At 55.3% G+C, this 57,671-nt stretch carries 51 protein-coding genes (2 of these 51 running past the window's edge); 32 read left to right on the forward strand and 19 right to left on the reverse strand.

Annotated elements, in window-relative coordinates:
* The 4 genes in view from nagD to nagB are tightly spaced (at most 55 nt apart) and all read right to left on the reverse strand, a layout consistent with a single transcriptional unit that may run on beyond the window.
* Positions 1–318: the start of a ribonucleotide monophosphatase NagD gene (gene nagD, locus ACMGGH_RS11735; protein WP_028012353.1), read on the reverse strand. It extends 435 nt beyond the left edge of the window; the window shows 318 of its 753 coding nt (coding positions 1–318); its start codon is at positions 316–318; its stop codon lies beyond the left edge, outside the window.
* A gap of 45 nt (positions 319–363) precedes the next feature.
* Positions 364–1,584, reverse strand: coding sequence for a DNA-binding transcriptional regulator NagC (gene nagC / locus ACMGGH_RS11740; RefSeq protein WP_048961127.1), 1,221 nt, complete (start codon positions 1,582–1,584; stop codon positions 364–366).
* An 8-nt stretch (positions 1,585–1,592) separates the two neighbouring features.
* The gene (nagA, locus tag ACMGGH_RS11745; RefSeq protein ID WP_028012355.1) at positions 1,593–2,741 is read right to left on the reverse strand and encodes an N-acetylglucosamine-6-phosphate deacetylase; all 1,149 of its coding nucleotides are present in this window, start codon (positions 2,739–2,741) and stop codon (positions 1,593–1,595) included.
* A 55-nt stretch (positions 2,742–2,796) separates the two neighbouring features.
* Positions 2,797–3,597 (reverse strand): glucosamine-6-phosphate deaminase, encoded by an 801-nt coding sequence (gene nagB, locus ACMGGH_RS11750; protein ID WP_028012356.1) that lies wholly within the window; start codon positions 3,595–3,597, stop codon positions 2,797–2,799.
* A gap of 328 nt (positions 3,598–3,925) precedes the next feature.
* On the opposite strand from nagB, the gene nagE reads away from it, so the two are divergent.
* The 4 genes from nagE to chiQ all read left to right on the forward strand — a co-directional run bounded on the left by nagE (position 3,926) and on the right by chiQ (position 9,944).
* A complete protein-coding gene (gene nagE / locus ACMGGH_RS11755; protein ID WP_232947980.1) occupies positions 3,926–5,878 on the forward strand; it encodes a PTS N-acetyl glucosamine transporter subunit IIABC in 1,953 nt (650 codons plus the stop codon).
* Between the two features lie 179 nt (positions 5,879–6,057).
* On the forward strand, positions 6,058–7,725 hold the full coding sequence (gene glnS / locus ACMGGH_RS11760; protein WP_041910779.1) for a glutamine--tRNA ligase: 1,668 nt from the start codon (positions 6,058–6,060) through the stop codon (positions 7,723–7,725).
* A 447-nt stretch (positions 7,726–8,172) separates the two neighbouring features.
* Positions 8,173–9,570 carry a chitoporin ChiP gene (gene chiP, locus ACMGGH_RS11765; RefSeq protein WP_028012359.1) on the forward strand — a complete coding sequence of 466 codons (1,398 nt, stop codon included), beginning with the start codon at positions 8,173–8,175 and terminating at the stop codon, positions 9,568–9,570.
* Between the two features lie 47 nt (positions 9,571–9,617).
* On the forward strand, positions 9,618–9,944 hold the full coding sequence (chiQ, locus tag ACMGGH_RS11770) for a ChiQ/YbfN family lipoprotein (protein WP_028012360.1): 327 nt from the start codon (positions 9,618–9,620) through the stop codon (positions 9,942–9,944).
* A 92-nt stretch (positions 9,945–10,036) separates the two neighbouring features.
* On the opposite strand, the gene fur is transcribed toward chiQ, so the two are convergent.
* From fur to ybfF, 4 genes are all read right to left on the reverse strand, one after another.
* Complete coding sequence (gene fur / locus ACMGGH_RS11775; protein ID WP_028012361.1) at positions 10,037–10,483, reverse strand: ferric iron uptake transcriptional regulator; 447 nt, start codon at positions 10,481–10,483, stop codon at positions 10,037–10,039.
* A gap of 288 nt (positions 10,484–10,771) precedes the next feature.
* On the reverse strand, positions 10,772–11,302 hold the full coding sequence (gene fldA / locus ACMGGH_RS11780) for a flavodoxin FldA (RefSeq protein WP_008501067.1): 531 nt from the start codon (positions 11,300–11,302) through the stop codon (positions 10,772–10,774).
* A gap of 155 nt (positions 11,303–11,457) precedes the next feature.
* A complete protein-coding gene (gene ybfE, locus ACMGGH_RS11785) occupies positions 11,458–11,745 on the reverse strand; it encodes a LexA regulated protein (protein ID WP_014883017.1) in 288 nt (95 codons plus the stop codon).
* A 128-nt stretch (positions 11,746–11,873) separates the two neighbouring features.
* Entirely contained in the window at positions 11,874–12,647 is a 774-nt protein-coding gene (gene ybfF, locus ACMGGH_RS11790; protein WP_045630861.1) for an esterase, read from the reverse strand.
* Between the two features lie 183 nt (positions 12,648–12,830).
* Between ybfF and seqA the strand changes: the two genes are divergently transcribed.
* On the forward strand, positions 12,831–13,379 hold the full coding sequence (gene seqA, locus ACMGGH_RS11795; protein ID WP_028012363.1) for a replication initiation negative regulator SeqA: 549 nt from the start codon (positions 12,831–12,833) through the stop codon (positions 13,377–13,379).
* A gap of 24 nt (positions 13,380–13,403) precedes the next feature.
* On the forward strand, positions 13,404–15,044 hold the full coding sequence (gene pgm, locus ACMGGH_RS11800) for a phosphoglucomutase (alpha-D-glucose-1,6-bisphosphate-dependent) (protein ID WP_028012364.1): 1,641 nt from the start codon (positions 13,404–13,406) through the stop codon (positions 15,042–15,044).
* Between the two features lie 90 nt (positions 15,045–15,134).
* On the opposite strand, the gene potE is transcribed toward pgm, so the two are convergent.
* From potE to kdpF, 9 genes are all read right to left on the reverse strand, one after another.
* Entirely contained in the window at positions 15,135–16,448 is a 1,314-nt protein-coding gene (potE, locus tag ACMGGH_RS11805) for a putrescine-ornithine antiporter (RefSeq protein WP_045630860.1), read from the reverse strand.
* A complete protein-coding gene (speF, locus tag ACMGGH_RS11810) occupies positions 16,445–18,643 on the reverse strand; it encodes an ornithine decarboxylase SpeF (protein ID WP_248223117.1) in 2,199 nt (732 codons plus the stop codon). The genes potE and speF overlap by 4 nt, the downstream gene beginning before the upstream one ends.
* A 253-nt stretch (positions 18,644–18,896) precedes the next feature.
* Positions 18,897–19,001, reverse strand: a complete 105-nt coding sequence (gene speFL, locus ACMGGH_RS11815) for a leader peptide SpeFL (RefSeq protein WP_003858645.1) — start codon at positions 18,999–19,001, stop codon at positions 18,897–18,899.
* 278 nt (positions 19,002–19,279) lie between these two features.
* Positions 19,280–19,957: a two-component system response regulator KdpE gene (gene kdpE / locus ACMGGH_RS11820; RefSeq protein WP_008501074.1), complete on the reverse strand. Its 678-nt coding sequence runs from the start codon at positions 19,955–19,957 to the stop codon at positions 19,280–19,282.
* Entirely contained in the window at positions 19,954–22,641 is a 2,688-nt protein-coding gene (gene kdpD, locus ACMGGH_RS11825) for a two-component system sensor histidine kinase KdpD (protein WP_232947982.1), read from the reverse strand. Before kdpD ends, kdpE begins: the two co-directional genes overlap by 4 nt.
* A complete protein-coding gene (kdpC, locus tag ACMGGH_RS11830) occupies positions 22,642–23,217 on the reverse strand; it encodes a potassium-transporting ATPase subunit KdpC (protein ID WP_028012369.1) in 576 nt (191 codons plus the stop codon).
* Positions 23,218–23,229: 12 nt separating this feature from the next.
* Entirely contained in the window at positions 23,230–25,278 is a 2,049-nt protein-coding gene (kdpB, locus tag ACMGGH_RS11835; protein WP_028012370.1) for a potassium-transporting ATPase subunit KdpB, read from the reverse strand.
* Positions 25,279–25,296: 18 nt separating this feature from the next.
* Complete coding sequence (gene kdpA / locus ACMGGH_RS11840) at positions 25,297–26,976, reverse strand: potassium-transporting ATPase subunit KdpA (RefSeq protein WP_232947983.1); 1,680 nt, start codon at positions 26,974–26,976, stop codon at positions 25,297–25,299.
* On the reverse strand, positions 26,976–27,065 hold the full coding sequence (gene kdpF / locus ACMGGH_RS11845; RefSeq protein ID WP_014069365.1) for a K(+)-transporting ATPase subunit F: 90 nt from the start codon (positions 27,063–27,065) through the stop codon (positions 26,976–26,978). Before kdpF ends, kdpA begins: the two co-directional genes overlap by 1 nt.
* Positions 27,066–27,374: 309 nt before the next feature.
* Here kdpF and ACMGGH_RS11850 point away from each other — a divergent pair, with 309 nt between their 5' ends.
* The 7 genes from ACMGGH_RS11850 to nei all read left to right on the forward strand — a co-directional run bounded on the left by ACMGGH_RS11850 (position 27,375) and on the right by nei (position 33,481).
* Positions 27,375–27,581 (forward strand): YbfA family protein, encoded by a 207-nt coding sequence (locus ACMGGH_RS11850; RefSeq protein WP_014069366.1) that lies wholly within the window; start codon positions 27,375–27,377, stop codon positions 27,579–27,581.
* Positions 27,582–28,180: 599 nt separating this feature from the next.
* Positions 28,181–29,593, forward strand: coding sequence for a deoxyribodipyrimidine photo-lyase (phrB, locus tag ACMGGH_RS11855; RefSeq protein WP_232947984.1), 1,413 nt, complete (start codon positions 28,181–28,183; stop codon positions 29,591–29,593).
* A gap of 10 nt (positions 29,594–29,603) precedes the next feature.
* Positions 29,604–30,347 carry a type 2 GTP cyclohydrolase I gene (locus ACMGGH_RS11860; protein ID WP_028012373.1) on the forward strand — a complete coding sequence of 248 codons (744 nt, stop codon included), beginning with the start codon at positions 29,604–29,606 and terminating at the stop codon, positions 30,345–30,347.
* A 14-nt stretch (positions 30,348–30,361) separates the two neighbouring features.
* Positions 30,362–31,018, forward strand: a complete 657-nt coding sequence (gene pxpB / locus ACMGGH_RS11865) for a 5-oxoprolinase subunit PxpB (protein WP_232947985.1) — start codon at positions 30,362–30,364, stop codon at positions 31,016–31,018.
* The gene (pxpC, locus tag ACMGGH_RS11870; RefSeq protein WP_232947986.1) at positions 31,012–31,944 is read left to right on the forward strand and encodes a 5-oxoprolinase subunit PxpC; all 933 of its coding nucleotides are present in this window, start codon (positions 31,012–31,014) and stop codon (positions 31,942–31,944) included. Before pxpB ends, pxpC begins: the two co-directional genes overlap by 7 nt.
* Entirely contained in the window at positions 31,931–32,671 is a 741-nt protein-coding gene (gene pxpA, locus ACMGGH_RS11875) for a 5-oxoprolinase subunit PxpA (protein ID WP_232947987.1), read from the forward strand. Before pxpC ends, pxpA begins: the two co-directional genes overlap by 14 nt.
* Positions 32,672–32,689: 18 nt before the next feature.
* Positions 32,690–33,481, forward strand: coding sequence for an endonuclease VIII (nei, locus tag ACMGGH_RS11880; RefSeq protein ID WP_136486351.1), 792 nt, complete (start codon positions 32,690–32,692; stop codon positions 33,479–33,481).
* Positions 33,482–33,600: 119 nt separating this feature from the next.
* On the opposite strand, the gene ACMGGH_RS11885 is transcribed toward nei, so the two are convergent.
* Positions 33,601–34,884 (reverse strand): citrate synthase, encoded by a 1,284-nt coding sequence (locus ACMGGH_RS11885; RefSeq protein ID WP_028012378.1) that lies wholly within the window; start codon positions 34,882–34,884, stop codon positions 33,601–33,603.
* A gap of 638 nt (positions 34,885–35,522) precedes the next feature.
* Between ACMGGH_RS11885 and sdhC the strand changes: the two genes are divergently transcribed.
* The 8 genes from sdhC (at position 35,523) to sucD (ending at position 45,163) form a co-directional block, all read left to right on the forward strand.
* Complete coding sequence (sdhC, locus tag ACMGGH_RS11890; protein WP_026080740.1) at positions 35,523–35,927, forward strand: succinate dehydrogenase cytochrome b556 subunit; 405 nt, start codon at positions 35,523–35,525, stop codon at positions 35,925–35,927.
* Positions 35,921–36,268: a succinate dehydrogenase membrane anchor subunit gene (gene sdhD / locus ACMGGH_RS11895; protein WP_003858621.1), complete on the forward strand. Its 348-nt coding sequence runs from the start codon at positions 35,921–35,923 to the stop codon at positions 36,266–36,268. Before sdhC ends, sdhD begins: the two co-directional genes overlap by 7 nt.
* Positions 36,268–38,034 carry a succinate dehydrogenase flavoprotein subunit gene (sdhA, locus tag ACMGGH_RS11900; RefSeq protein WP_041910764.1) on the forward strand — a complete coding sequence of 589 codons (1,767 nt, stop codon included), beginning with the start codon at positions 36,268–36,270 and terminating at the stop codon, positions 38,032–38,034. Before sdhD ends, sdhA begins: the two co-directional genes overlap by 1 nt.
* A gap of 15 nt (positions 38,035–38,049) precedes the next feature.
* Entirely contained in the window at positions 38,050–38,766 is a 717-nt protein-coding gene (gene sdhB / locus ACMGGH_RS11905) for a succinate dehydrogenase iron-sulfur subunit SdhB (RefSeq protein ID WP_008501090.1), read from the forward strand.
* A gap of 223 nt (positions 38,767–38,989) precedes the next feature.
* Positions 38,990–41,797 carry a 2-oxoglutarate dehydrogenase E1 component gene (sucA, locus tag ACMGGH_RS11910; protein ID WP_041910763.1) on the forward strand — a complete coding sequence of 936 codons (2,808 nt, stop codon included), beginning with the start codon at positions 38,990–38,992 and terminating at the stop codon, positions 41,795–41,797.
* Between the two features lie 14 nt (positions 41,798–41,811).
* Complete coding sequence (gene odhB / locus ACMGGH_RS11915) at positions 41,812–43,032, forward strand: 2-oxoglutarate dehydrogenase complex dihydrolipoyllysine-residue succinyltransferase (RefSeq protein WP_041910762.1); 1,221 nt, start codon at positions 41,812–41,814, stop codon at positions 43,030–43,032.
* 95 nt (positions 43,033–43,127) lie between these two features.
* The gene (gene sucC / locus ACMGGH_RS11920; protein WP_006809579.1) at positions 43,128–44,294 is read left to right on the forward strand and encodes an ADP-forming succinate--CoA ligase subunit beta; all 1,167 of its coding nucleotides are present in this window, start codon (positions 43,128–43,130) and stop codon (positions 44,292–44,294) included.
* A complete protein-coding gene (gene sucD / locus ACMGGH_RS11925; RefSeq protein ID WP_008501094.1) occupies positions 44,294–45,163 on the forward strand; it encodes a succinate--CoA ligase subunit alpha in 870 nt (289 codons plus the stop codon). The genes sucC and sucD overlap by 1 nt, the downstream gene beginning before the upstream one ends.
* 83 nt (positions 45,164–45,246) lie before the next feature.
* Here the strand turns inward: sucD and ACMGGH_RS11930 are convergent, their stop codons facing one another.
* Entirely contained in the window at positions 45,247–45,966 is a 720-nt protein-coding gene (locus ACMGGH_RS11930; protein ID WP_232947988.1) for a GntR family transcriptional regulator, read from the reverse strand.
* A 172-nt stretch (positions 45,967–46,138) separates the two neighbouring features.
* Between ACMGGH_RS11930 and mngA the strand changes: the two genes are divergently transcribed.
* The 11 genes from mngA to tolB all read left to right on the forward strand — a co-directional run.
* Positions 46,139–48,055, forward strand: coding sequence for a PTS 2-O-a-mannosyl-D-glycerate transporter subunit IIABC (gene mngA / locus ACMGGH_RS11935; protein ID WP_232947989.1), 1,917 nt, complete (start codon positions 46,139–46,141; stop codon positions 48,053–48,055).
* Between the two features lie 24 nt (positions 48,056–48,079).
* Entirely contained in the window at positions 48,080–50,710 is a 2,631-nt protein-coding gene (gene mngB, locus ACMGGH_RS11940) for a mannosylglycerate hydrolase (RefSeq protein WP_232947990.1), read from the forward strand.
* A 680-nt stretch (positions 50,711–51,390) separates the two neighbouring features.
* The gene (gene cydA / locus ACMGGH_RS11945) at positions 51,391–52,959 is read left to right on the forward strand and encodes a cytochrome ubiquinol oxidase subunit I (RefSeq protein WP_028012385.1); all 1,569 of its coding nucleotides are present in this window, start codon (positions 51,391–51,393) and stop codon (positions 52,957–52,959) included.
* Between the two features lie 15 nt (positions 52,960–52,974).
* Positions 52,975–54,114, forward strand: coding sequence for a cytochrome d ubiquinol oxidase subunit II (cydB, locus tag ACMGGH_RS11950; protein WP_028012386.1), 1,140 nt, complete (start codon positions 52,975–52,977; stop codon positions 54,112–54,114).
* 14 nt (positions 54,115–54,128) lie between these two features.
* Positions 54,129–54,242, forward strand: a complete 114-nt coding sequence (cydX, locus tag ACMGGH_RS11955; RefSeq protein WP_003858598.1) for a cytochrome bd-I oxidase subunit CydX — start codon at positions 54,129–54,131, stop codon at positions 54,240–54,242.
* A complete protein-coding gene (gene ybgE / locus ACMGGH_RS11960) occupies positions 54,242–54,532 on the forward strand; it encodes a cyd operon protein YbgE (RefSeq protein WP_008501100.1) in 291 nt (96 codons plus the stop codon). Before cydX ends, ybgE begins: the two co-directional genes overlap by 1 nt.
* A gap of 148 nt (positions 54,533–54,680) precedes the next feature.
* Complete coding sequence (gene ybgC / locus ACMGGH_RS11965; RefSeq protein ID WP_003858593.1) at positions 54,681–55,085, forward strand: tol-pal system-associated acyl-CoA thioesterase; 405 nt, start codon at positions 54,681–54,683, stop codon at positions 55,083–55,085.
* Complete coding sequence (gene tolQ, locus ACMGGH_RS11970; RefSeq protein WP_008501101.1) at positions 55,082–55,774, forward strand: Tol-Pal system protein TolQ; 693 nt, start codon at positions 55,082–55,084, stop codon at positions 55,772–55,774. Before ybgC ends, tolQ begins: the two co-directional genes overlap by 4 nt.
* 3 nt (positions 55,775–55,777) lie before the next feature.
* Positions 55,778–56,206, forward strand: a complete 429-nt coding sequence (gene tolR, locus ACMGGH_RS11975; RefSeq protein ID WP_003858589.1) for a colicin uptake protein TolR — start codon at positions 55,778–55,780, stop codon at positions 56,204–56,206.
* Between the two features lie 28 nt (positions 56,207–56,234).
* The gene (gene tolA, locus ACMGGH_RS11980; protein ID WP_028012388.1) at positions 56,235–57,488 is read left to right on the forward strand and encodes a cell envelope integrity protein TolA; all 1,254 of its coding nucleotides are present in this window, start codon (positions 56,235–56,237) and stop codon (positions 57,486–57,488) included.
* Between the two features lie 134 nt (positions 57,489–57,622).
* Positions 57,623–57,671 carry the start of a Tol-Pal system beta propeller repeat protein TolB gene (tolB, locus tag ACMGGH_RS11985; RefSeq protein ID WP_013097529.1) on the forward strand. Its footprint extends 1,244 nt past the window's final position, so the window shows 49 of its 1,293 coding nt (coding positions 1–49); it begins with the start codon at positions 57,623–57,625; the stop codon falls past the right edge of the window.

Here is a 57,671-nt window from a genome sequence, read left to right on the forward strand (position 1 = left end):
AATGGTAAAGCCTGCTTTATACAGCTCGTGGATCAGAGCGCCTTCACCGACCACGTAGGCTTTTTTTCCTTCCTGACGCTTCAGGAAATCCGCCGTTGCCATTGCGGAGGTATAAAACACGCTGTCCGGGACGTCGACGCCTGCGGTGGCAAAGCGGTTCGCCAGATCCTGACCGGTTTGGGAAGGGTAGTTCGTGAGTAGAACCAGTGGCATTCCTTTGTCGATGATGCGGTGAAGAAACTCCGCAGCACCCGGCACGGCAACGTTGTCGTGCATCAGCACGCCGTCGATATCACAAATTACATTCTTAATGGTCATGGACATTCCGACATCAAAAAAAGAAGGCGTTACTATAAGGTCCGATCAGGATTCCAGCAAATGCTGGAGCAGGATCCCGTTGAGCATGGCGCGCTTGACCAGCGCAAACGCGCCAATCGCCGAGCGATGGTCAAGCTTCGAACGAACCACCGGGAGGTTCTGTCGGAATGCTTTCAGCGCCTGGGTGTTGATACAGCCTTCGATGGCGGGCAGCAGCACCTTTTCCGCTTCAACAATCTCTCCGGCGATCACCACTTTCTGCGGGTTAAACAGGTTAATGGCGATGGCGATGGTTTTCCCCAGATGGCGACCTACCTGCTCGATCACCTCACAGGCCAGCGCGTCGCCTTTATTGGCGGCTTTGCAGATGGTGCCTATCTTGCATTCGTCCAGCGTGACGCGGCTTTGATAACCCTGCTCAAGCAGGTGGCGAACGCGCTGCTCGATGGCCGTGTTGGCGGCGATGGTTTCAAGGCAGCCGAAGTTGCCGCAGTGGCAGCGTTCGCCGAGCGGTTCAACCTGGATGTGGCCGATCTCGCCAACGTTACCGTTACGACCAATAAAAATACGGCCATTGGAGATAATGCCTGCGCCCGTACCGCGGTGTACGCGCACCAGAATAGAGTCTTCACAGTCCTGACTCGCACCAAAGTAGTGCTCAGCCAGCGCTAAAGATCGAATATCATGGCCGACAAAGCAGGTCACCTTAAAGCGTTTTTCCAGCGCGTCGACCAGCGCCCAGTTCTCAACCTGAATATGCGGCATGTATCGGATCACACCGCTTTCCGGGTCGACCAGACCAGGCAGAATGACGGAGATGGCGATCAGTTCGCGAATCTTGCGCTGACAGCTTTCAATAAAGTGCGCGATAGTATTCAGCAGCGCGTGTTCCAGCGTCTCCTGAGTGCGCTCGGGCAGCGGGTAGTGCTCTTCCGCAATGGCTTTGCTGCTCAGATCGTACAGCGTGAGCGTGGTGTCATGACGACCAAGCCGGACGCCAATGGCCTGAAAGTTACGGGTTTCGGTAATGATGGAGATGGCGCGGCGGCCCCCGGTGGAGGCCTGCTGATCGACTTCTTTGATCAAACCGCGCTCAATGAGCTGGCGGGTAATTTTTGTCACGCTGGCGGGAGCAAGCTGGCTTTGTTCGGCTATCTGGATCCGCGAGATTGGACCATGTTGGTCAATCAGGCGATAAACCGCCGCACTGTTAAGTTGTTTAACGAGATCGACATTACCGATTTGAGCTTGTCCGCCTGGTGTCATACTTTTACTTACTCAGTGACGACCTCGTTACCATTAACGATGGTCTTAATAATTTTATAATCGTGTGTGAATGCCGTCAGGTTTGCAACCATACCTGGTGCAATTCCGCCGAGCTGTTTATCCACGCCGATGGCGCGAGCCGGATAAAGGGTGGCCATACGCAGGACTTCATCAAGCGCAATCCCACAATGCTCCACCAGATTACGCACCCCTTCAATCATGGTCAAAGAGGAGCCACTCAGCGTACCGTTTTCATCCACACACAGTCCATTGCGGTAGTATATTGTTTTACCAGCAAAAATGAACTGCTCAATATTTGCACCTGCTGGCGCGGTGGCATCGGTGACCAGGCAGAGCTTGTCACCTTTCAGCCGTTTGGCGTTGCGAATGTTGGTGTAATCAACGTGCATGCCATCAGCGATAATGCCGCAGTAGACGTCTGGTTCGTCGAGAATCGCCCCGACCAGACCCGGTTCACGGCCGGTAATATACGGCATGGCGTTGTAAAGGTGGGTCGCAAAGGTAATGCCGGCACGGAAGCCCGCTTTGGCTTCTTTCAGTGTGGCGTTTGAGTGGCCTGCTGAAACCACAATCCCGGCGGCAGCCAGTTTGCTGATGACCTCAGTACCGGTCATTTCAGGCGCCAGCGTCACTTTAGCGATCACATCAGCATTGGCACACATGTAGTCGACCAGTTCAGCATCCGGCTTGCGCACGTAATCCGGGTTATGCGTGCCTTTTTTCACTATGTTCAGCCATGGCCCTTCCAGATGCAGACCCAGCGCCTGGTTCGGGTGTTTGGCGAGGTATTCGCGCATCACGCGGATACCCTGTTTCATCAGGTCATCACTGCTGGTGATGAGCGTCGGCAGATAGCTGGTGCAGCCTGATTTCTCGTTAGCTTTCTGCATGATTTCCAGCGTTTCAACCGTCACCGCCTCGGCGGTGTCATTGAACTGCACACCGCCGCAGCCGTTAAGCTGTACGTCGATGAAACCGGGGGAGATTACTGCTCCATTGAGTGAGCGCTGTTCTATCTCCGGCGGCAGTTCCGCCAGCGGGCAAACACGTTCAATCAGGCCATTGGCGATAACAATCGCATGGTCATCCAGAATTTCATGGCCGGTATAAATCCGACCGTGGGTTAAAGCGTACATATCGACCCCCGGTTAAAAAAAGCGACCGCCTCTGACAGAAGAGGCGGTTATTCAATTACAGACCTTTGATGTTCTCAGCTTCTAACTCGTTGAAGTATTTAAGCGTTTTCACCTTCAGCTCCATCGTGGACGGTTCGTCGCAGACGATGACTGATTTTGGATGCAGCTGCAGGCAGCTGATGGTCCACATGTGATTAACGTTGCCTTCAACGGCTGCCTGGAGCGCCTGCGCTTTCACGCCGCCCAGTACCAGAATCATCACCTCTTCGGCATCCAGCAGGGTGCCTACGCCAACGGTCAGGGCGTATTTTGGAACCTGGTTCACGTCACCGTCAAAGAAGCGGGAGTTTGCCACGCGGGTGTCATGGGTCAGCGTTTTAATACGGGTACGGGAAGCCAGAGAAGAGGCTGGTTCGTTGAACGCAATATGACCATCGTTGCCCACGCCACCCATGAACAGGTGGATTTTACCGTAAGAACGGATTTTTTCTTCGTACTGACGGCATTCTGCGTCAATATCAGGCGCATTTCCATTCAGCAGGTTAATATTTTCAGCTGGGATATCAACGTGATCAAAGAAATTGCGGTGCATGAAGCTATGGTAGCTTTCAGGATGCTCCTTTGGCAGGCCGACATATTCGTCCATGTTGAAGGTCACAACGTGTTTAAAGCTAACCTGGCCCGCTTTATGCATTTCAACCAGCGCTTTGTACGCGGTCAGTGGGGTACCACCGGTTGGAAGGCCAAGAACGAAGGGACGATCGGCAGTAGGCTTGAAGGCATTAATACGGTTAACGATATGGCGAGCGGCCCATTTACCGACTTGTTCAGCAGTTGCCAGGGGAATCAGTCTCATTGTTCACCTCAAAGTTTAAGTAGAAGAGTGGGCGGATGGGTATCGGAACCTGATGCTTAAGCGTAACCTGGAACCTTTCAGGCCGGATCAATCCGTCTTGATTTTTTGAATGATAAAATAAGTTTTGGCTGTTAGCCAGTGAAAGGGAGGAGGGAATACGATATTTGGTGACAATAATCACAAAAAATAGGTGTTTAATTTGCGATACGAATTAATTTTTCACACACTCAGACTGCCAGTGAATCATCAACTGTATCTATCGTTCGTGACACAATAAAAACATAGTTTATGCGCGAGTCTTAATAATGGGTCTCGTAGGGGGAATAGGATGAATATTTTAGGTTTTTTCCAGCGCCTCGGTAGGGCTTTGCAGCTCCCTATCGCCGTGCTACCGGTTGCAGCGTTGCTGCTGCGATTCGGGCAACCCGATCTTCTTAACGTGCCGTTTATTGCCCAGGCTGGCGGCGCCATTTTTGACAACCTTGCGCTGATCTTCGCCATCGGCGTGGCGTCAAGCTGGTCAAAAGACAGCGCCGGTGCTGCGGCACTGGCAGGGGCGGTAGGTTACTTCATCCTCACGAAAGCGATGGTAACCATCAACCCGGAAATCAACATGGGTGTACTGGCGGGTATCATTACCGGTCTGGTCGGTGGTGCCGTGTACAACCGCTGGGCGGGTATCAAACTGCCTGACTTCCTGAGCTTCTTCGGCGGTAAACGTTTTGTGCCAATTGCGACGGGCTTTTTCTGTCTGATCCTGGCAGCTATCTTTGGCTACGTCTGGCCGCCGGTGCAGCATGCTATCCATGCGGGCGGCGAGTGGATTGTTTCTGCGGGTGCAGTGGGCTCAGGTATCTTTGGTTTTATCAACCGTCTGCTGATCCCAACCGGTCTGCATCAGGTGCTGAACACCATCGCCTGGTTCCAGATTGGTGAGTTCACCAATGCTGCGGGCACCGTATTCCACGGCGACATCAACCGCTTCTATGCGGGTGACGGCACCGCGGGTATGTTCATGTCTGGCTTCTTCCCAATCATGATGTTTGGTCTGCCGGGCGCTGCACTGGCAATGTACCTGGCTGCGCCAAAAGCGCGTCGCCCAATGGTTGGCGGCATGCTGCTGTCCGTTGCGATTACCGCGTTCCTGACCGGTGTAACCGAGCCGCTGGAATTCCTGTTCATGTTCCTGGCGCCGGTGCTGTACCTCATGCATGCGGTCCTGACCGGTATCAGCCTGTTTGTGGCGACCCTGCTGGGCATCCATGCTGGCTTCTCCTTCTCTGCAGGCGCGATCGACTACGTGTTGATGTACAACCTGCCGGCGGCAAGCAAGAACGTCTGGATGCTGGTGGTAATGGGTCTGGTCTTCTTCGTCATCTACTTCGTGCTGTTCACTGCGGTTATTCGTATGTTTAACCTCAAAACACCAGGCCGCGAAGATACCAAAGACGAAGTGGTCACCAACGAAGCCAACAGCAATACCGAAGAGGGTCTGACTCAGTTGGCGACCAGCTATATCGCTGCCGTCGGTGGGACTGACAACCTGAAAGCGATTGACGCCTGTATCACCCGTCTGCGTCTGACGGTGGGTGACTCGGCGCGCGTAAGCGACGCAATGTGTAAACGCCTTGGTGCATCGGGCGTGGTTAAACTGAACAAACAAACTATCCAGGTTATCGTAGGCGCCAAAGCGGAATCCATTGGCGACGAAATGAAGAAAGTGGTTGCCCGTGGCCCGGTCGCGGCGGCATCAGCCGATAGCGCACCTGCGTCGACGGTTGCGCCAGTTGCTAAGCCGCAGGCCGTGCCGAACGCCGTGACGGTGGCCGCGCTGGTCTCTCCGGTAACGGGTGACGTGGTTGACCTTGAGCAGGTGCCTGACGAAGCGTTCGCCAGCAAAGCGGTCGGTGACGGCGTGGCGGTGAAACCAACGGGCAAAACCGTTGTGTCTCCGGCGGCAGGCACCATCGTGAAAATCTTCAACACCAACCACGCGTTCTGCCTCGAAACCGAAAAAGGCGCGGAGATCGTTGTCCATATGGGGATCGATACCGTTGCGCTGAACGGTCAGGGCTTTACTCGCCTGGTGGAAGAGGGGGCCGAAGTGGTGGCAGGTCAGCCGATTCTGGAAATGGATCTGGACTTCCTGAACGCCAACGCGCGCTCGATGATTAGTCCGGTCGTGTGCAGCAACATCGACGACTTTAGCGGTCTGGTACTCCAGGCGAAAGGTCAGGTGGTTGCGGGTCAGACACCGCTGTATGAGATTAAAGGCAAGTAATCGCTCCTGAGTAGAGTCATGCCTTAAGCGGCGGGGGATATCCTCCGCCGCTTTTTTTTGCAGCAAACGCCCCCATTATTTTCATCTGATACGTATTTTCCGTAACTAAGGGTTGTCACTACGTCCGGCTTATAAGATCATACGCCGTTATACGTTGTTTACGCTTTGAGGAATCCACGATGAGTGAGGCAGAAGCCCGCCCGAGTAACTTTATTCGTCAGATCATCGATGAAGATCTGGCCAGTGGTAAGCACACCACGGTACATACGCGTTTCCCGCCGGAGCCGAACGGCTACCTGCACATTGGTCACGCGAAATCGATCTGCCTGAACTTTGGCATTGCGCAAGACTACCAGGGGCAGTGCAACCTGCGTTTCGATGACACCAACCCAGTAAAAGAAGACATCGAATACGTTGAGTCCATTAAAAACGACGTGCAATGGCTGGGCTTCAACTGGTCTGGCGATATCTGCTACTCCTCTGACTATTTTGATCAGCTGTATGCCTACGCGGTGGAGCTGATCAACAAAGGTCTGGCATACGTTGACGAGCTGTCTGCGGACGAAATCCGCGAGTATCGCGGTACGCTGACCGCACCAGGCAAAAACAGCCCGTTCCGCGATCGCAGCGTGGAAGAGAACCTGGCGCTGTTTGAAAAAATGCGTGCCGGTGGCTTCGAAGAAGGTAAAGCGTGCCTGCGTGCCAAAATCGATATGGCGTCGCCGTTTATCGTGATGCGCGATCCGGTGCTGTACCGCATTAAGTTCGCAGAACACCACCAGACCGGCAACAAGTGGTGCATCTACCCGATGTACGACTTCACCCACTGCATCAGCGATGCGCTGGAAGGCATCACCCACTCGCTGTGTACGCTGGAGTTCCAGGATAACCGTCGTCTGTACGACTGGGTGCTGGATAACATCACCATTCCTGTGCATCCGCGTCAGTACGAGTTCTCTCGTCTGAATCTGGAATACACCGTGATGTCCAAGCGTAAGCTGAACCTGCTGGTGACCGACAAGCACGTTGAAGGCTGGGACGACCCGCGCATGCCGACCATTTCCGGCCTGCGTCGTCGTGGTTACACCGCCGCTTCTATTCGTGAGTTCTGCAAACGTATCGGCGTGACCAAGCAGGACAACACCATCGAAATGGCGTCTCTGGAATCCTGCATTCGTGAAGATCTTAACGAAAACGCCCCGCGCGCGATGGCCGTTATCGATCCGGTGAAACTGGTGATTGAAAACTACCCGCAGGGTGGAAGCGAGCTGGTCTCTATGCCTAACCATCCGAATAAACCGGAAATGGGAAGCCGCGACGTGCCGTTCAGCGGTGAGATCTGGATCGACCGTGCTGACTTCCGTGAAGAAGCCAATAAGCAGTACAAGCGTCTGGTGTTGGGTAAAGAAGTTCGTCTGCGTAACGCCTACGTCATCAAAGCCGAGCGCGTAGAGAAAGATGCTGAAGGTAACATTACCACCATCTTCTGTTCGTACGATGCTGAGACGCTGAGCAAAGATCCGGCAGACGGCCGCAAGGTAAAAGGCGTGATCCACTGGGTGAGCGCTTCCCACGCGCTGCCGGTAGAAATTCGTCTGTACGATCGTCTGTTTAGCGTACCTAACCCGGGTGCGGCTGAAGACTTCCTGGCGACCATCAACCCGGAATCTCTGGTGATCAAGCAAGGTTATGCGGAGCCATCGCTGAAAGCCGCTGAAGCGGGCAAAGCGTTCCAGTTCGAACGTGAAGGTTACTTCTGCCTGGACAGCCGTTACAGCACGGCAGAAAAACCGGTATTTAACCGTACCGTAGGTCTGCGTGATACCTGGACCAAGATCGGCGAATAATAACGTTGCACTGGTCAATGAGAAACAAACGCCGCTTATAGCGGCGTTTTTTTATTTAATGATCATATCGTTAAAGTAGGCCCGTAATTAGGCCAGCTAAAATTTTTGGTCAATGCGGTGCTACTTATTTTTCTAAAAAAAGTTTGTCTGTTTCATAAAATGGAGAATAAAGACAAATACGGGTTTTATTACGATCTGATACGCTGAAATTACCGGCTCTACCCCCGCCACACCTCGCATCCGGCCAAATGTTACAAAGCACTACCAATTATGTGCACTTCGTCATAATCCTGACTTTTGCCCACTGAAAAGCATTGATAATTCGCGTCGCGAAAAATAACCTAAAGACGGTAGTTAATTCGAGGGTATTTATAACTACCCCTGGCCTTTTGGTCTTTTATATTTTCGCCGTTTAAGGCGTTTTAATTCGTCAAAGAGGAATAATCTATGCGTACGTTCAGTGGCAAACGTAGTGCGCTGGCGCTGGCTATTGCCGGTGTGACAGCAATGTCGGGCCTGGTGGTGACACCAGAGGCAAAAGCAGCAGGTTTCATCGAAGATTCTACCCTCACTGGCGGTATTTATTACTGGCAGCGTGAACGTGACCGTAAAGATGTCACAGAAGATAAATACAAAACCAACCTCTCTCACTCTACCTGGAACGCCAACCTGGACTTCCAGTCAGGCTACGCCGCCGATATGTTCGGTCTGGATATTGCCGCGTTTACGGCGATTGAAATGGCTGAAAATGGCGACAGCGGCCACCCGAACGAAATTGCCTTCTCCTCCAGCAATAAAGCCTATGACGAAGACTGGTCAGGGGATAAAAGCGGCATCAGCCTTTATAAGGCCGCAGCGAAATTCAAATACGGCCCGGTATGGGCGCGTGGGGGCTATATTCAGCCAACCGGCCAGACGCTGTTAGCGCCGCACTGGAGCTTTATGCCTGGTACCTATCAGGGGGCAGAAGCCGGGGCTAACTTTGACTACGGTGATGCAGGTGCGTTGAGCTTCTCCTATATGTGGACCAACGAGTACAAAGCGCCGTGGCACATTGAGATGGACAAGTTCTACCAGAACGATAAGAAAACCAAAGTCGATTACCTCCACTCGCTGGGCGCGAAGTACGATTTCAAAAACGATCTGGTTCTGGAAGCCGCATTTGGTCAGGCGGAAGGCTATATCGATCAGTATTTTGCTAAAGCCAGCTACAAATTTGATATCGCCGGTAGTCCGCTGAGCACCAGCTACCAGTTCTACGGTACGCGCGATAAGGTCAGCGATGGCAGCGTAAATGACATTTATAACGGTACCGCGTGGCTGCAGGCGTTAACCTTCGGCTACAAGGTTGGCCAGGTTGATTTGCGCCTGGAAGGGACATGGGTGAAGGCGGAAGGGCAGCAGGGCTACTTCCTGCAGCGTATGACGCCGACCTATGCCTCATCCAACGGTCGTCTGGATATCTGGTGGGATAACCGCTCAGACTTCAACGCCGACGGCGAGAAAGCGGTCTTCTTCGGCGCCATGTATGACCTGAAAAACTGGAACCTGCCGGGCTGGGCGGTGGGCGCTTCTTACGCTTACGCCTGGGATGCAAAACCAGCAGACATGGCGACGCCGGATGCGTACTACGATCCAAACTATCGCCTGAAAGAGTCCTCCTACAGCCTGGATGCTATCTACACCCTGCAGGATGGCCGCGCGAAAGGCACGATGTTCAAGCTGCACTTTACGCAGTATGACAACCACTCCGATATCCCAAGCTATGCGGGCGGTTACGGCAACATCTTCCAGGATGAACGTGACGTCAAATTCATGGTTATCGCCCCATTCACCATCTTCTGATGAGCACACCGGCGGGCTGAGTCCCGCCGGTCTGGAGACTGCATATGATGAAAAAAATCGTAATCGTCGCGCTGATGGCATCAGGGCTGGTGGCGTGTGTTCAGACTCAGGCGCCGAAAGAGGACGCCCGTCTGAAGGAGGCGTATAGCGCCTGTATTAATACCGCGGAAGGATCACCTGAGAAAATTGAAGCCTGCCAGAGCGTGCTAAATGTGCTAAAGAAAGAGAAAGCGCATGAGGCGTTCGCGACGCAGGAGAATGTTCGCGTGATGGATTATCAGGCCTGCATCCAGGCACGTAAAACCGGTAACGATCAGGAAGTGGCGAAGCGTTGCGATAAAATCTGGAACGAGATACGCAATAACAACAAATAAGTTGCTCTACGCCCGGTGGCACTTTGCTGACCGGGCTTTTTTCAGGCAAAAAAAAGCCAACCTTACGGCTGGCTCAGAGTATGAACGCTAACTTATTTTGTGTCGTGAGCGTGTTCATTCTCGCGGCAATCCCCTTCAGCGCAGTGACCGTAAAGGTACAGGCTGTGGTTGGTCAGGCGAATGCCATGACGAGCTGCGATTTCACGCTGACGCGCTTCGATGGAATCATCGCTAAATTCAATGACCTTGCCGCAATCGAGGCAGATCAGGTGATCGTGGTGATGCTGCTGGGTCAGTTCGAATACAGATTTACCGCCTTCGAAATTATGACGGGTAACAATGCCCGCGTCATCAAACTGGTTCAGCACGCGATATACAGTGGCCAGCCCAATCTCTTCACCCATGTCGATAAGACGTTTATAAAGGTCTTCCGCACTGACATGGTGATTGTCTGGACCCTGAAGCACTTCCAGGATTTTTAACCGAGGAAGCGTTACTTTCAGGCCAGCCTTCTTTAATGCGGTATTGTTGTCAGTCATGCGGAATCTGTCCTGTTGCTAAACGATTCACTTCTCTGGGAAGTGACAGAAAATGCACCTGGGATAATGCGTCTCATTATAGAACTGCCATGCCTAAATGAAAACTGCAAGTCTCAGGCAAAGTATGCTTATAAAAACGTGGTATCACCTACAAACTTGCTCAATGGAAACCACATTTTGCCAGGGAGACATTGTACAGGTCTGGGCGAAAAAGTTAAAAGTTTGTAGCAATTAATTTAATCGGTTTTACCTGGAAAAGGGGCGCAACCCGCGTTGCGCCGTAAAAAATCAGGCGTTGAGAATATCGTCCAGATGCAGTTCTTCGCGGATCTGTTTAACCCACTTCTCTACACGCTCTGCGGTCAGTTCTGGCTGACGGTCTTCGTCAATGGCAAGTCCGACAAAATGATCGTCATCGGCCAGGCCTTTAGAGGCTTCGAAGTGGTAACCGGCAGTCGGCCAGTGGCCAACAATAACCGCGCCATTAGGCTCAATGATGTCGCGAATCGTCCCCAGCGCATCACAGAAGTACTCGGCGTAATCTTCCTGATCGCCACAACCGAACAGGGCAACCAGCTTGCCGTTGAAGTCCACCTCTTCCAGCGTCGGGAAGAAATCGTCCCAGTCGCACTGGGCTTCACCATAGTACCAGGTTGGAATACCCAGCAGCAGAATGTCATAGCCCTCGAGATCTTCTTTGCTGCTCTTGGCGATGTCATGCACATCAGCAACGTCTTTACCGAGCTGTTTCTGAATGTTTTTTGCGATATTTTCGGTATTGCCGGTATCACTGCCGAAGAAAATGCCGATGATTGCCATGAGTAAAATAACCTCTTGAAACTTAATGGTATGGTGGCGCAATTCGGCCACGGATAAGGGCAATAATAGCAGAACTGGCAACCCTGCGGAAACCGCTATCGCGCAGGACTGCACTCTGTGCTACATGAAAAGGGCGATAAAAGGGTTTTTCAGACTTATGCCTGGCTGCGCAGCGTCTCAAGTTGGGCGATGAGCATCTCTTCAATAAGCTCGCTGCGGCTGATATTACGCGCCTCTGCCAGCTCGTTAAGTGCATCGACCGCGTCGGCGTTGAGCTTCAGTTCGACACGCTTAAGCCCACGATTTTTATCGCGTTTAAGCTGATTGCGTTTATTGATACGCAGCTGTTCATCGCGCGAAAGCGGATTCGTTTTTGGTCGTCCCGGTCGACGCTCATTCGCGAACAGATCTAGTGTCGTACGGTCCGTTTGTTCTTTGGCCATGATTATGAGACTTCGGGGGAAACACGCCGCCCTGCTAAAGCCCGGGCGATAAGCGCGCCATCATACATCACCAAAAACGGCACGCCAACGACTGGAAGCCCGTCATCTTCCAGTCGCTCTCTTTTTAATCAATTTGCAGTATCAGCGAGATAGCGGCGAATGGCGCGCAGTACAGCATCCGGTTTTTCCGCATGCACCCAGTGTCCGGCACCGGCAATGACGTGGGCGCGCGCCTGCGGGAATTGTGCCAGCAGCGTGTCGCGGTACGCGTCGGTAATATAAGGAGAGTTACCGCCGCGAATAAAGAGGGCAGGGTGCGGCCAGGCGGGAACGGTTTCCCAGCCCACGATGTTGTTGTACTGGTCCCACAGCACCGGCACGTTAAAACGCCACTGCCCGTCAACAAACGACTTCAAAAGGAACTGCACCACGCCTTCTTCATCAAGATGCTCACGCATAACCGCTGCCGCCTGCTGACGAGTGGAAACGCCAGCTTCGGTTACGGCATTGATCGCCGCGAAAATCTCATCGTGACGGCGAACGTCGTAATCCACAGGCGCAACGTCAATCACGACAAGCCCGGAAATTCGCTCTGGCGCCAGCGCTGTGAGCGCCATAACCGCTTTACCGCCCATTGAATGCCCGATGAGGGTCACCTTCTGCAGGTTGTGCGCGTCCAGCGTATCCAGCAGATCCTGCGCCATTGCCGCATAGGTCATCTCGTCTGAGCGACCAGAAAGCCCGTGGTTGCGCATATCGACCTGTAAAATATCGTGATCGGTAACCAAATCGCGGGCCAGCACGCCCAGGTTATCCAGGCTGCCAAAAAGTCCATGAACCAGCACGATGGGGGAATTATTGTTCGGCGATTGTGCAGTTTGCGCTCGGGTATTCAATTTCATGGCAAAGTTCTTTTTTTACGTATGTCAGGTTAGGGTATCATGTTGACCATTCTGCCGCCCGGCTGCAAGGTTCCAGTTTAATCTGACTTTTGCCGCCAACCTGGTTTGACGCTATCCGCTGTTGGGATTTGACCTTATAATCCCAATGACTTGTATTCAGATAAGATATCGCACTGGATTAAGATGAAAACAATCGAAGTTGATGACGAACTCTATCAGTATATTGCCAGCCAGACGCGGCATATCGGGGAGAGCGCGTCCGACATTTTACGGCGCATGCTTAAAATTTCCGCCGCTTCACAGCCTGCCACCCCAGTTACCAAAGATGTCGTGTCTCAGCCGAGCGTTGCTGCACAAGCAAAACCTGCCGTGACGCCGGTAAAAGATAAAGTGCGCGCGATGCGCGAACTGCTGCTCTCCGACGAATATGCGGAGCAGAAAAAGGCGGTTAACCGTTTTATGCTGGTGCTGTCTACACTTTACTCCCTGGATAACAAAGCGTTTGCTGAAGCGACCGAGTCGCTGCACGGCCGTACCCGCGTCTATTTCGCGGGCGACGAGCAGACGCTGCTGCAAAATGGCAATCAAACCAAACCTAAACATGTCCCTGGCACTCCGTACTGGGTGATCACCAATACCAATACGGGCCGCAAGTGCAGCATGATTGAACACATCATGCAGTCCATGCAGTTCCCGGCGGAATTGATTGAAAAGGTTTGCGGTACAATTTAACCCTTGCATCATAAGGACCCGGTAATGGCAAATCACAGCCGTGCAGGCCAACCTGCACAACAAAGCGATTTGATTAACGTCGCTCAGCTGACCGCGCAGTATTACGTGCTGAAACCGGTCGTGGGCAACGCAGAACACGCAGTGAAGTTTGGTACATCTGGTCACCGCGGCAGCGCGGCGCGCCACAGCTTTAACGAACCGCACATTCTGGCCATTGCTCAGGCCATTGCGGAAGAGCGCGCTAAAAACGGCGTTACCGGTCCGTGCTACGTGGGCAAAGATACCCATGCGCTGTCTGAACCGGCGTTTATTTCCGTGCTGGAAGTGCTGGCGGCGAACGGTGTGGACGTGATTGTTCAGGAGAACAATGGGTTTACTCCAACACCGGCGGTATCGAACGCGATCCTTGTGCACAACAAAAAAGGTGGCGCGCAGGCTGACGGTATCGTCATCACGCCATCCCACAACCCGCCGGAAGACGGTGGTATCAAATACAACCCGCCTAACGGCGGCCCGGCTGACACTAACGTCACCAAAGTGGTGGAAGATCGTGCAAACGCGCTGCTGGCCGACGGCCTGAAAGGCGTTAAACGTATTTCTCTTGATGAGGCGATGGCCTCCGGCCACGTGAAAGAGCAAGATCTGGTTCAGCCGTTTGTGGAAGGGCTGGCGGATATCGTCGATATGGCGGCGATTCAGAAAGCTGGCCTGAAGCTGGGCGTGGATCCGCTGGGCGGCTCCGGTATTGAGTACTGGAAGCGCATCGCCGAGCACTACAAGCTGGATCTGACCATCGTGAACGATCACGTCGATCAGACCTTCCGCTTTATGCACCTGGATAAAGACGGCGCGATCCGTATGGACTGCTCCTCCGAATGCGCGATGGCGGGCCTGCTGGCGCTGCGCGATAAATTCGACCTGGCGTTTGCTAACGACCCGGACTATGACCGTCACGGCATCGTCACCCCTGCCGGGCTGATGAACCCGAACCACTATCTGGCTGTTGCGATCAACTACCTGTTCCAGCACCGTCCGCAGTGGGGCAAAGAGGTGGCTGTCGGTAAAACGCTGGTCTCTTCTGCGATGATCGACCGCGTGGTGGACGCGCTGGGCCGCAAGCTGGTGGAAGTGCCGGTAGGCTTCAAGTGGTTCGTTGACGGTCTGCACGACGGCAGCTTTGGCTTCGGCGGCGAAGAGAGCGCAGGCGCGTCCTTCCTGCGTTTCGACGGCACCCCGTGGTCAACCGATAAAGACGGCATCATCATGTGCCTGCTGGCGGCGGAGATTACCGCGGTCACCGGTAAAAACCCGCAGGAACATTACAACGAGCTGGCTGCACGCTTTGGTGCACCAAGCTATAACCGTATTCAGGCTGGCGCGACCTCTGCCCAGAAAGCGGCTCTGTCCAAACTCTCTCCGGAGATGGTCAGCGCAAGCACCCTGGCAGGCGATCCGATCACCGCGCGTCTGACGGCGGCACCGGGTAACGGTGCGTCTATCGGCGGCCTGAAAGTGATGACCGAAAATGGCTGGTTCGCCGCGCGTCCGTCCGGTACGGAAGATGCGTACAAGATCTATTGCGAAAGCTTCCTCGGCGCTGAGCATCGCCAGCAGATTGAGAAAGAAGCGGTAGAGATTGTCAGCGAAGTGCTGAAAAACGCATAAGTGCGGTTTGTAGGCCGGGCGCCACTGCGTTTGCCCAGCCTACAACAGCGATCGTAGGCCCGGTAAGCGTTAGCGCCACCGGGCTTTTTTTTAGCTGTGTTTGTTCTTCAATTCAAATCTCGGCGACACCAGACCGTACAGCGTCCAGCCCATGAAGGTCACTATCGCCCCGTACAGCATCGCCTCCTGTCCGGACGAGTAGAGCGCATAGAAGCTGTATATCGCCCCAACCAGCGCCACGATATTCGCTACTCGCGCTTTGTGCGGATCCACCTTCGCCACCTTCTGAATGATCGCCAGCGCCGCCATCGACAGAATATACGGGATGATGTTCGTCACCACCGCCAGGTTGACCAGCACGTTGAACTGGCTGTTCAGCGACGGGCTGATGGTCATTAGCGATAATCCGCTCTGGAAGATGACAATTGCCAGCATACCCTGCACCGGCGCATCGGCTTTGGTCACGCGTGAGAAGATTTTCGGGAAATAGCCTTCATCTGCCGAAGATTTAAAAACCTGTGCAATGGTGAACTGCCAGCCAAGCAGCGATCCGCAGCAGGACATCACCATCAACCCCATGATCACTTTCCCGACTTCCGGGGTGAACATCTGCGCAAAGGCCAGTCCGAACGGTGCCGTGGAGTTAGCCAGATCCATGTTTGGCACGATCCCCGCTATCACGTTGGTTGAAACGATATAGATCACCGCCGCGCCCAGCGTCCCGCCGAGAACCGCAATCGGCACGTTCTTCTCCGGGTTTTCCACCACTTCCGCATTTGCGCAGGCGGATTCCAGGCCCAGGAAAGCCCAGAGCGTCATGGCGATAGACGAGCCCACGGCGGTGAAGAACGGCACATGGTGCGGGTTCCAGGAGTTGGCGTACAGCGTCGGGCTAAACCAGAACCAGCCGATGATGCACAGACCGACCACCGGGATGATCACGCCCCAGACGGTGATGCTGCTGAGTTGTCCGGTGATGCGCGCGCCGCCAAAGTTAGCGACGGTACAGATCCACAGCACGCCGATGGTCGCCAGCCCAATTTGCACCGGGCTGAGCGTCGCGCCAAACAGCTCCGTACCGTAGCCCACGGCGGAGATGGCAATCGCCACGTTGGCGATCAGCAGCGATACCCCATAGGTATAGTTCGCCATAAAGTTGCCGGACTTGCCGAAGGCGTACTCGGCATATCCGCCCATGCCGCCTGACTTGCGGCTGAACATCCCGCACTTGGCAAACGCCCACGCCAGCGCCATCGATCCGACAGCCGTCACCAGCCAGGAGATGATAGAGATGGTCCCCACCTCGGCAAGCTTGGTGGGCAGCATAATAATCCCGGAGCCCATCATGTTAACCATGGTGAGGATAGTCAGCTGCACCACGCCCATCTTATTGGACTTGCTCATAATTTTTCTCCTTTCAGCAGCGATGGCTGAGCAGCGGATTGTTTGATGACGTAGCAGCGAACCTGTTTGCGACCGTCACACTCCTCGACGTACACGCCCTGCAGCTCCGGTGCGAAGCCCGGCAGCAGGTTGATGCTTTCTTCCAGCGCGGCAAAGTAGCGCAGCACGGAACCGCCCCAGACTTCCCCTGGAACCACGCACAGTACCCCCGGTGGGTAAGGAAGAGCGCCTTCGGCGGCGATGCGGCCTTCCGCGTCGCGCAGGGAGACCAGCTCCACTTCTCCGCGCAGGTAGGCGTAGTTCGCGTCCTGCGGGTTCATCATCACCCGCGGGAAGTGAGACTTGCGGAACATCTCTTTTTGCAGCTGCTTCACGTTGTGACGGGCGTACAGGTCGTGCATTTCCTGGCAGATCTGGCGCAGAGTGTAATCCGCGTAACGTTCCGGATGCTGTTTGTAGAGGGAGGGCAGGACGTCTTTCAGCGGCACATCGCTCTCAAGCAGTTTTTCAAAGCGCACCAGCTGGGCGACCAGCTGCTGCAGCTTGCCCATGTCCTCCGCAGGGGTGAGCAGGAACAGGATCGAGTTGAGATCGCATTTTTCCGGCACGATGCCGTTTTCACGCAGGAAGTTGGCGAGAATGGTGGCGGGCACGCCGAAGTCGTCATACTCCCCGGTGCGGGCGTTAATGCCCGGCGTGGTCAGCAGCAGCTTGCACGGGTCGATAAAATACTGATGCTCAGCGTAGCCTTCAAAAGCGTGCCAGCGTTCACCCGGTACGAAATGGAAGAAGCGCAGATCGGTTGCAATCTCTGCTGTGTCCCAGCTTTCCCACGCGCGGCCATCCACCGTCTCGGGCACAAATGGACGAATAAATCGGCAGTTCTCCAGGATCAGCTTGCGCGCCTCAATGCCCGTCACCACGCAGTCCATCCACATGTTGCGGCCGCTTTGCCCCTCATGCATGCGGGCGTTAATGTCCAGCGCGGCAAACAGCGGATAAAACGGGCTGGTGGAGGCATGCATCATAAAGGCATTGTTGAGCCGCTTATGTGGGACATAGCGCTGCTGGCCTTTGATGTGGCTGTCCTTCTTGTGAATTTGCGAGGTCTGCGAGAAGCCAGCCTGCTGTTTATGCACGGACTGGGTGACCAGAATCCCCGGATCGTTTTCGTTCAGCTCCAGCAGCAGCGGCGAGCAGTCGGCCATCATCGGAATAAACTGCTCGTAACCCACCCAGGCCGAGTCAAACAGGATGTAGTCGCACATGTGCCCAATCTTATCCACCACCTGACGGGCGTTGTAGATGGTGCCATCGTAGGTGCCCAGCTGGATCACCGCCAGGCGGAACGGACGCGCATCGCGTGCACGGCCAGGCGCCACCTCTGCCACCTGTTCACGCAGGTAGCTCTCCTCAAAGCAGTGCGCGTCAATGCCGCCGATAAAGCCGTACGGGTTGCGCGCGGTTTCCAGATAGACCGGCGTTGCGCCAGCCTGGAGGAGGGCACCGTGATGGTTAGATTTGTGGTTGTTACGGTCGAACAGCACCAGGTCGCCCGGAGTGAGCAGGGCGTTCAACACCACTTTGTTGGACGACGAGGTGCCATTCAGCACGAAGTAGGTCTTATCGGCGTTAAATACTTTTGCCGCATGCTGCTGGGCAATGCACGGCGCGCCCTCATGGATCAGCAGATCCCCCATCGCCACGTCGGCGTTGCACAGATCGGAGCGGAATAACGTCTCGCCAAAGAAATCGACAAACTGATTGCCGGCAGGATGACGGCGGAAAAACTGCCCGCCCTGATGCCCCGGGCAGTCAAACGCGCTGTTGCCCTGCTTCACGTAGTCGACAAGGGCGCGGAAAAACGGCGGGCGCAGCTGGGTTTCATACTTCTGCGCGGCCGCTTCCAGTTGGCGTCCATAAAAGTCTTTGCTGGTGTCTGAATGCTCAAATACGCCGTGAATGCGCGATAAATAATCTGCCGGGATGATCTCTTCTTTGTGCGTCGCGACAAATACGGGAATGCCAAAACCGGTAGCTTCTATTTCTTCCAGGATACCGCTGGCAATATCCGTGACCGCCAGAACAATGGCGGCAACATCAATATAATCAGAAGCGCGGACATCCACCACTTCACGCTGGGTTGTAAAGCAGTCCGGACATGCACGGCTGGCTGCGATTTTTAAATTTTTCATCTTTCTCTCTTTATTTTAGGTAATAAGCGTCCCTCGATTTCTTGCAAGAAAGAAATCGATAATTTTCCGGAAAAAAAGCAAAGGGTAGCCGCTGATTAAAATCAGTGAATTGCTTTTTTGATGATTGAAATTCAGTCCGCCCGGTGCGGATGAGTCTGAATCAAGATGAATGAGCGCACGAGTTCACAGGCAATTGCCTGTAAGTTAAAGTTTTTCAGATAACCTGTAAGCGAGTGCGCCAGAAGTCGAAGGACTACCGGGCATTAAAGAGATGAAAGTCAAAGCAGTTTCGGTGGGCAAACATCATAATATGCGTTGTCCGCCTTATATGGGGCATTAAGCGATTGTTGTTTTCCATGTTTCATTTTCCTTTCAGTAATTGAAAGCATGGTCATTTTATCCAGGCAAAGGCGATTAACCGTGAAGCAGATCACCATTAACCGATCATTTCAGAAATAATTAGTCGTTTTTGATGAATAATGCAGATCAAAATTCTGAATTGTTAGTATCACGTTAATAGATTGTGTTGTGAATGTTTGATATGAGCGTAAATAATCAAAAAAATAACGGTTGGGATATTTGTGAAATATTTTCTGAGAGGTTTCGTTTTTATTTAAAAATAAATTGAATAGTTATTCAAAGCATAAACCGATAACCGATACCGGTTTCAGTTAATAAATGACGGGGGCGCGCGGGGTCAACTTCAAGTTTCTGGCGAAGATGTCCCATATATATGCGTAAATAGTGACTATGCTCCACCGCGTTGGGTCCCCACACCTGACTTAACAGCTGGCGCTGGGTGAGTACTTTACCGTGATTATTAAGCAGCACGGCAAGCAGGCGAAACTCGATTGGCGTGAGATGGATTTCTTCTTCACCGCGCACAATACGCCGCGCGGCCAGATCAACCCGGATATCCCCAAACGTGTAGGTTGGGTCAGCAGGCGTGGTTGCGCTGTGGCGGCGCAGGGCCACGCGCAGGCGGGCCTGTAGCTCGCCGATACCAAAAGGTTTTATCAGATAGTCGTCCGCCCCGGCATCCAGCGCGGCGATTTTATCCGTCTCTTCAGTACGGGCGGAGAGCACCAGAATCGGCATCTGGCTCCACTGACGTACCTCGCGGATAAAATCGATGCCGTCACCGTCCGGCAGGCCAAGATCGAGGATTACCAGGTCCGGCTTGCGGGTCGCGGCTTCAATTAGCCCCCGCTGAAGCGTACCCGCATCATGAACGCGCAGACCATCGCCTTCCAGCGCTGCGCGCAGAAACCGGCTAATGGCGATCTCATCTTCAACAATCAGAACGTTGATCACAAATCCTCTGGTAATTCATTCAGTTCCGGCGGGGTTTCCAGAGGAAGTGTAACACAAAAACGCGCGCCGCCTTCCGGACGATTCTCCGCGAAAATGGTTCCGCCATGAACATCAATTATTGCCTGACAAATCGCCAGCCCCAGCCCCACGCCCGGGATGGCAGACTCTTTATTGCCGCGTGCGAATTTTTCGAAAATAGCCATCTCCTGTCCGGCAGGAATGCCCGGCCCGGTATCCCAGACGTCAAGACGAAGCGTGTCGTCGTCCACCGTCGCATCCACCCCAATCCGGGCGCTGGCACCCGCATATTTGCCGGCGTTTTCCAGCAGGTTAATCAACACTCGTTCAAACAGCGGACCGTCAACGTGAATTAACGTCAGGGGCTCGGGCATGTTCAGCGTAATATGCCGCCCACCGAGGCCGGGTTCGAGCATTTTCAGCGCGCTGCCCACCACCTCTTCAAGCGTGAGCCACTCTTTTTTGAGGTTAAAACCGCCTGACTGGATCCGCGCCATATCGAGCAGGTTATTCACCAGACGCGTGGTATTGAGCACGTGCTGACGGATTTCGCTGGCCTGCATGGCGTGTTTTGAACCTTCCGCTGCCAGGTCCAGCGTCAGGATTTCCGACTGGCCAAACAGGGCGGTAAGAGGTGTGCGCAGGTCGTGAGACAGCGCCGCCAGCAGCGAGTTACGAATGCTTTCGCGCTCGCTTGCCAGCCGGGCCTGCTCTTCGCTGGCGGTGAGGGCCAGCCGTTCCAGCGCGCTGGCAACCAGCAGCGTAAAGGTCTCCAGCAGTCGCTGTTGTTCGGGGATCATCAGCTGGCGCAGATTGGAGGGCTCCACGATAACCAGCCCCAGGTTTTTATCGGCGCTGCGCAGGGGCAGAATTTGATAGGGCACGCCGGGCAGGGTGTCGGTCCCTGCACCCGCCGGTAGCCCTTTATCAAAGCTCCAGCGGGCAATGGCTTCGTCCCAGGGCGTCATGCCCGAGGCCGACGTCAGCGGGCGCAGCTTACCGTGATCGTCCGGGAGTAAAATCAGGTTGCTGGCATGAAAGGTCGAGCGAATAAACTGCTCGCTGGTCTGCACAATATCCAGCGGCGTGCGGCCTACCGCCAGCGATTTCGACATCTCATAAAGATGCCGCGTGCGCTGTTCGCGATAGCGGGCGATACGCGCCTGGTAGCGCACGCCAGCCGTTAAGTTCCCGATCACCAGCCCGACGGTGAGCATCACGGCGAAGGTGAGGATGTACTGTACGTCCGAGACGGCGAGCGTCCCGCGGGGGGCAATAAAGAACAGATCGAAGCTGATGACGTTAATAACCGTCGCCAGTACTGACGGCCAGCGTCCGTAAAAGAGCGCCACCACTACCACGCCCAGGAGATAGATCATCACCAGGTTGGCCGCGTCGAAGGCAATCAGCCATTTGCTGGCGATTATAGTGATCAGGGCGCAGAGCACGACGGCGACAAGACAGCCACGGAGCTGAATGCGCCATTTATCGCTGAAGGCCCGGCTGTCCGGCGCGCGGCTGGGGAGGGGAGCAGGTTTATCATCCAGCGCCACGATCACCAGGTCCAGATCCGGCGCGCGGCGGGCCAGCTTGTCGGCAAAGGATTCGCGGCTAAACCAGCGGCGATGCTGGCGGCGGCCAATGACAATTTTCCCCAGGTTATGCTCGCGCGCGTAGCGCAGAATGGCTTTATCTTCCTGCGGATCGGAAAGGGTAGCGGTTTCGGCACCCAGCTCCTGCGCCAGGCGCAGCGAGCTCAGGATCGCGCGGCGCTGGTTTTCGGGCAGAGCGTGCAGCTGCGGCGTTTCGACATACACTGCATGCCAGACGCTGCCAAACTTGGCCGCCAGGCGCGCAGCGGTGCGGACCAGCTTTTCATTGCCGCTGCCGTGGCCCACGCACAGCAGAATAGCATCCCGCGTGTGCCAGACGCGCTCCTGCCCTTGCAGGTCGCGCCAGGCGCGCATCTGATCGTCAACGCGATCGGCAGTACGCCGCAGGGCCAGCTCGCGCAGGGCAATCAGGTTACCTTTGCGGAAGAAATGTTCGATGGCGCGCTCGGCCTGGCCGGCAATATAAACCTTGCCTTCGTGCAGGCGCTGGCGCAAATCGTCAGGAGGCAGGTCAACCAGCACCACCTCATCGGCAGAATCAAAGAACGGGTCGGGCACCGTCTCGCGCACCTGAATGCCGGTCACGCCGCTGACTACGTCGTTCAGGCTTTCAAGATGCTGAACGTTAACCGTTGTGAACACATCAATGCCGGCCTCGAGCAGCTCTTCAACATCCTGCCAGCGTTTGGGATGGCGTGAGCCTGGCGCATTGCTGTGCGCCAGTTCGTCCATCAGGATAAGGGCGGGACGGCGGGCGAGGGCGGCATCAATATCAAACTCCGTAACTAAACGACCACGATGGCTGATGCGGCGGGGCGGCTGGGTAGCCAGCCCCTTCAGCAGCGACGCCGTCTCTTTGCGTCCGTGGGTTTCAACCACGCCGATCAGAATATCGAGCCCCTGCGCCCGAAGCCGCTGGGCTTCTGTCAGCATGGCGAAGGTTTTCCCGACGCCCGCGCAGGCGCCAAAGAAAATTTTCAGTTTGCCGCGATGGGCTTCAGCCGTCTGTTCAAGCAGCCTGTCCGGATCCGGGCGCATGGGCTCGTCGGTCATTTAGTTTTTCCTTAGCGCGTCCAGCGCCAGATTCAGCTCAACAATATTTACCACGGGCATGCCGATGAAGCTGACCAGCGGCTTTTGCGTGTGCTCTGCCACCAGCTTGCTCACCTGTTCGACGGTCAACTGACGGGCGGCGGCGACGCGCGGGATCTGCCAGGCCACCGCTGCCGGCGTCAGGCTGTAGTCCAGCCCGCTGGCCGAGGCGGTCACAAGCTCTACGGGCACCTCGCGGCTGGCCTGAGGATTGGCGGCACGCAGGGTTGCCACGCGTTCAGCGACGGCTTTGTCCAGCTCCGGGTTGCTGCCCGCCAGGTTACTGCCGCCGGATGCCATCGGATTATACGGGCTTTCGGCAGTGGCGGAAGGGCGTCCCTGGAAGTAGCGAGCATCCGTAAAGTTCTGACCAATCAGCCGTGAACCGCGGTTTTCGCCGTTTTGTATAATCAGCGAGCCGTTGGCCTGATCCTTAAACCACCACTGGCTCAGCGCGGTGGTTACCAGCGGGTACAGCCCGCCGGTAATGAGAGACAGCAGAATAAACAAAAGTATAGCGGGGCGTAACATCGTCATTTGATTCACCTTTTAAACCAGCCCGAACAGGGTCAACAGCAGGTCGATAGCCTTGATACCGATGAAAGGCACCACCAGCCCGCCCAGGCCGTAAATCCACAGGTTGCGGCGCAGCATGGCGGCGGCGGTCAGCGGCTTATAGCTCACGCCCTTCAGCGCCAGCGGAATAAGAAAGACAATGATCAGGGCGTTGAAAATCACCGCGCTCAGAATGGCCGATGCCGGAGAGTGCAGGTGCATCACGTTCAGCGCATTGAGCTGCGGATAGGTGGCCGCAAAGGCCGCCGGGATAATGGCGAAATACTTCGCCACGTCGTTAGCGATACTGAAGGTGGTCAGCGAACCGCGCGTCATCAGCATCTGTTTGCCGATGTGCACTACCTCAATTAGCTTGGTCGGGTTAGAGTCGAGGTCGACCATGTTGCCCGCCTCTTTTGCCGCCTGGGTACCGGAGTTCATCGCCACCGCCACGTCGGCCTGCGCCAGGGCAGGGGCATCGTTGGTACCGTCGCCCGTCATCGCCACCAGACGACCTTCCGCCTGATACTGACGAATCAACGCCAGTTTCGCTTCCGGCGTGGCTTCGGAAAGGAAATCATCCACGCCCGCTTCGGCGGCAATCGCCGCGGCGGTAAGACGGTTATCCCCGGTGATCATCACCGTTTTAATGCCCATTTTACGCAGCTGGGCAAAGCGCTCTTTAATGCCGCCTTTGACGATATCTTTCAGGGCAATTACGCCCAGCACGTTCGCGCCTTCTGCCACCACCAGCGGCGTGGCCCCCTGACGGGCTACGCTTTCGACCAGGTTGTCCACTTCAGGCGGGAAGTGGCCATTGTTGGCCTCAATGTGGCGACGGATGGCGTCAACAGAGCCTTTACGGATCATGCGATCCTGAATGTTAATCCCGCTCATTCGGGTTTGCGCCGTAAACGGCACGAAGGTGGCATGCAGGCTCTGAACGTCGCGCTGGCGCAGGTTAAAGCGCTGCTTGGCGAGAACAACAATGCTTCGGCCTTCCGGGGTTTCATCGGCAAGCGAGGAGAGTTGTGCCGCATCCGCCAGCGTTTTTTCATCCACGCCCGGGGCGGGTAAGAATTCGGACGCCTGGCGGTTACCGAGGGTAATGGTCCCGGTTTTATCCAGCAGCAAGACATCCACGTCACCGGCGGCTTCAACCGCACGTCCGCTGGTGGCGATGACGTTAGCACCGAGCATACGGCTCATGCCGGCCACGCCGATGGCCGACAGCAGGCCGCCGATGGTGGTAGGGATCAGGCAGACCAGCAGCGCCACCAGTACGGTGATGGTGACCGGAGTGCCGCCATAGGCGGAAAATGGCCACAGCGTCGCGGTTGCCAGCAGGAAGACGATGGTCAAGGCTATCAGCAGGATGGTCAGGGCAATTTCGTTCGGTGTTTTACGGCGTTGAGCGCCTTCCACCATGGCGATCATCCGGTCGAGGAAGGTTTCGCCCGGGTTGACGCTGCACTGGATCACCAGCCAGTCGGAAAGAATGCGCGTCCCACCCGTTACGGAGGCAAAATCACCGCCGGATTCACGGATCACAGGTGCGGATTCCCCGGTAATGGCGCTTTCATCTACCGATGCGCCACCTTCAATGACTTCTCCGTCGCACGGGATGATGTCGCCAGCTTCCACCAGCACCACATCACCTTTACGTAGTTCATCCGCCGGAACGTGGTCCATCTGCGCGCCGTATTTCGGTTCACGTAATTTCCGCGCAAACGCCGTTTTTTTCACCCCTTTCAGGCTGTTGGCCTGCGCTTTACTCCGGCCTTCCGCCAGCGCTTCGGCAAAGTTGGCGAATAGCACGGTAAACCACAGCCACAGGCTGATGGCCCCAGTGAACATCGCGTTTCCCGGCATGTGACCCGTCCCCATGGCAATCGCCAGTGCGGTGGTCAGGACGCTGCCGGCCCAGACGATAAACATCACCGGGTTGTGCCATTGCACGCGCGGGCTCAGCTTTTTGACCGCATCCATAAGCGCCTGACGAACTAACGTCGGTTCGAGCAGGGCCAGTTGTTTACGACTCATGACAAATACTCCGCAAAATCAGCGTAAAGAGAGAGTTTCCGCGACCGGGCCTAACGCGAGGGCGGGGATAAAGGTCAGGGCGCCGACCAGCAACACGGTGCCCGTCAGCAGGCCGATAAACAGCGCGCCGTGGGTCGGTAACGTCCCGGTGGTGGTCGGTTGGATTTTTTTATTTACCAGCGATCCGGCAATCGCCATAACCGGCACAATGATCCCGAAGCGGCCCACGAACATGCAGAACGCCAGCAGACAGTTCCAGAACGGAGAGTTGGCGCTTAAGCCTGCAAAGGCGCTACCGTTGTTGTTGGCGGCCGAGGAGACGGCATACAGCACTTCGCTAAAGCCGTGAATGCCCGGGTTAAAGATGCCGCTGCGTCCTGCTTCGGTCATCAGGGCCAGCGCGGTGCCGAGCAGCACAAGCGCCGGGGTGACCAGAATCGCCAGTGCGGTTAATTTCATCTCGCGAACGTCGATTTTTTTACCGAGGTATTCCGGGGTGCGGCCAATCATCAGACCGGCAATAAACACCGCCAGCAGCACGAACAGGAGCATGCCGTAAAGACCGGAGCCCACGCCGCCAAACACCACCTCGCCGATCTGCATCAGCCACATCGGGATCATGCCGCCCAGCGCGGTGAAAGAGTCATGCATGGCGTTTACCGCCCCGCACGAGGCTGCTGTGGTGACGACTGCATAAAGGCTACTGGCAAGAATGCCGAAGCGGCTCTCTTTGCCTTCCATATTAATAGTGCTGTTCGCCCCAAGCTGCATGAAATGGGGGTTGCCGCTCCATTCAGCCCACATCACCAGCGCCACGCAGACCACGAAGATCAGCGACATGGTCCAGAGCAGAGTGCGGCCCTGACGGCGATCGTTGACCACATCACCAAAGGCGAAACAGAGCGCGGCGGGGATCAGGAAGATCGCCAGCATCTGCACAAAATTGGTCAGGGCGGTAGGGTTTTCAAACGGATGCGACGAGTTGGCGTTGAAGAAGCCGCCGCCGTTGGTGCCGAGCATCTTGATGGCTTCCTGCGACGCCACTGGCCCCATCGGCAGGATCTGTTTTGCTCCTTCAAGCGAAGTATACGGGGCGTAAGGCTGCAGGTTTTGCAGGGTGCCCTGCTGAATAAAGAACAGCGCGATGAGCAGCGCAATCGGCAGCAGGATCCACAGCGTAATGCGCGTCAGATCCACCCAGGCGTTACCCAGGGTACCGATTTTCTGACGTGCAAACGCGCGCGTCAGCGCGAAAATTACCGCGATACCGCTGGCGGCAGAGAGGAAATTCTGCACGGTTAATCCAGCCATCTGGCTGAAATAGCTCAGCGTGGTTTCACCGGCATAGGACTGCCAGTTGGTGTTAGTGACAAAACTGACCGCCGTGTTCAGCGCAAGATGCCAGGACAGGCCCGGTAACTGTTGCGGATTCAGCGGCAGGATGCCCTGCAGCATCAGCATGGCAAAAAGCGCAATGAGTCCAACGATATTCAGCAGCAGAATGGCGATCAGATATTCACGCCAGTTCATCTCCCGATCGACTATCCCCAGTACGCGCCAGATCCCTTTTTCAACGCTTCCCGTGCCGGGCAGGGGGACGTTGTTGATCAATCGCGCCAGTCCCGAGCCCAGTGGTCTTGCCAAAACGAACAATACCACTAAGAAGCTGGCAATAAGCAAAAACGCCTGAGCAGCCATCAGAATGCCTCCGCGTTAATCAGGGCATAGACCAGATAACCCAATAACAGGAACACCAGCACGATGCCGGCAATAAGACCTGCACTCACAATCCACCTCCGGGTGACTTTTGTTGTTGTGCTAACGGTAGGATTTATGGCGCAAAGATTTCGCAAAAATCAGAAGGGTGGGTGTAAAAAAAGTATAAAAATGGCAAAGCCCACAATTTAACTATTGATAAGTAAATTGTTAACTTTTTTGTAACTTAATTACGGCGTGAATGTAAATATTCAATAAATGGATAAAAATAAGTGGTCGGATGAGTAGTAAAATTACACGCAAAGCGATATTATTTTATCCAGGTCACAGATTTCACATTTTCCGGAGAAGGTTTCCGGCCAACTACAGGGGAGAAAAATATGGATCTTTATAAAGAGTATCCGGCTCATATCGTGTTCATGCGTCGCACTTTCGCCGTAGTGGCTGGCGTGCTGGCCCTGCCGGTGATGTTGTTCTGGAAAGATCGCGCGCGTTTTTATAGCTATCTGCACCGCGTCTGGGCGAAAACCAGCGAGAAGCCGGTGTGGATGGATCAGGCAGAGAAAGCGACCTGCGATTTCTATTGATACAACGCTGACGCGTAGCCATAAAAAAAACCGCCAATAGCAATATGGCGGTTTTTTTGTCCCTCGGGATTCGCGGTCCGTTGGGTGGTCTTGCAGCCCCTACCCGGGATTTTTATCATACCCTTCTGTAAGAAGATGGCAATCCCTCGAAGCCTTTATAAATTCCTAATTTTATTGGTGTATCTTACCTTTGCAGCGGATAGTAATTATGATGCTGCGTCCCTTTCCGCCATCTCGCAAATGGGCATCGGTCCTGGGAAAGGTGTATTTTCAGCCGTAAAGCAGCCCGCCTACCCGGGCTTGTGTCCACCGATTTATCACCGGTGGTGAACGGTGGAGCGGTTAGCAGCAGGGACCGCATAGTGAAACGCTATATATGCATCGCGTTCATTGTCGCCAGCGTACTCGTTGTAAAAAGTGATGAACCTAATGCGTTTGTCGCTTTAACCACGATAGCGCAGGACAAGTAGCGTTAAGGCCGCCCCGGGCGGCCTTTTTTATTTCATCCCGTCTACACTTCATGGCAAAGTAGTTCTATGCATGCTTTTTCCTTGTACGGCATGCCCTTATGGACATAATGGACAATAGCCTGGAGTTTTATGCCCACCCATCTGGTTTGGTTTCGCGCGGATTTGCGCGTACATGACAACATCGCTCTCGCGGCAGCCTGCCGCTCTGATGACGCCAGCGTACTGGCGCTATTTATCGCCACGCCTGAGCAGTGGCAGCAGCATGATATGGCTCCGCGGCAGGCGGCTTACCTCAAATCACACCTGAACGAACTGCAGCACGCGCTTGCCGAGAAAGGCATTCCGCTGATCTACAAAGAGGTCAGCGATTTTACCGCGCAGCTTCATATGCTGCAGGAGATATGCCAGCAGAACGGCGTCACGCATCTTTTTTATAACTACCAGTACGAACTGAACGAACAGCAGCGGGACCGCCAGCTGGAGAAAATGCTGGGAGAGGTGGTATGTGAGGGATTTGATGACAGCGTGATGCTGGCACCGGGCAGCGTTATGACCGGCGGTCACGAAATGTATAAAGTGTTTACGCCGTTTAAAAATGCTTTTGTTAAGCGCCTGAGAGAGGCTCTGCCGGAGTGCGTACCCGCGCCCGCCGCCAGAGGAGAGGCTATAACCGATCTCCCCGAATTAACGTTCAACTATCCCCAACGGGCATTTGATGAACTTCTGTTCCCTGCCAGTGAGAAGGCCGCTATTGCGAAGCTGCGCCAGTTTTGCAAGCAGGGCGCTGGAGAATACGACGCGCGCAGGGATTTCCCGGCAATTGAAGGGACAAGCCGATTATCGGCCTGCCTGGCGCTGGGCGTGCTCTCTCCTCGCCAGTGTTTGCATCGTCTTCTGGCCGAACAGCCGCAGGCGCTGGACGGTGGTGCGGGCTCGGTGTGGCTGAACGAACTTATCTGGCGTGAATTCTACCGCCATCTGATGACGTACCATCCCAATCTCTGTAAGCATCGTCCGTTCATTCCGTGGACCGATGGCGTAAAATGGCAGCACGATGAGGCACTTTTACAGGCCTGGCAAAAAGGGGAGACGGGCTATCCGATTGTGGACGCCGCTATGCGCCAGCTAAATGAAACCGGGTGGATGCACAATCGTCTGCGAATGATTACCGCGAGCTTCCTGGTGAAAGATCTGCTTATCGACTGGCGAATCGGAGAGCGCTATTTTATTTCTCAGCTGATCGATGGCGATCTGGCTGCGAATAACGGTGGCTGGCAGTGGGCGGCCTCTACCGGCACCGATGCGGCTCCCTATTTCAGGATTTTTAATCCGACCACTCAGGGGCAAAAATTTGATGCCAACGGCGACTTTATTCGCCGCTGGTTGCCCGCGCTCAGGAACGTTCCTGAAAAAGCGATCCATGACCCGTGGGCATGGGCGGATAAACAGGGCGTAAAGCTCGATTATCCCCGCCCGATTGTCGACCATAAACAGGCGCGCGTCGCCACGCTGGCGGCGTACGAAGCCGCCCGAAAAGTTTGAGAGAATGATGATGAAAAACAGTGAACTGGAACGCCTGATTAACGAAAAACTTAATACCGCCTCCTTTAGCGACTATGGCCCGAATGGCCTGCAGGTCGAAGGGCGCGAAACGGTGCAGAAAATCATCACCGGCGTGACGGCAAGCCAGGCGCTGCTGGATGAGGCGGTGCGTCAGGAAGCCGACGCGGTGATTGTCCATCACGGTTACTTCTGGAAAAACGAATCGCCGATTATCCGCGGCATGAAGCGCAACCGCCTCAAAACGCTGCTGTCGAATGATATCAACCTGTACGGTTACCATCTGCCGCTGGATGCGCATCCTGAACTGGGAAATAACGTCCAGCTGGCGCAGCTGTTAGGGATTACCGTGATGGGTGAAATCGAGCCGCTGGTGCCGTGGGGCGAACTGTCGATGCCGGTACCGGGGCTGGAGCTGGCCTCGTGGATCGAAGCGCGGCTGGGGCGTCGTCCGCTGTGGTGCGGAGATACCGGGCCGGATACCGTGAAGCGCGTGGCGTGGTGTACCGGCGGCGGCCAGGGCTTTATCGACAGCGCCGCGCGCTTTGGTGTTGATGCGTTTATTACCGGCGAAGTCTCCGAACAGACGGTTCACTCTGCCCGCGAGCAGGGGCTGCATTTTTACGCGGCAGGCCATCATGCCACCGAGCGCGGCGGTATTCGCGCCCTCAGCGAGTGGCTGACGGAAAATACCGATCTGGATGTGACGTTTATTGATATCCCTAATCCGGCCTGATGAGAGGTAGTTAAGTGCAGCGAGCGCGTTGTTATCTTCTGGGTGAAACCGCGGTAGTTCTGGAGCTTGAGCCTCCGGTGACGCTTGCCACGCAAAAGCGTATCTGGCGCCTGGCACAGCGGCTGCCCGAGCTACCCGGCGTGGTTGAAGCTATTCCGGGTATGAATAATATCACCGTGGTGCTGCGCGATCCGCACACCGGGGCGCTGGATGCCATTGAGCGTCTGCAGCGCTGGTGGGAAGAGAGCGAGGCGCTGGAGCCAGAATCGCGGACGATTGAGATCCCGGTTGTCTATGGCGGCAAAGGTGGCCCTGACCTTGGCGTGGTGGCCGAACACTGTGGATTAACAGTAAAGCAGGTTGTGGAGCTGCACAGCTCGGTGGATTACGTCGTCTGGTTTCTGGGTTTTCAGCCGGGCTTTCCGTATCTGGGCGGATTATCTCCCCGGCTGCATACCCCGCGTCGGGCTGAGCCGCGCCTGAGCGTTCCCGCAGGAACGGTGGCGATTGGCGGTGAACAAACCGGAGTTTATCCGCTTACTTCACCGGGCGGCTGGCAGCTTATCGGGCACACCTCTATGCCACTATTTAAACCGGGGCAGGAGGCACCGATCCTTCTGCGTCCGGGTGATACCCTGCGCTTTACCCCGCAGAAGGAGGGGGTATGTTAACGCTTATTCGCGCGGGGCTTTATACCTCCGTTCAGGATGCCGGACGCTTTGGCATGCGCCAGTCCGGCGTGAGCTACTGCGGTGCGCTCGATCGTCCTTCGCTGGAGATTGCCAACCTGCTGGTAGGCAACGCGGGCAGCACGGCGGCGTTAGAAATTACGCTGGGTCAGTGCGTTATTGAATTTGGTGAGGAGACCTGGTTCGCCTTAACCGGCGCGGGCTGTGACGCGACGCTGGACGGCAAAGCGGTGTGGACCGGCTGGCGATTGCGGGCGAAAGCCGGGCAGCGTCTGACGCTTAAGCGTCCTCTGCACGGCGTGCGCAGCTATCTTGCCGTGGCGGGGGGCATCGACGTGCCGGAGGTGTTGGGGTCGTCCAGCACCGACCAGAAAGCGGGAATGGGCGGCCATGAGGGACGGCTGCTGCGCGACGGCGATCGTATTGCGATTAAGCCATCAGCGCGCCATTTCACCACCACGCAGGGCGTGAAGCAGCTGCTGTGGGGGAACGTGATCCGCGCCTTGCCGGGACCGGAATATCAGGAGTTTGATGAAGCCTCAAAAGAGTCTTTCTGGCGTTCGCCGTGGAAAATCAGCCCGCAGAGTAACCGTATGGGTTACCGGCTTCAGGGGCAGCCGCTGACCCGCACGACTGACCGGGAGCTGCTTTCCCACGGGCTGCTGACAGGGGTGATTCAGGTGCCGGGCAACGGGCAGCCCATCGTACTGATGAACGACGCGCAAACTACCGGCGGCTATCCGCGTATTGCCTGCATTATTGAAGCGGATCGCTACCATCTGGCTCAAATCCCTCTCGGTCAGCCGATTCATTTTGTGCAGTGTACGCTGGAGGAGGCGCTAAAGGCCCGGCAGGATCGGCAGCGCTATCTCGAACAGCTGGCGTGGAGGCTTGATGGTAAAGATTGATTTAAACGCCGATCTGGGGGAAGGCAGCAGCGTCGATGCGGAACTGATGACCCTGGTCTCCTCGGTCAATATCGCCTGCGGTTTTCACGCGGGCGATGCGCAAACCATGCTGGAGAGCGTGCGTAATGCCATTAAAAACGGCGTGGCGATTGGCGCTCACCCGAGCTTCCCGGACCGGGAGAACTTTGGCCGTACGGCGATGGATCTGCCCCCTGAGACGGTCTACGCTCAGGTGCTCTACCAAATCGGCGCGCTGGAGGCGATAGCGCGCGCTGAGCATGGCGTGCTGCGTCACGTCAAACCGCACGGCATGCTCTATAACCAGGCAGCGAAAGACCCGGCGCTGGCGGAGGCGATTGCCCGCGCGGTGCGGGACTGCAATCCGCAGCTGATTCTGATTGGCCTGGCGGGTAGCGAGCTTATTCGTGCCGGAGAACGGCTGGGGCTGACGACGCGGCAGGAAGTCTTTGCCGATCGGGGATACATGCCGGACGGCAGCCTGGTGCCGCGCACGCAGGCCGGTGCGCTGATCACTGACGAAAATAAAGCGCTGGCGCAGACGCTGGCGATGGTGCGCTTCGGGCGGGTGACCGCCGTGGATGGAACATTCGCAAATGTTCAGGCCGATACGGTGTGTTTACACGGCGACGGGGAGCATGCGCTCCAGTTTGCGCGACGCCTGCGGGCGGCGTTCTCTGAAGAGGGCATTCTCGTCAGCGCAGATTGATTATAAAAGGACAATGACATGCCTGAAGGTCCGGAGATCCGCCGCGCGGCGGATAGCCTGGAGGCGGCGATAAAGGGCAAACCCCTGACCGATGTCTGGTTTGCCTTTCCTCAACTTAAGCCGTTTGAAACAGAGCTGGTGGGACAGACGGTGACCCACATTGAAACGCGCGGCAAAGCGTTGCTCACGCATTTTTCCCATAACCTGACGTTATATAGCCATAACCAGCTCTACGGTGTGTGGCGTGTAGTCGATGCGGACGAGCAGCCGCAAACGACGCGCGTGCTGCGCGTCCGGTTACAAACGGCGGATAAGGCGATCCTGCTCTACAGCGCCTCAGATATCGAAATGTTAACGCCGGAGCAGCTGCTGACGCATCCGTTCTTACAGCGCGTCGGGCCGGACGTGCTGGACATGCGCCTGACGGCGAGCGACGTGAAGGCCCGACTGTTATCGCCCAAATTCCGCAACCGCCAGTTTTCCGGATTGTTGCTCGATCAGGCTTTTCTGGCGGGATTAGGCAACTATCTGCGGGTGGAAATCCTTTGGCAAGTGGGGCTGGCGCCGCAGCGCAAGGCCTCTCAGCTTAGCGATGAAAAGCTGGAGGCGCTGTCGCACGCGCTGCTGGATATTCCGCGGCTGTCGTACAACACGCGCGGCCTGGTGGATGAGAACAAACATCACGGGGCACTGTTCCGCTTTAAGGTATTCCATCGGGCGGGGAAAAAGTGCGAGCGTTGTGGTGGGGTGATTGAGAAGGTTACGATCTCTTCCAGACCGTTTTACTGGTGCCCTCGGTGCCAGATGTAAAAAAGCCGGGTGGCGGAGGTAAAAGCAAAACGGCAACGAAAGTTGCCGTTTTTAATGTTTTCACCCTCTCCCTGTGGGAGAGGGCCGGGGTGAGGGCATCAGGCCGCACCCAACGTTTTTTAGCGCTTCAGGTCAGACTTAAAATCACGCTGCTCGTAGCCGGTGTACAGCTGACGAGGACGGGCGATTTTCATGCCTTCGCTGTGCATTTCGTTCCAGTGCGCAATCCAGCCCACGGTACGCGCCATGGCGAAGATCACGGTGAACATGGAAGACGGAATGCCCATCGCTTTCAGAATAATGCCAGAGTAGAAATCGACGTTCGGGTAGAGTTTCTTCTCGATGAAGTACGGGTCGTTCAGCGCGATGTGTTCCAGCTCCATCGCCACTTCCAGCAGATCGTCTTTGGTGCCCAGCTCTTTCAGCACTTCATGGCAGGTCTCACGCATAACGGTTGCGCGCGGGTCGTAGTTTTTGTAAACACGGTGACCGAAGCCCATCAGGCGGAAGGAGTCATTCTTGTCTTTCGCGCGACGCACGAACTCTGGAATGTGCTCAACGGTGCTGATCTCTTCCAGCATCTTCAGCGCCGCTTCGTTCGCGCCGCCGTGTGCCGGTCCCCACAGGGAGGCGATGCCCGCAGCGATACAGGCGAACGGGTTCGCGCCTGAAGAGCCTGCGGTACGGACGGTAGAGGTAGAGGCGTTCTGCTCGTGGTCAGCGTGCAGGATCAGAATACGGTCCATCGCGCGTTCCAGCACCGGATTTACTTCATACTCTTCGCACGGCGTGGAGAACATCATGCGCAGGAAGTTGCCGGCGTAGGAGAGGTCGTTACGTGGGTACACAAACGGCTGGCCGATGGAGTATTTGTAGCACATCGCCGCCATGGTCGGCATTTTGGACAGCAGGCGGAACGCCGCGATATCACGGTGACGCGGGTTATTCACGTCAAGTGAGTCGTGGTAGAACGCCGCCAGCGCACCGGTAATCCCGCACATCACCGCCATTGGGTGAGAGTCACGACGGAACGCATGGAACAGACGGGTAATCTGCTCATGGATCATGGTGTGACGAGTTACGGTGGTTTTGAATTCATCGTACTGCGCCTGCGTCGGCTTTTCGCCGTTCAGCAGGATGTAGCACACTTCCAGATAGTTGGATTCGGTGGCTAACTGATCGATGGGGAAGCCGCGATGGAGCAGGATACCTTCGTCACCGTCAATGTAGGTGATTTTGGATTCGCAAGATGCGGTAGAGGTAAATCCAGGGTCAAAGGTAAATACTCCTTTGGAACCCAGCGTACGGATATCAATAACATCCTGACCGAGCGTGCCTTTTAGCACATCCAGTTCAATAGCATCATCACCATTTAGGGTGAGTTTTGCCTTTGTATCAGCCATTTACGGTCTCCTTAGCGCCTTATGCTTAAGACTGCTTTTACCGGATTTGCCTTCAGCTGTTAATCACCGTTACCAGATTGTTATTTGGCTTACCGCTCAGCTCACGAGGAGTAACCAGGGTACAGAGCTATGGCGCCTTGCAGGTAAACGAATGAAATATCAGTGAAACAACAGCAAATCAGCGTTTTTGCAGTCCGAATTATTCAAACCTGTATATCACTAATAACTGTCCTGATAACTTCGGTCAATACCATCACACTGTTACATAACTATTTGTCAGGTGAAAGAGAGACCTCATAACTTTTGCGCATTATATGCCTTTTCTGATGACGTTTGTAACAATATTGTTTAACATTTGTCAAATCAGATGATTAAAAATTAAAAAGATGTTGTTATCGTGACCCTGATCACTGTTCCAGAGAAAACCCAACAAACTGTATGTAGGTTAATTGTAATGATTTTGTGAACGGCCTATACTGCCGCCAGGTCTCCGGAACACCCTGCAATCCCGAGCCACCCAGCGTTGTAACGTGTCGTTTTAGCATTTGGAAGCAATGTTTTGCATGACGCGCAGTTATAGAAAAGGAACGCTGCTTGACCCGCATCGCAGTCCGGAGGAAGGAAACAATAAGAACAGCATGTGGGCGTTATTCATGATAAGAAATGTGAAAAAACAAAGACCTGTCAATCTGGATCTCAAAACGATCCGGTTCCCTGTAACAGCAATAGCGTCCATTCTGCACCGTGTTTCTGGTGTGATTACGTTTGTGGCGGTCGGTATTTTGCTGTGGTTACTGGGCACCAGCCTCTCTTCCCCTGAAGGATTCCTCCAGGCCTCGGCCATCATGAATAGCTTCTTCGTGAAATTTATCATGTGGGGCATTCTCACCGCGCTGGCCTATCACGTTGTTGGCGGCGTACGCCACATGCTGATGGACTTTGGCTATCTGGAAGAGACGTTCGAGGCCGGGAAACGTACCGCGAACATTTCATTTGTGATCACTGTCGTGCTTTCACTTCTCGCAGGAGTTCTCGTATGGTAAGCAACGCCTCCGCATTAGGACGCAACGGCGTACATGACTTCATTCTGGTCCGCGCTACCGCCATCGTCCTCACGCTTTACATCATCTATATGATCGGTTTCTTCGCGACCAGCGGCACGCTGACGTGGGAAATCTGGAGTGGTTTCTTCGGATCGGCCTTCACCAAAGTGTTCACCCTGCTGGCCCTGTTCTCCATCCTTATCCATGCCTGGATCGGCATGTGGCAGGTGTTGACCGATTACGTTAAACCGCTGGCGATTCGCCTTCCGCTGCAACTGATTATTGTTGTTGCGCTGCTGGTTTACGTCATTTATGGATTTGTTGTGGTGTGGGGTGTGTAATGAAACTGCCAGTCAGAGAATTTGATGCTGTTGTGATTGGTGCGGGTGGCGCAGGTATGCGCGCCGCACTGCAAATTTCCCAGAGCGGCCAGACCTGTGCGCTGCTCTCTAAAGTGTTCCCGACCCGTTCCCACACTGTGTCCGCGCAGGGCGGTATTACCGTTGCGCTGGGTAACTCCCATGAAGATAACTGGGAATGGCACATGTACGACACGGTAAAAGGTTCCGACTATATCGGCGACCAGGATGCCATCGAATATATGTGTAAAACCGGCCCGGAAGCGATTCTGGAGCTGGATCACATGGGTCTGCCGTTCTCCCGTCTGGAAAATGGCACCATCTATCAGCGTCCGTTTGGCGGTCAGTCGAAAAACTTCGGCGGCGAGCAGGCGGCACGCACCGCGGCGGCGGCTGACCGTACCGGTCACGCACTGCTGCACACCCTGTATCAGCAGAACCTGAAAAACCATACCACCATCTTCTCCGAGTGGTATGCGCTGGATCTGGTGAAAAACGCCGATGGCGCAATTGTTGGCTGTACCGCGCTGTGCATCGAAACCGGTGAAGTGGTTTACTTCAAAGCCCGCGCGACCGTGCTGGCGACCGGCGGTGCAGGCCGTATTTACCAATCCACCACCAACGCCCACATCAACACCGGTGACGGTGTCGGTATGGCTATTCGCGCCGGCGTACCGGTGCAGGACATGGAGATGTGGCAGTTCCACCCAACCGGTATTGCCGGTGCGGGCGTGCTGGTCACCGAAGGCTGCCGCGGTGAAGGTGGCTACCTGCTGAACAAACACGGCGAGCGCTTCATGGAGCGTTATGCCCCGAATGCGAAAGACCTGGCGGGTCGTGACGTGGTGGCGCGTTCCATCATGATCGAAATCCGTGAAGGCCGCGGCTGCGATGGCCCATGGGGTCCACACGCGAAGCTGAAGCTCGACCATCTGGGTAAAGAAGTGCTGGAATCCCGTCTGCCGGGCATCCTGGAACTGTCCCGTACCTTCGCGCACGTCGATCCGGTGAAAGAGCCGATTCCGGTTATCCCAACCTGCCACTATATGATGGGCGGTATTCCGACCAAAGTGACCGGTCAGGCGCTGACCGTGAACGAGCAGGGCGAAGACGTGGTCATTCCTGGCCTGTTCGCGGTAGGCGAAATCGCCTGCGTATCCGTACACGGCGCCAACCGTCTGGGCGGTAACTCGCTGCTGGACCTGGTTGTATTTGGTCGTGCGGTGGGTCTGCATCTGCAGGAGTCCATTGCCGAGCAGGGCGCGCTGCGTGATGCAACCGACGACGAAATCGACGCCTCTCTTGAACGCCTCAACCGCTGGAACGGTAACCGTAACGGCGAAGATCCGGTGGAAATCCGTAAAGCGCTGCAGGAGTGCATGCAGCACAACTTCTCGGTATTCCGCGAAGGCGATGCGATGGCCAAAGGCCTTGAGCAGCTGAAGGCGATCCGCGAGCGTCTGAAAAATGCCCGTCTGGACGACACCTCCAGCGAGTTCAACACCCAGCGCGTTGAGTGCCTGGAGCTGGATAACCTGATGGAAACCGCATTCGCAACCGCGATGTCGGCAAACTTCCGTACCGAAAGCCGTGGCGCCCATAGCCGCTTCGACTTCCCGGATCGTGACGATGAAAACTGGCTGTGCCATTCTCTGTATCTGCCAGAGTCGGAAACCATGACGCGTCGTAACGTCAACATGGAACCGAAACTGCGTCCGGCGTTCCCGCCGAAGATTCGTACTTACTAATGCGGAGACAGGATAATGAAACTCGAATTCTCAGTTTATCGTTATAACCCGGATGTTGATGACGCTCCGCGCATGCAGGACTATACCCTCGAAGCGGAAGAAGGTCGTGACATGATGCTGCTGGATGCCTTAATCCAGCTGAAAGAGAAAGATCCTACGCTGTCGTTCCGCCGCTCCTGCCGTGAAGGGGTATGTGGCTCTGACGGTGTGAACATGAACGGCAAAAACGGCCTGGCCTGTATCACGCCAATTTCAGCGCTGCAGCGTCCTGGTCAGAAAATTGTTATCCGTCCTCTGCCAGGCCTGCCGGTCGTGCGTGATTTGGTGGTAGACATGGGGCAATTCTATGCACAATATGAGAAGATTAAGCCTTACTTATTGAATAATGGGCAAAATCCACCCGCTCGCGAGCACTTACAGTCTCCTGAGCAGCGTGAAAAACTCGATGGTCTGTACGAGTGTATTCTCTGCGCATGCTGTTCAACGTCCTGCCCGTCGTTCTGGTGGAACCCGGACAAGTTTATCGGCCCTGCGGGTCTGCTGGCTGCCTATCGCTTCCTGATCGACAGCCGCGACACCGAAACCGACAGCCGTCTGGAAGGATTAAGTGACGCTTTCAGCGTATTCCGCTGCCACAGCATCATGAACTGCGTCAGTGTGTGTCCGAAGGGGCTGAACCCGACGCGCGCCATCGGCCATATTAAGTCGATGCTGCTGCAGCGCAGTGCGTAAGTAGTGAGAGGGGAGCGCTGTTCCCCTCACCCTAACCCTCTCCCAAAGGGAGAGGGAATAAATTGCAGAAACCTTTAAAAACTGCCCTGAAGTCTAGACAGTTTCTAAAGGTTCCTTCGCGGGCCAAATGAAAAGAGCTCGCAGGTGAACCCCGGCACGTACACGCGGTGTGCGTGGTAGTTTCTACGGCGAAAGTAAGCATAAAAATGCTTAAGGGATCACGATGCAGAACGGCGCAATGAAAGCCTGGCTGGACTCTTCTTACCTCTCTGGTGCCAACCAGAGCTGGATAGAACAGCTCTATGAAGACTTCTTAACCGATCCTGACTCAGTGGACGCAAACTGGCGTTCCATGTTCCAGCAGTTGCCTGGTACAGGGGTCAAACCGGATCAATTCCATTCCAAAACACGTGATTATTTCCGTCGTCTGGCGAAGGATGCCTCACGTTACTCTTCTGCGATTTCCGACCCTGACACCAATGCGAAGCAGGTTAAAGTCCTGCAGCTTATCAACGCTTATCGCTTCCGCGGTCACCAGCATGCGAATCTCGATCCGCTGGGACTGTGGCAGCAGGAACGTGTGGCCGATCTCGATCCGGCGTATCACGATCTGACCGAGGCCGATTTCCAGGAAAGCTTTAACGTAGGTTCCTTTGCCATCGGCAAAGACACGATGAAGCTGGGCGATCTGATTGACGCGCTCAAGCAAACCTACTGCGGCTCCATCGGCGCGGAATATATGCACATTACCTCTACCGAAGAGAAACGCTGGATCCAGCAGCGCATCGAATCCGTAGCGGGCCACGCGACCTTCTCGGCCGACGAGAAGAAACGCTTCCTCAGCGAACTGACCGCAGCGGAAGGGCTTGAGCGCTATCTGGGCGCGAAGTTCCCGGGCGCAAAACGCTTCTCGCTGGAAGGCGGCGACGCGCTGGTGCCGATGCTGAAAGAGCTGATTCGCCACGCAGGCAAGAGCGGCACCCGTGAAGTGGTGCTCGGCATGGCGCACCGTGGTCGTCTGAACGTGCTGGTCAACGTGCTGGGTAAAAAACCGCAGGACCTGTTCGACGAATTCGCGGGCAAACATAAAGAACACCTCGGCACCGGCGACGTGAAGTACCACATGGGCTTCTCGTCAGATATCGAAACCGAAGGCGGTCTGGTTCACCTGGCGCTGGCGTTTAACCCGTCACACCTGGAAATCGTCAGCCCGGTGGTTATCGGTTCCGTGCGCGCGCGTCTGGATCGTCTGGACGAGCCGAGCAGCAATAAAGTGCTGCCAATCACCATTCACGGTGATGCGGCGGTCACAGGGCAGGGCGTGGTTCAGGAAACCCTGAACATGTCGAAAGCGCGTGGTTATGAAGTGGGCGGTACCGTTCGCATCGTGATCAACAACCAGGTGGGCTTCACCACCTCTAACCCGCTGGATGCCCGTTCTACCCCGTACTGCACCGACATCGGTAAGATGGTACAGGCGCCAATCTTCCACGTTAATGCGGATGACCCGGAAGCCGTGGCTTTCGTGACCCGTCTGGCGCTGGACTTCCGTAATACCTTTAAGCGCGATGTGTTCATTGACCTCTTCTGCTACCGCCGTCACGGCCACAACGAAGCGGATGAGCCAAGTGCAACCCAGCCGCTGATGTACCAGAAAATCAAAAAACACCCGACCCCGCGCAAAATCTATGCTGACAAGCTGGAAAGCGACAACGTGGCGACGCTGGAAGATGCGACCGAAATGGTCAACCTCTACCGCGACGCGCTGGATGCGGGTGAATGCGTGGTGAAAGAGCTGCGCCCGATGAACATGCATTCCTTTACCTGGTCGCCGTACCTCAATCACGAGTGGGATGAGAGCTACCCGAACAAGGTTGAGATGAAGCGCCTGCAGGAGCTGGCTAAACGCATCAGCACTGTGCCGGACGCTATCGAGATGCAGTCTCGCGTGGCGAAAATCTACGCCGACCGTCAGTCCATGGCGGCAGGCGAGAAGCTGTTCGACTGGGGCGGGGCGGAAACGCTGGCCTACGCAACGCTGGTTGACGAAGGCATTCCTGTTCGTCTGTCCGGTGAAGATGCGGGCCGTGGGACCTTCTTCCACCGTCACGCAGTGGTTCACAACCAGTCTAACGGTTCAACCTACACTCCGCTGCAGCACGTGCATAACGGTCAGGGCCAGTTCAAGGTCTGGGACTCCGTGCTGTCTGAAGAAGCGGTCCTGGCATTCGAATACGGTTACGCCACGGCGGAACCGCGCACCCTGACCATCTGGGAAGCGCAGTTCGGCGACTTCGCCAACGGTGCGCAGGTCGTTATCGACCAGTTCATCTCCTCCGGCGAGCAGAAGTGGGGCCGCATGTGTGGCCTGGTGATGCTCCTGCCGCACGGTTATGAAGGCCAGGGTCCGGAGCACTCCTCCGCGCGTCTGGAACGTTATCTGCAGCTCTGCGCCGAGCAGAACATGCAGGTCTGCGTGCCGTCCACCCCGGCTCAGGTGTACCACATGCTGCGTCGTCAGGCGCTGCGCGGTATGCGCCGTCCGCTGGTGGTGATGTCGCCGAAATCCCTGCTGCGTCATCCGCTGGCGGTGTCCAGCCTGGAAGAGCTGGCGAACGGCACTTTCCTGCCGGCCATCGGTGAAATTGACGAGCTGGATCCGCAGGCCGTTAAGCGTGTCGTAATGTGTTCTGGTAAGGTTTATTACGACCTGCTGGAACAGCGCCGTAAGAACGATCAGAAAGATGTCGCCATCGTGCGTATCGAACAGCTTTATCCGTTCCCGCATCAGGCGATGCAGGAAGTGCTGAAACAGTACGCTCACGTACATGATTTTGTCTGGTGCCAGGAAGAGCCGCTCAACCAGGGCGCATGGTACTGCAGCCAGCATCATTTCCGTGAAGTGATTCCATTTGGGTCAGCCCTGCGCTATGCAGGTCGCCCGGCCTCCGCCTCTCCGGCGGTAGGGTATATGTCCGTTCACCAGAAGCAGCAACAAGATCTGGTCAATGACGCGCTGAACGTCGATTAATTAAAGGATACATAATGAGTAGCGTAGATATTCTTGTTCCCGACCTGCCTGAATCCGTAGCAGATGCGACCGTCGCTACCTGGCACAAAAAACCAGGCGATGCCGTTAAGCGCGATGAAGTGCTGGTAGAAATCGAAACTGACAAAGTGGTACTGGAAGTACCGGCTTCGGCGGATGGCGTTCTGGACGCGGTGCTGGAAGATGAAGGCACCACCGTCACCTCTCGTCAGATCCTGGGGCGCCTGCGTGAAGGCAACAGCGCGGGCAAAGAGTCCAGCGCGAAGTCTGAGGAGAAAGCCTCTACGCCGGCTCAGCGCCAGCAGGCTTCTCTGGAAGAACAGTCTAACGACGCCCTCAGCCCGGCGATCCGTCGCCTGCTGGCTGAACACAGCCTTGACCCGGCAGCCATCAAAGGCACCGGTGTGGGCGGTCGTCTGACCCGCGAAGACATCGACAAGCACCTGGCGAAAGCGCCTGCTCAGGCGGAAGCGAAAGCCCCTGTGGCCGCGCCGGCAGCACAGCCTGCGCTGGGTGCCCGCAGCGAAAAACGCGTACCGATGACGCGTCTGCGTAAGCGCGTGGCCGAGCGTCTGCTGGAAGCGAAAAACTCCACCGCGATGCTGACCACCTTCAACGAAGTGAACATGAAGCCAATTATGGACCTGCGTAAGCAGTACGGTGACGCGTTTGAAAAACGTCACGGTATCCGTCTGGGCTTCATGTCCTTCTACGTGAAGGCGGTGGTTGAAGCGCTGAAACGCTACCCGGAAGTGAACGCGTCTATCGATGGCGATGACGTGGTTTACCACAACTACTTCGACGTCAGCATGGCGGTTTCTACCCCACGCGGCCTGGTGACCCCGGTTCTGCGTGATGTGGATACCCTGGGTATGGCTGACATCGAGAAGAACATTAAAGAGCTGGCCGTGAAAGGCCGCGACGGCAAGCTGACCGTAGACGACCTGACCGGCGGTAACTTCACCATTACCAACGGCGGCGTATTCGGCTCGCTGATGTCTACCCCGATCATTAACCCGCCGCAGAGCGCGATCCTGGGTATGCATGCCATTAAAGATCGCCCGATGGCGGTTGACGGTAAAGTTGAGATCCTGCCGATGATGTACCTGGCGCTCTCTTACGATCACCGCCTGATCGACGGCCGCGAGTCCGTGGGCTTCCTGGTAGCCATTAAAGAGCTGCTGGAAGATCCAACGCGTCTGCTGCTGGACGTCTAGTAACGATTTAGCATCACCTGCCCCGTGGACCGGCACACGCTGCGCCGGTCTACAGGTTTGAAGATAACGATTACCCTGAAGGATGGATAGAACACATGAACTTACATGAATATCAGGCCAAACAGCTGTTTGCCCGGTATGGCTTACCGGCTCCGGTGGGTTATGCCTGTACTACCCCGCGTGAAGCAGAAGAAGCCGCATCTAAAATCGGTTCCGGCCCGTGGGTAGTTAAATGTCAGGTTCACGCTGGTGGCCGTGGTAAAGCGGGCGGTGTGAAGGTTGTTAAGAGCAAAGAAGAGATTCGTGCGTTTGCTGAACATTGGCTCGGCAAGCGTCTGGTGACCTACCAGACAGATGCGAACGGCCAGCCGGTTAACCAGATCCTGGTCGAAGCGGCGACCGACATCGCGAAAGAGCTGTACCTGGGCGCGGTGGTTGACCGTAGCTCCCGTCGCGTGGTGTTCATGGCGTCTACCGAAGGCGGCGTGGAAATTGAAAAAGTGGCGGAAGAGACCCCGCACCTGATCCACAAAGTGGCTATCGATCCGCTGGCGGGCCCAATGCCTTATCAGGGTCGCGAGCTGGCGTTCAAGCTGGGTCTGGAAGGCAAGCTGGTTCAGCAGTTCACCAAGATCTTCATGGGCCTGGCGACTATCTTCCTTGAGCGCGATCTGGCGCTGATTGAGATCAACCCGCTGGTGATCACCACCCAGGGCGACCTGATCTGCCTCGACGGCAAGCTGGGCGCTGACGGCAACGCGCTGTTCCGCCAGCCGGATCTGCGTGAAATGCGCGACCAGTCTCAGGAAGATCCGCGTGAAGCACAGGCTGCTCAGTGGGAGCTGAACTACGTGGCGCTGGATGGCAACATCGGCTGCATGGTTAACGGTGCGGGCCTGGCGATGGGCACCATGGACATCGTTAAGCTGCACGGCGGTGAGCCGGCAAACTTCCTTGACGTGGGCGGTGGCGCAACCAAAGAGCGCGTAACCGAAGCGTTCAAAATCATCCTCTCTGACGACAACGTTAAAGCGGTACTGGTTAACATCTTCGGCGGCATCGTCCGTTGCGACCTGATTGCAGACGGCATCATCGGTGCGGTAGAAGAAGTGGGTGTTAACGTTCCGGTGGTTGTGCGTCTGGAAGGTAACAACGCTGAACTCGGCGCGAAAAAACTGGCTGACAGCGGCCTGAATATTATTGCAGCGAAAAGTCTGACGGATGCAGCTCAGCAGGTTGTTGCCGCAGTGGAGGGGAAATAATGTCAGTTTTAATTAATAAAGATACCAAGGTTATCTGCCAGGGCTTCACCGGTAGCCAGGGGACTTTCCACTCCGAACAGGCGATTGCCTACGGCACGCAGATGGTTGGCGGCGTAACGCCAGGTAAAGGCGGCACCACGCACCTGGGCCTGCCGGTGTTCAACACCGTGCGTGAAGCGGTAGAAGCGACGGGCGCAACCGCGACCGTGATCTACGTTCCGGCACCGTTCTGCAAAGACTCCATTCTGGAAGCGATCGACGCAGGCATCAAGCTGATCATCACCATCACCGAAGGCATCCCGACCCTGGATATGCTGACCGTGAAGGTGAAGCTGGACGAAGCAGGCGTGCGCATGATCGGCCCGAACTGCCCTGGCGTGATCACTCCGGGCGAATGCAAAATCGGCATCATGCCTGGCCACATTCACAAGCCGGGCAAAGTGGGCATCGTTTCCCGTTCCGGTACCCTGACCTATGAAGCGGTTAAGCAGACCACCGACTACGGCTTCGGCCAGTCCACCTGCGTGGGCATCGGCGGTGACCCAATCCCGGGATCTAACTTCATCGACATCCTGAAGCTGTTCCAGGAAGATCCGCAGACCGAAGCGATCGTGATGATCGGTGAGATCGGTGGTAGCGCGGAAGAAGAAGCGGCTGCTTATATCAAAGAACACGTGACCAAGCCAGTCGTGGGCTACATCGCGGGTGTGACTGCGCCGAAAGGCAAGCGTATGGGCCACGCGGGCGCGATCATCGCCGGCGGTAAAGGTACGGCTGATGAGAAGTTTGCTGCGCTGGAAGCCGCAGGCGTGAAGACCGTTCGCAGCCTGGCGGATATCGGCGAAGCACTGAAATCCATCATTAAGTAAGTCCTCTCTGCTCCCCGAATGGGGAGCGATGAAGTATAAAAATGTCCGTTTCGACATGGTTGGCCGCTGTAAAGCGGCCTTTTTTATTGCCTGCGTCTGGCGACGAGAGTGAACTTGTAGTCGTCGGTATTGAACACGTTGCGGCTGTATTCAAACACCCGTCCGTCCTTCAGGAACCCGCGGGAGACTTTTTCCAGGATCGGCTTTGCCGGATCGAGCGACAGCGCGGCGATCGCCTCCTCTGACGGCATGATCGGCATCAACTCCTGCTCGCTGCGATCGATAACCAGATTTTTGATCTGCTCAACGTAGTGATATTTCGAATTCTCCATCACTTCCCAGGTGAGGTCGGGAAACATGGCCAGCGGCATCCATGTCTCCTCCAGGTTCACCGGCTTCTGCTTGATGAATCGCACGCGCTTAACGTGCCAGACCTTATCTTCCACGCCAACTGCTAATGTTGCCGCCAGCCGCGCATCGGCTTTCACCACTTCAAAGATTTTGACATCACTGTGCGTATCGACATGACGATCCGCCAGCTTTTCGTAAAAGCCGGTGAGCTGATAAATATCGTAATTGACGCGCTCCTCTTTTTTTACATAAGAGCCGCTGCCCTGAATACTTTCGATGATCTGCTCATCGGCGAGCAGTTTCAGGGCCTGCCGCACGGTGACGCGGCTGACGCGAAACGCCTCCTGAAGACTGGACTCCGTCGGCAGCGCGTCTCCCGGTTTTAATTCCCCGGCGTTGATTTTCTCGCGGAACGCATCGGCTATCTGCCGGTACATCGGTTTGTTGCCCATTTTATCGCGCCTGCTTAATACCTTTTCAGGGAATTATGCATTCAACTGATGATTTGTAAATAATACAATTAAAATACAAATTTGGCTTTTAGTGAAAGTGATCACATAAATGTATTATCAGGTCTGCCAGAATCCTCCCCCAGACAATAACTCTGTATAGGTGAGGATCTTTATGAACCTGACGACTCTGACCGATCCGCGTGCTGTTTGCGTTCAGGCGCAGTTTACCCGCCGGGATGAGGCAATCCGTCAGCTTACGGCGCGGCTGGTGGCGCTGGGCAAAATCGCTGATGCCGATGCGTTTCTGGAGGAGGTGTTTCATCGGGAATCGCTTGGGCCGACCGCGCTGGGTGAAGGACTGGCCGTTCCTCACGGTAAATCAGCCGTCGTGAAGGAGGCGGCTTTTGCCGTGGCAACTCTGCGAAAACCGCTTGCATGGGAAGGCGTGGACGGGCCGGAAGAGGTTGAGCTGGTTTTTCTGCTCGCCATTCCGCCAGCAGAAGCGGGTTCGACCCATATTCAGGTGCTGACGGAGCTGACGTCTCGCCTGGCGGATGACGATCTCAGGGCGCGCGTGATGGCTGCTACCACGTCGGAAGACGTGCTTGCTGCGCTTGAAGCTGCCCCTGACACGGAAGAGGCAGCCGTCGCGCTGAATGCCCCGACAATCGTCTGCGTGACCGCCTGTCCGGCCGGGATCGCGCATACCTATATGGCCGCAGAGTACCTGGAAAAAGCGGGACGTAAGCTTGGCGTCAACGTGGTGGTCGAAAAACAGGGGGCGAACGGCATTGAGGGGCGCATTACCGTGCAGCAGCTTCGTGAGGCCAAAGCATGCATTTTTGCCGCAGAAGTGGCGATCAAAGAGAGCGAGCGTTTTCAGGGGATCCCCGCTATCTCCGTGCCCGTCGCGGAGCCTCTGCGCCATGCTGATGCGCTGATTGAGCGCGCGCTGGCGCTGCAGCCTGCATCCGATGCGCGTCCTGCGCATGTCGATACCGAAACGAAAAAGAGCGTTAAAACTGAACTCAAGCAGGCACTTCTCAGCGGTATCTCTTTTGCGGTGCCGCTGATCGTCGCTGGCGGTACGGTGCTGGCCGTGTCGGTACTGCTGGCGCAAATCCTGGGTCTGCAGCACCTGTTTAACCAGGAAAACTCGTGGCTGTGGATGTACCGCAAGCTTGGCGGCGGCATGCTCGGCATTCTTATGGTACCTGTTCTGGCGGCCTATACCGCGTATTCGCTGGCGGATAAACCTGCGCTGACGCCGGGCTTTGCGGCCGGTCTTGCTGCCAATATGATCGGCTCCGGTTTTCTGGGCGCTATCGTCGGTGGGCTGATCGCGGGCTATCTGATGCGCTGGGTGAAAAACCACATCCGGCTCAGTAGCCGCTACAACGGCTTTCTGACCTTTTATCTCTATCCGGTGATTGGCGTGCTGGGCGCGGGCAGCCTGATGCTGTTTGTGATTGGCGAACCGGTGGCCTGGCTCAATAACACGCTCACCGTCTGGCTTAACGGTCTCTCCGGCGCGAATGCGCTGCTTCTGGGGGCAATCCTCGGGTTTATGTGCTCATTCGATTTGGGTGGCCCGGTCAACAAAGCCTCTTACGCGTTTTGCCTGGGGGCGATGGCGAACGGCGTTTATGGGCCTTACGCAATCTTTGCCTCCGTCAAAATGGTCTCAGCCTTCACCGTCACGGCGTCGACGATGCTGGCGCCGAAGCTGTTTAAACCGTTTGAAATTGAAACCGGTAAATCAACGTGGCTGCTCGGCCTGGCGGGCATTACCGAAGGGGCGATCCCGATGGCGATTGAAGATCCGCTTCGCGTCATTGGCTCATTTGTGCTCGGCTCCATGGTAACAGGCGCGGCTGTCGGTGCGATGGGGATCGGGTTGTCTACCCCGGGGGCCGGGATTTTCTCTCTCTTTTTACTTCACGATGCCGGGTTGAGCGGTGTGGTTGCGGCAGCGGGCTGGTTTGGCGCGGCGCTGGCGGGGACCGCTGTCTCCACGTTTGTTCTGCTGCTCTGGCGACGTCAGGCTGTAAAAAAGGGCAAGTACCTCACAGAAGACGCCATACCGTAAAAACTCACAAAACAGGAAACGAAGATGAAAGCTGTATCTCGCGTTCATATCACGCCGCATATGCACTGGGACCGTGAGTGGTACTTCACCACTGAAGAGTCGCGCATTCTTCTGGTCAATAATATGGAAGAGATCCTGACCCGCCTGGAGCAGGACGACGAGTATAAATATTACGTCCTTGATGGCCAGACGGCGGTGCTGGAAGATTATTTTGCCGTCGTGCCCGAAAACCGCGCGCGGGTAAAGGCGCTTGTGGAGCGCGGAAAACTGATTATCGGCCCCTGGTATACCCAGACCGATACCACGATTGTCAGCGGCGAGTCGATTGTCCGCAACCTGATGTACGGCATCCGGGACTGTATGGCGTTCGGCGAGCCGATGAAGATCGGCTATCTGCCGGATTCGTTTGGTATGTCCGGCCAGCTTCCGCATATCTATAACGGATTTGGCATTACCCGGACGATGTTCTGGCGCGGCTGCTCGGAACGACACGGGACCGCTAAAACCGAATTTCTCTGGCAGAGCCAGGACGGCAGTGAAGTCACGGCGCAGGTGCTGCCGCTGGGCTACGCGATTGGTAAGTACTTACCGGAGGACGAAGCCGGGCTGCGAAAACGGCTCGACAGCTATTTCGACGTTCTGGAAAAGGCCTCCGTCACCAAAGAGATTTTGCTGCCCAACGGTCACGATCAGATGCCGCTGCAGCAGAACATTTTCTCCGTGATGGATAAGCTGCGTGAAATCTATCCGCAGCGTCAATTTGTAATGAGCCGCTTTGAAGAGGTGTTTGACCACATTGAGGCACGCCGCGATGAACTGGCGACCCTGAAAGGGGAGTTTATCGACGGGAAATACATGCGCGTGCACCGGACAATCGGCTCCACGCGCATGGATATCAAAATTGCCCATGCGCGTATTGAGAACAAAATTGTCAACATCCTCGAACCGCTGGCGACGCTTGCATGGACGCTGGGCTTCGATTATCACCACGGCCTGCTGGAGAAGATGTGGAAAGAGATCCTTAAAAACCACGCTCACGACAGCATCGGCTGCTGCTGCAGCGACAAGGTGCATCGTGAGATTGTCTCTCGTTTTGAACTGGCTGAAGACATGGCAGATAACCTGGTGCGTTTCTATATGCGCAAGATTGTCGACAACATGCCGCAAAGCGACGCCGACAAACTGGTGATGTTCAACCTGATGCCCTGGCCGCGTGAAGAGGTGATGAACACCACGATTCGACTGCGCGCCAGCCAGTTCCGTCTGTTGGATGATAAAGGCAACGAGATCCCGTATTTCATTCGCAGCGCGCGCGAGCTGGACCCTGGTCTCATTGACCGGCAGATTGTCCATTACGGTAATTATGAGCCGTTTATGGAGTTTGATATTCAGATCAGCCAGATACTGCCGTCGATGGGCTACCGTACGCTGTTTATCGAGCCAAACGTGGCCGGGAAGGTGGTCTCTCCGGCGATAAACACCGAATCCTTGCTCGAAAACGCCTTCTGGCAGATTGATTTAAATAACGACGGTACGCTGCGCCTGCGCGACAAAGAAACCGGGCTGATTTATGACCGGGTGCTGGAAATCGAAGAGAGTTCGGATGATGGCGATGAGTACGACTACTCGCCTTCGCGGGAAGAGTGGAGAGTCACTTCAGCGCAGGGGGAGCATCAGGTCGAGGTTATACACGAAGGCTGGCAGAGCAGGGCGGTGATTCGCCATCAGATCGCGGTACCGGCTAATCTGGCCGAACGCGCGGCGCGTCAGCGAAGCGGGTCTCTCGGCGCTGAGTTTGAAATCACGCTTAGCCACCACAGCAGGCGTATTGATGTGGCGGTGCGTCTGGATAATCAGGCTGACGACCACCGCGTCCGCGTGCTGATCCCTACGCCGTTTATGACAGAGGACGTGTTAGCGGATACGCAGTTTGGCACCCTCACTCGTCCGGTGCAGGATGCGGCGATGGAAAACTGGCAGGAGGAGGGGTGGAAAGAAGCGCCGGTTCCCGTCTGGAATTTACTCAACTATGCCGTCCTGCAGGAAAAACGAAACGGGCTTGCGCTGTTCACCGAAGGACTACGCGAGTTTGAAGTAGTAGGTGAGGATAAAAAAGCCTTTGCCCTGACCCTGCTGCGCGGCGTGGGGTTACTCGGCAAAGAAGATTTGCTGTTGCGCCCCGGTAGGCCTTCAGGAATCAAAATGCCTGTTCCTGACTCCCAGGTGCGCGGTTCGTTAAGCTGTCGCTTTAGCCTCTTCAGCTTCAGTGGAACGCCGGAAAACGCGGGCGTCGCGCAGCAGGCTAAATCGTGGTTAACGCCGGTGCAGTGCTATAACAAAATTCCCTGGGACGCGATGAAGCTCAATCGCTCGTCGTTTACCACGCCGGAAAGTTACAGCCTGCTGGCGCTTTCGCCCACGGGATGCGTACTCAGTACGCTCAAAAAGGCTGAAGATCGAGACGAGCTCATTCTTCGTCTGTTCAACCCTTCCGAGTCCAGCGCGTGTGACGCGACGTTATCCGTGGGTCCGACCGTGAAACGGTGCTGCGAAACGGACATGAATGAACGGATAATAGACAATCGTGAAGAAGAGGGCATCGTCGGGACGTTCAGACCGGGACAGTCACGAACCTTCAGCATTCTTCTTGCCTGAAAACCGCTGACACGATCAAAAGGCCGCAGAGTTTGCGGCCTTTTTTCATTAAATAGTCACGCTTCGGTGTTAACTTCCAGGATAATAAAAGTAAATTAAATGTAATTTCTAAGGGTTGCAAAAACAGAATGGAAAAATAAACTGGCCCAGCTACGCTTATTGTTTGTCCCGCTTCGACAGGGCATTTTTCTCTCGCGTTAATTAAAATCACTTCTGTTTATATTTTTTTTGGTCTTCGATAACCAATCGCATCTTTGCATGCACATATCATTAACATGGTTTTTACCATTCTCACCGCAGCTAAACATGATTAACATCAAGACCGGTTTTTGATTTAAATCAAAGTTTAATGCTTGGAAAAAGATGCCGAAAAGCGCTAAATTGTCCCCGATCAAAATGGCCGAAAAGTGGTAATTTTGCTATAAATTGATCGCCGTCGAAAAACGTAAATGTGATTCAATAAAAACCTGTTTATTGTAAGGGTTTTGCAGCGTATTATATTTGCGGGATCAATTTGAGTTTTTTATTAACCTATTTGTAACCTGTCGTCATCGTTTTTATCCTTCTCCAGGGTAATAACGACGACCAGGATGCGAATAATTTGTATTGGGGCATGCGTGTGAATCTCTTTCTTACGGGGTTCACTCTCGGAGTCTTCATGCGATGAGCAAGGAGTCATAATGTTAGACGTAGTCGAACTGTCGCGCTTACAGTTTGCCTTGACCGCGATGTACCACTTCCTGTTTGTGCCGCTGACGCTCGGTATGGCGTTCCTGCTGGCAATTATGGAAACGGTTTACGTCCTCTCCGGCAAACAGATTTATAAAGATATGACCAAGTTCTGGGGCAAGTTGTTCGGTATCAACTTCGCGCTGGGCGTGGCAACCGGTTTGACCATGGAGTTCCAGTTCGGGACTAACTGGTCTTACTATTCCCACTATGTAGGGGATATCTTCGGTGCGCCGCTGGCCATTGAAGGCCTGATGGCCTTCTTCCTCGAATCCACCTTTGTAGGTCTGTTCTTCTTCGGTTGGGACCGTCTGGGTAAAGTCCAGCACATGGCCGTAACCTGGCTGGTGGCATTAGGTTCGAACCTGTCCGCGCTGTGGATCCTGGTAGCGAACGGCTGGATGCAGAACCCGATCGCGTCTGACTTCAACTTCGAAACCATGCGTATGGAGATGGTCAGCTTTGCCGAGCTGGTCCTGAACCCGGTTGCTCAGGTTAAATTTGTTCACACCGTGGCATCTGGCTACGTGTGCGGCGCGATGTTCGTGTTGGGTATTAGCTCCTACTATATGCTGCGCGGTCGTGACTTCGCGTTTGCCAAGCGCTCCTTTGCTATCGCTGCAAGCTTCGGTATGGCTGCAATCCTCTCCGTTATCGTTCTGGGTGATGAATCCGGTTACGAAATGGGTGACGTGCAGAAAACCAAACTGGCCGCTATCGAAGCCGAATGGGAAACCCAGCCGGCACCTGCTGCCTTTACGCTGTTCGGTATTCCCGATCAGGACGCGCAGGAAAACCGCTTCGCCATCCAAATTCCTTACGCGCTGGGTATCATCGCAACCCGTTCTGTCGATAAGCAGGTAACGGGTCTGAAGGAGCTGATGGTTCAGCACGAAGAGCGTATCCGTAACGGTATGAAGGCTTACTCGCTGCTGGAACAGCTGCGTGCCGGCTCTACCGATCAGGCCGTTCGCGATCAATTTAACGACGTGAAGAAAGACCTGGGCTACGGTTTGTTGCTGAAACGTTATACCCCGAACGTTTCTGATGCGACGGAAGCACAGATTCAGATGGCGACCAAAGACTCGATTCCACGCGTTGCGCCACTGTACTTCGCATTCCGTATCATGGTGGGCTGCGGCATCATCATGCTGCTGATCATTGCGGCGTCCTTCTGGTCCGTGATTCGTAACCGCATCGGCGAGAAAAAATGGCTGCTGCGCACCGCGCTGTACGGTATTCCACTGCCGTGGATCGCGATTGAATCCGGCTGGTTTGTAGCGGAGTATGGCCGTCAGCCATGGGCGATTGGTGAGGTACTGCCAACGGCGGTCGCGAACTCTTCCCTGACGGCAGGCGACCTGATCTTCTCCATGCTGCTGATCTGTGGTCTGTACACCCTGTTCCTGGTGGCTGAACTGTTCCTGATGTTCAAGTTCGCGCGCCTTGGCCCAAGCAGCCTGAAAACCGGTCGCTATCACTACGAGCAGTCCACTGTGACTACTCAGCCGGCACGCTAAGACAGGAGTCATCAAATGATCGATTATGAAGTATTGCGTTTTATCTGGTGGCTGCTGGTTGGCGTTCTGCTGATCGGTTTCGCCGTCACGGATGGTTTCGACATGGGGGTGGGGATGCTCACCCGTTTCCTCGGTCGTAATGACACCGAGCGTCGAATCATGATTAACTCCATCGCCCCTCACTGGGACGGTAACCAGGTGTGGCTGATCACCGCAGGCGGCGCGCTGTTCGCTGCCTGGCCGATGGTCTACGCGGCTGCGTTCTCCGGCTTCTATGTGGCGATGATTCTGGTGCTGGCCTCTTTATTCTTCCGTCCGGTCGGTTTCGACTACCGTTCCAAGATTGAAGATACCCGCTGGCGCAACATGTGGGACTGGGGCATCTTCATTGGTAGCTTCGTTCCACCGCTGGTGATTGGCGTGGCATTCGGTAACCTGCTGCAGGGCGTACCGTTCCACCTCGATGAATACATGCGTCTTTACTACACCGGTAACTTCTTCCAGCTGCTGAATCCGTTTGGCCTGCTGGCCGGTGTGGTGAGCGTGGCGATGATCATCACTCAGGGCGCAACTTACCTGCAGATGCGTACTGTGGGTGAACTGCACCTGCGTTCCCGTGCTACTGCTCAGGTGGCGGCACTGGTGACCCTGGTTTGCTTCGCTCTGGCAGGCGTGTGGGTGGTGTACGGTATTGATGGCTACGTGGTGACGTCTGCGATTAACCACTCGGCACCGTCTAACCCGCTGACCAAAGAAGTGGCGCGTCAGGCTGGTGCATGGCTGGTGAACTTCAACAATACCCCTGCGCTGTGGGCGATCCCGGCTCTGGGCGTGCTGCTGCCGCTGCTGACCGTGCTGACGTCTCGTCTGGAGAAAGGTGCTCTGGCGTTCGTGTTCTCTTCACTGACGCTGGCGTGCATCATCCTGACGGCGGGTATTGCCATGTTCCCATTCGTCATGCCATCCAGCACCATGCTGAATGCTAGCCTGACCATGTGGGATGCAACCTCCAGCCATATGACGCTGAACTTAATGACTTACGTTGCTTGCGTGTTCGTTCCGATTGTTCTGGCATACACCATCTGGTGTTACTGGAAAATGTTCGGTCGTATCACCAAAGAACATATCGAAAGCAACACCCACTCTATGTACTAAGTAAGGAGCTGAATATGTGGTATTTCGCATGGATTTTAGGGACGCTTCTTGCCTGTGCTTTTGGTGTCATCACTGCCCTGGCGCTTGAGCACGTCGAAGCGACCAAAGCGGGTGAAGAAAAACACTGATGAATATTATCGCGAAGCTTTACGCGGTAATGGATAAGCGCCCGTTACGGGCGCTTTCTTTAGTGATGGCATTACTGCTGGCAGGCTGTATCTTCTGGGACCCGTCGCGCTTTGCGGCAAAGACCAGCGAGCTTGAGATCTGGCACGGCTTCCTCATCATGTGGGCAGTGTGTGCCGGGGTGATCCACGGCGTGGGCTTTCGTCCGAAAGCCGTTCACTGGCAGGGAATTTTTTGCCCGCTGATTGCCGATCTGGTGCTTCTCGCCGGTTTGATTTTCTTCTTCTTCTGAATAAGAAATGTCCGTTAACGTTATGGGCTTACCCGAGCCCATAAAAATTTACTCTCCGTTTACTTTCCCCCATTCCAAACCATCTTCCCCGCGCGTATAGTAGCGAAGTTTAAAAGCTCTAACTTTTGTTGCATTACTGGGATGTAAAGTGAATACAACGCTGTTTCGATGGCCGGTTCGTGTCTATTACGAAGATACCGATGCCGGTGGTGTGGTTTACCACGCCAGCTACGTTGCTTTTTATGAACGGGCACGCACAGAGATGCTGCGCCATCATCACTTTAGTCAACAGGTGCTGTTGGCTGAGCGAGTTGCCTTCGTGGTACGCAAGATGACGCTTGAGTATTTTGCGCCTGCCAGACTCGACGATATGCTCGAAGTCCAAACTGAAATTACATCAATGCGCGGGACCTCACTGGTTTTCACGCAGCGGATAGTCAACGCAGAGAACACCGTACTGAACTCAGCTGAAGTACTGATTGTTTGTGTTGATCCAACCATAATGAAGCCTCGTGCGCTTCCTAAGTCTATTGTCGCGGAGTTTAAGCAGTGACTGACATGAATATCCTTGATTTGTTCCTGAAGGCAAGCCTTCTGGTTAAACTTATCATGTTGATTTTGATTGGTTTTTCAATCGCATCCTGGGCCATCATTATCCAGAGAACGCGTATCCTCAATGCAGCTGGCCGTGAAGCGGAAGCATTTGAAGATAAGTTCTGGTCGGGTATTGAACTTTCTCGCCTGTATCAGGAGAGCCAGGGACGCCGTGAAAACCTGACCGGCTCCGAACAAATTTTCTATAGCGGATTCAAAGAGTTCGCTCGTCTGCATCGGGCAAACAATCATGCGCCGGAAGCCGTCGTGGAAGGGGCATCGCGTGCGATGCGTATCTCCATGAACCGCGAGCTGGAAAATCTTGAAACGCACATTCCTTTCCTCGGCACCGTGGGTTCTATCAGCCCGTATATCGGTCTGTTTGGTACCGTGTGGGGGATCATGCACGCCTTTATCGCGCTTGGCGCGGTGAAGCAGGCGACGTTGCAGATGGTTGCACCGGGTATCGCTGAAGCACTGATTGCGACCGCTATCGGTCTGTTTGCGGCAATTCCGGCGGTAATGGCTTACAACCGTCTGAACCAGCGCGTGAACAAACTGGAACTGAACTACGACAACTTTATGGAAGAGTTCACTGCGATTCTGCACCGTCAGGCGTTTACCAGCACCGAGAGCAACAAGGGGTAAACCATGGCCAGATCGCGTGGACGAGGTCGTCGCGAGCTCAAGTCCGAAATCAATATCGTGCCACTGCTGGACGTTCTGCTGGTACTGCTGCTGATCTTCATGGCAACAGCGCCCATCATTACCCAGAGTGTGGAAGTCGATCTGCCGGATGCGACAGAATCACAGGCGGTGAGCACCAATGACGATCCTCCGGTTATCATTGAGGTTTCCGGCGTAGGGCAGTACAGCGTGGTGGTAGAAAAAGATCGTATGGATCAGCTGCCACCTGAGCAGGTTATTGCCGAAGCGCAGCGTCGCCTGGAGTCAAATCCGAAAACGGTCTTCTTAATCGGTGGCGCGAAAGACGTACCCTACGATGAAATTATTAAAGCGCTGAACTTGCTACATAGTGCGGGTGTTAAGTCAGTTGGCTTAATGACTCAACCTATTTGATCATCCGCGTAGTTTTTGGGAACCGATAGTGTCAAAGGCAACCGAACAGAACGACAAGCTTAAGCGAGCGATAATCGTCTCCGCAGTGCTGCACGTTATTCTTTTTGCAGCGCTGATCTGGAGTTCGTTCGACGAGCATATTGATGCATCAGCAGGCGGCGGTGGAGGGTCTTCCATTGACGCCGTAATGGTGGATCCCGGTGCGGTAGTGCAAAACTATAATCGCGAACAACAGCAGAAGGCGAGTGCCAAACGGGCTGAAGAGCAGCGTGAAAAACAGGCGCAACAGCAGGCGGAAGAACTGCGTGAAAAGCAGGCCGCCGAGCAGGAGCGTTTGAAGCAGCTTGAGAAAGAACGTTTGCAGGCGCAGGAAGCCGCGAAAGCGCAGGCGGAACAGCAGAAGCAAGCCGAAGAGGCCGCGAAGAAAGCGCAGGAACAGCAAAAGCAGGCGGAAGAGGCGGCAGCAAAAGCCGCAGCGGATGCCAAAGCGCAGGCTGATGCCCAGGCAAAATTAGCAGCAGAAGCGGCCAAGAAAGCGGCTGCCGATGCCCAGAAGAAAGCTGAGGCCGAAGCCGCGAAGAAAGCCGCTGCGGATGCCCAGAAGAAAGCCGAAGCGGAAGCCGCGAAGAAAGCCGCTGCTGACGCACAGAAGAAAGCTGAAGCGGAAGCCGCGAAGAAAGCCGCTCAGGACGCAGAGAAGAAAGCGGCTGCCGAGGCTGCGAAGAAAGCCGCTGCGGCTGAGAAGGCTGCTGCCGAAAAAGCTGCCGCCGCTGAAAAAGCCGCTGCTGATAAAAAAGCTGCAGCTGAGAAGGCCGCTGCCGATAAGAAAGCAGCTGCTGAAAAAGCGGCTGCTAAAAAGGCTGCTGCCGCTGAAAAAGCCGCGGCCGCCGCAGGGGTTGACGATCTGCTGGGGGATTTAAGCTCCGGTAAGAATGCACCGAAAACGGGCGGTGGTGCGAAAGGAAACAACGCAGCGCCGACCGGAAGTGGTAACACTAAGAGTAACGGTGCGACAGGGGCTGAAATCAACGGCTATGCCGCGCAGATTAAATCGGCGATTGAAAGCCGGTTCTACGATGCGTCTTCCTATGCCGGTAAAACGTGTACGCTGCGTATAAAACTGGCTCCGGACGGCATGCTGCTTGATATTAAGTCTGAAGGTGGCGACCCGGCTTTATGTACTGCGGCTCTGGCTGCAGCGCGTCAGGCGAAGATGCCTAAACCGCCTTCTCAGGCAGTCTATGAAGTCTTCAAAAATGCGCCGCTGGACTTCAAACCTTAAGTTACATTTTCCCCGTGCAAACGGGGAAAAATAGACCAGGTTTAGTCACAGGGTTCGGGTAGTTTTGTCTATTTGAGTTTGTTAACATTCTGCTAAATTATCGTGGGTAAGGTTACCCGGATAAGGGAGATATGATGAAGCAGGCATTACGTGTAGCATTTAGTTTTTTAATGCTGTGGGCAG

It is taken from the genome of Enterobacter sp. BNK-16, assembly GCF_048684955.1.
In the GTDB taxonomy this organism is placed as follows: domain Bacteria; phylum Pseudomonadota; class Gammaproteobacteria; order Enterobacterales; family Enterobacteriaceae; genus Enterobacter; species Enterobacter bugandensis.

Excerpts from the sequence above, each read along its gene's own strand:
- ybgE (WP_008501100.1), top strand. The coding sequence starts at position 54,242 with ATGAATATTATCGCGAAGCTTTACGCGGTAATGGATAAGCGCCCGTTA.
- mngA (WP_232947989.1), top strand. The coding sequence starts at position 46,139 with ATGAACCTGACGACTCTGACCGATCCGCGTGCTGTTTGCGTTCAGGCG.
- pxpA (WP_232947987.1), top strand. The coding sequence starts at position 31,931 with ATGGTAAAGATTGATTTAAACGCCGATCTGGGGGAAGGCAGCAGCGTC.
- cydB (WP_028012386.1), top strand. The coding sequence starts at position 52,975 with ATGATCGATTATGAAGTATTGCGTTTTATCTGGTGGCTGCTGGTTGGC.
- fur (WP_028012361.1), bottom strand. The coding sequence starts at position 10,483 with ATGACTGACAACAATACCGCATTAAAGAAGGCTGGCCTGAAAGTAACG.
- sdhA (WP_041910764.1), top strand. The coding sequence starts at position 36,268 with ATGAAACTGCCAGTCAGAGAATTTGATGCTGTTGTGATTGGTGCGGGT.
- cydX (WP_003858598.1), top strand. The coding sequence starts at position 54,129 with ATGTGGTATTTCGCATGGATTTTAGGGACGCTTCTTGCCTGTGCTTTT.
- fldA (WP_008501067.1), bottom strand. The coding sequence starts at position 11,302 with ATGGCAATCATCGGCATTTTCTTCGGCAGTGATACCGGCAATACCGAA.
- odhB (WP_041910762.1), top strand. The coding sequence starts at position 41,812 with ATGAGTAGCGTAGATATTCTTGTTCCCGACCTGCCTGAATCCGTAGCA.
- seqA (WP_028012363.1), top strand. The coding sequence starts at position 12,831 with ATGAAAACAATCGAAGTTGATGACGAACTCTATCAGTATATTGCCAGC.
- sdhC (WP_026080740.1), top strand. The coding sequence starts at position 35,523 with ATGTGGGCGTTATTCATGATAAGAAATGTGAAAAAACAAAGACCTGTC.
- nagE (WP_232947980.1), top strand. The coding sequence starts at position 3,926 with ATGAATATTTTAGGTTTTTTCCAGCGCCTCGGTAGGGCTTTGCAGCTC.
- nei (WP_136486351.1), top strand. The coding sequence starts at position 32,690 with ATGCCTGAAGGTCCGGAGATCCGCCGCGCGGCGGATAGCCTGGAGGCG.
- ACMGGH_RS11860 (WP_028012373.1), top strand. The coding sequence starts at position 29,604 with ATGAAAAACAGTGAACTGGAACGCCTGATTAACGAAAAACTTAATACC.
- ybfF (WP_045630861.1), bottom strand. The coding sequence starts at position 12,647 with ATGAAATTGAATACCCGAGCGCAAACTGCACAATCGCCGAACAATAAT.
- speFL (WP_003858645.1), bottom strand. The coding sequence starts at position 19,001 with ATGGAAAACAACAATCGCTTAATGCCCCATATAAGGCGGACAACGCAT.
- sucD (WP_008501094.1), top strand. The coding sequence starts at position 44,294 with ATGTCAGTTTTAATTAATAAAGATACCAAGGTTATCTGCCAGGGCTTC.
- kdpC (WP_028012369.1), bottom strand. The coding sequence starts at position 23,217 with ATGACGATGTTACGCCCCGCTATACTTTTGTTTATTCTGCTGTCTCTC.
- ACMGGH_RS11850 (WP_014069366.1), top strand. The coding sequence starts at position 27,375 with ATGGATCTTTATAAAGAGTATCCGGCTCATATCGTGTTCATGCGTCGC.
- glnS (WP_041910779.1), top strand. The coding sequence starts at position 6,058 with ATGAGTGAGGCAGAAGCCCGCCCGAGTAACTTTATTCGTCAGATCATC.
- nagC (WP_048961127.1), bottom strand. The coding sequence starts at position 1,584 with ATGACACCAGGCGGACAAGCTCAAATCGGTAATGTCGATCTCGTTAAA.
- ACMGGH_RS11885 (WP_028012378.1), bottom strand. The coding sequence starts at position 34,884 with ATGGCTGATACAAAGGCAAAACTCACCCTAAATGGTGATGATGCTATT.
- sucC (WP_006809579.1), top strand. The coding sequence starts at position 43,128 with ATGAACTTACATGAATATCAGGCCAAACAGCTGTTTGCCCGGTATGGC.
- kdpD (WP_232947982.1), bottom strand. The coding sequence starts at position 22,641 with ATGACCGACGAGCCCATGCGCCCGGATCCGGACAGGCTGCTTGAACAG.
- chiP (WP_028012359.1), top strand. The coding sequence starts at position 8,173 with ATGCGTACGTTCAGTGGCAAACGTAGTGCGCTGGCGCTGGCTATTGCC.
- ACMGGH_RS11930 (WP_232947988.1), bottom strand. The coding sequence starts at position 45,966 with ATGGGCAACAAACCGATGTACCGGCAGATAGCCGATGCGTTCCGCGAG.
- ybfE (WP_014883017.1), bottom strand. The coding sequence starts at position 11,745 with ATGGCCAAAGAACAAACGGACCGTACGACACTAGATCTGTTCGCGAAT.
- cydA (WP_028012385.1), top strand. The coding sequence starts at position 51,391 with ATGTTAGACGTAGTCGAACTGTCGCGCTTACAGTTTGCCTTGACCGCG.
- phrB (WP_232947984.1), top strand. The coding sequence starts at position 28,181 with ATGCCCACCCATCTGGTTTGGTTTCGCGCGGATTTGCGCGTACATGAC.
- chiQ (WP_028012360.1), top strand. The coding sequence starts at position 9,618 with ATGAAAAAAATCGTAATCGTCGCGCTGATGGCATCAGGGCTGGTGGCG.
- nagA (WP_028012355.1), bottom strand. The coding sequence starts at position 2,741 with ATGTACGCTTTAACCCACGGTCGGATTTATACCGGCCATGAAATTCTG.
- nagB (WP_028012356.1), bottom strand. The coding sequence starts at position 3,597 with ATGAGACTGATTCCCCTGGCAACTGCTGAACAAGTCGGTAAATGGGCC.
- speF (WP_248223117.1), bottom strand. The coding sequence starts at position 18,643 with ATGAAAAATTTAAAAATCGCAGCCAGCCGTGCATGTCCGGACTGCTTT.
- kdpA (WP_232947983.1), bottom strand. The coding sequence starts at position 26,976 with ATGGCTGCTCAGGCGTTTTTGCTTATTGCCAGCTTCTTAGTGGTATTG.
- pgm (WP_028012364.1), top strand. The coding sequence starts at position 13,404 with ATGGCAAATCACAGCCGTGCAGGCCAACCTGCACAACAAAGCGATTTG.
- tolR (WP_003858589.1), top strand. The coding sequence starts at position 55,778 with ATGGCCAGATCGCGTGGACGAGGTCGTCGCGAGCTCAAGTCCGAAATC.
- mngB (WP_232947990.1), top strand. The coding sequence starts at position 48,080 with ATGAAAGCTGTATCTCGCGTTCATATCACGCCGCATATGCACTGGGAC.
- potE (WP_045630860.1), bottom strand. The coding sequence starts at position 16,448 with ATGAGCAAGTCCAATAAGATGGGCGTGGTGCAGCTGACTATCCTCACC.
- kdpB (WP_028012370.1), bottom strand. The coding sequence starts at position 25,278 with ATGAGTCGTAAACAACTGGCCCTGCTCGAACCGACGTTAGTTCGTCAG.
- pxpC (WP_232947986.1), top strand. The coding sequence starts at position 31,012 with ATGTTAACGCTTATTCGCGCGGGGCTTTATACCTCCGTTCAGGATGCC.
- sucA (WP_041910763.1), top strand. The coding sequence starts at position 38,990 with ATGCAGAACGGCGCAATGAAAGCCTGGCTGGACTCTTCTTACCTCTCT.
- sdhB (WP_008501090.1), top strand. The coding sequence starts at position 38,050 with ATGAAACTCGAATTCTCAGTTTATCGTTATAACCCGGATGTTGATGAC.
- sdhD (WP_003858621.1), top strand. The coding sequence starts at position 35,921 with ATGGTAAGCAACGCCTCCGCATTAGGACGCAACGGCGTACATGACTTC.